Origin of the sequence: Dyadobacter soli, from assembly GCF_900101885.1 — a bacterium.
GTDB classification, from domain to species: Bacteria; Bacteroidota; Bacteroidia; order Cytophagales; family Spirosomataceae; genus Dyadobacter; species Dyadobacter soli.
This window is the reverse complement of the sequence record NZ_FNAN01000032.1, coordinates 1-57,671: the sequence shown is the minus strand read 5'-3', so window position 1 is coordinate 57,671 and position 57,671 is coordinate 1. Positions and strand designations below refer to the sequence as shown.

Sequence of the window (57,671 nt, the reverse complement as noted above, 5' to 3'; positions counted from 1 at the left end):
CCCAATGCCGGCGGGCATTCGCTGGAACATGCTAAATGGGTGCAGGATATTCCCAAAGTAGTATTTTCGACAACCCTGGAAGAGGCGAGCTGGAATAACACCACGCTGATCAAAGACAATGTGGTAGAAGAGGTGAACAAGCTCAAACAGCAGCCCGGCAAAGACCTGGTGATATTCGGCAGCCCCGGCCTCGCCAGAAATTTTATGAAGCTCGGGCTGATCGACGAGTACAAACTTACCCTGCATCCGATCATTCTCGGGAATGGTATCAGCCTTTTTGATAAGGAAATAACAAGAAGCCAGCTGGAATTATTGGAAACGAAAACCCTCAAATCGGGCGTGGTTACCTTGCATTACGCGGCGAAGAAGTAGAAGGCCGGAGAAGTAGCGGTAACGAGATAGCAAAGCAGAAAAAAAGCCCTTGCAAATCCGCAAAGGCTTTTTCTCTGCATTATTATTAATCCAGTCCCGGAGTTATTGCCCAGGTGAAATCCGGATTCAGTGTAACATTCATTGTGTAGATGCCAGGAGGAAAATCGATTTTCGCCGCCTCGGTATTTCCGTCCGGGTCGAGTAACTGTCCTTGTTGAAGGTCTCCGAATGTTACCCAATATTCGAAACGCGGGACAAACTGGAATTGCATGTTGGGCTGCGCCTGCACGGCGAGTGTAGCAGCTCCCGACATACCTATCGCGATACTGGCGTTGTTGGGAACAACACTACTGTCGGCGATTGCAACCAGCGTACCCTGCCGGTACCCGGTTCTCTGATTTACGAATCTATAATCACGATTATCTCTGGTCACCGTAATTTCATTATCTGCCGTCAGGCTCGTAGGCGCATTTCCTCCGGCGTTGAAAACCATCCCGGGGCGCAATCCGCCGGTTTTGGCCCAAAAAAAGAAGAGATCCGTGTTCCAGGAAATGGCCACTTTTGCCTTGGGAGCGGCAGACTCCACACGCCACGCAAGTGGAAAAGAGTTAAAACTGTCGTCTTTTTGGTTGAACACACAGAAGTTGCCGGCTGAACTGGAATTATTAGTAAAATTGATTGTGAAGGTTGACATAACTTGATGATAGATTAAAGTTCACATTATTACTCGACTCGACTTCATAAATTATGTCAACCATCAATCTACTTCGATGTATTATTAACCGGTAAATAAAACTAATTTGACTAATTGACGAATAGCGGATTAGCCCTGAAATACTTGTTACCGTCAAAGCTTACCGAATAATCCGATTTGAAATGCGTGCTTTTCAAATAGTAATCCGTCGTCACGATCTGCGCGCCTGAATTGCACGCGGCCGTGAAACCGCTGCGGTCGTTTTCGCGGGCCTGCTTCGTGTCCGAATCGGCACGGGTGCGGATAATGTAACCCTTCTTCACAAGGCCTTCGATGGCCGGATCTTTGGGATTGTTGCGGATCGTCATGGCCGCTTCGGGCGTGCCCGGGTCTGCGCATACGAACATCACGCGACCTTTCAGCGACGGGTGGCCGGCAATGTACATGTCCCGTTTTGCGCCGTGGTCGTCGAGCAGGAAGAGGAACTTGCCTTTTGCATTTTTCACCGTCGGCCAGTTGCCTGCGAGCACGGCACTTTCCAGGTTTTCGTATTTGCCTCTCACCATATCCGGCGTGATAATGTGGTTTTTACCAAGCTTTTCGGTGATTACCTTATCCAATGCTTCGAAAGTTTTTTCGGTAAAGTTCTCTGACGACCCTAAGCTGTTGTTGTCATTCGAAACGCGGCCTTTGGCTTCGAAAGTAATGAACACCGGCGTGTGGTCCGGATGTGCTTCCGACCATTTCCGGAGATCTTCCAGGCATTCGTCGAGCGTGAGGTAATAGCTGCGGAAATCGAGGTCGGGCACGTGCAGGATCTTGAAACCCGGCTTGCTCATCTTGCCTTCCGGGTCGAAAGCCTTCTGGTTGGGCGCCATATCCAGCCCTTTCGGGTGCGCGTAACGACCGCCTTTTTCGTCGGAATAGGTATCGATTTCCAGGTTGCGCAAGCCCATATTTAGCTGATCCACAATAGAAATGTGCTCGTAATCGATCTTGCTGGCCGCCACGGAGTCCTTCTTTTGGAATAACTTGAATAATGCAGGGTCGATCGCCTGCTTGTAACTGTTGTGCGAGCCTATGAGCTGGATTTTGTTGATCGGCAGATCGTCGGTATCCGCGATTTGTGAAGCAGTGAATGCCAATGCTGCAATGCAGGTCAGGATGGTTTTCATAAAAGAAATGAATCGAGAGCCGGAACGAGGTCCGGCTGTCATGGTGGTTAGCGGTTTATTTAAACTATTTGAATAACTGATTAATAGACAAGGTTTTGTGTGTGTTTTCGAATCGGACGTGACTTCCGATGCCGGAAACGGGTACAATCTCCGGCAAAAATCTTTATTCAACGTTAAGTTAACGTTAGCATCAGTAAGTTATCCGTTATGTCACCTTTTGTTGCTAAAATTAGACAAACGCTCACCTTTCAAACAAATCCTGCCATGCGATACACCTACCTGTTGATTACCATGCTGTTGTCGAGCTTCGTGAATGCACAGAACGGTGCATTTACGATAGAGGGCAAGCTCGGAAGCCCCCAATCCGGGAAAGTATTGTTTTACATCGCCGATATCATATCAGGTACGGTACGCGCCGACTCAGCCGATGTGAAAGGCGGGCGCTTCACTTTCAAAGGCAATACACCCGCGCCGATGAAGGCGATCCTTTATTCGCTTGCCGATAACAGTCGCCTGGATTTTTTCGTCGAACAGGGCAAAATCCGCGTGGAGAGCAAGGACTCGCTGAACAATGCCCTTGTGAGCGCGGGAAAGCTGAATGCCGACTTTGCGGTACTACGTAAAATAACCGACGTGATCGAGAACGACCGGCGCAAATACGACCAGGCTATGAAAGCAGCCATGGACGCGTCGCCGGAAAAAAAGCAGGATGTGCAGTTTCAAAAAGATTGGGAGCGTAAACGGAAAGCCTCGCAGGAAGAGCTGACAAATGCCTACCGTGAATTCGCCCAAAATAACCCGGACAATACGGCGTCCGTCTTTGCAGTGGCAAGTATCACCGGCCAGGAAAACGACCTCGCCCAAATGAAATCCCTGTTCGAACGGCTGGGCGAGCCGGCCCGCAACAGCGCGCTCGGCAAAACATATGCCGCCAAAATCGACAAGCTCGAACGGGTTGGTATCGGCGCCATTGCGCCCGCTTTTACGCAGGCGGATACGGCGGGTAAGGCGGTGTCATTGAAGGATTTTCGCGGGAAATACGTGCTGATTGACTTCTGGGCGAGCTGGTGCGGCCCCTGCCGGGCGGAAAACCCGAACCTGGTGAAAGCTTATGAGCGCTACAAGGACCGGAATTTTACGGTGGTCGGCATTTCCCTGGACAGGACCACGGCCAGGGCCGCGTGGCTGAATGCGATCAAAAAGGACGGGTTGCCATGGACGCAGCTTTCGGACTTAAAGGGCTGGGATAATGAGGTTTGTAAAATGTACAGCATCGAATCGGTACCCAAGAACTTCCTGGTCGATCCGGACGGCAGGATCGTGGCGAAGGATTTGCGGGGCGAGGCGCTCGATAACAAGCTTTCTGAGTTACTGGCGGAGAAGAAGTGAGGAGAAATCCGGTTCAAAGTTGTTACTTTGTGCCGGAGGTTTTTCCTCGTGAACCATGGCATCCCACCGTTTCAGGTGGTCAATAAAATCCGCTTGCATGAACCAAATTGATGTTTGTATAAACTATTACGGAAAGCCGTACCACACTGCCGTAACACTTTTGACACTTTGGAAACATTCTTCCAGACACATTAACAAGATTTATTTGGTTATCGAAAAAATACAACCCTATTACCAATATGATGTAATCCCTTTGTTGAAGTATTATCTCAAAGGGCTCCCTATCGAATACGTTTATCCCCAGTATTTCTATTATTCCGGCAACCCCGACGAGTCGTGGCTTACCGACCCTGAAAAGCGCTTTGGGCTCAAATACCAGTATGCGCTCGAAAAGTCGGATAAGGAATTTCTGTTCCTTTCCCACAACGATTGCCTTTACGAAGATGATTTGTTAGGTAAAATGCTGGCGAAAACGCAGGGAGAAACCATTGCGGGAATAGGTCTGGTAGGTCAATGCTGGAACTGCCCCGCATTTTTTGCCAAACTTTGCGACGGCAGCCGGTTTGAAACTTTTGTACCAACCAAAGAAGAGCTGAAAGAACTGGTGGACACCTACAAGCCACCACGCGCTGCGATCCATTATAAACTCATAGAACGGGATATCATACACCCGTTGCCGGAATGCCGGTTGAATGAATATGCCTGCCTGGTAAACGTGCCCCTGTACCGCCAAAACGTAGTTCCGACGGGTGATATTCTGCCATTCGGCGGAGGCTGGCACGGCACCGACTGGGGCGCGATCTGGTTCCATTCGATGTTCAACAGGGGCTACAAATTCATTAATTTCCCCTTCGAACCGCTTATGCAGCACGCGCCATTCTCTCAAAATGGCAGCGGTCACCGTGCCGACACCGAATTTGATTTGTACAAAAATTCCGAAGAAGGCGCGAAGACTTATTTGCTCGCCAATAATTTAATCCCGAAAGACATACCGCTCGGTTTAAAACTGGAAAAGCAGGCGATCAAAACGAAGCACCAGATCAGGAACACTTTGATTAAAATCAAAACGAAAATGGTTGGTTAACGGCGCATTCATTGCGGCTTATTCCAAAGTAATATGCCTATTCGTAAGCCCGCAGAAATATGCGCGGCAATCCTTTTTCCGGCTGTATAGTTTTCGCCTTCGAAGAATGGGTCGGACTTGCTGAAAGTTTTGTTTTGATAGTTGGAATAGATCGGGTTGGTTTTGGACAAGCCTAAACCGGAGAAGAAATCCAGCGTCATGCGCCTGCCCATCAACATGCGCCCGCCGATTTTTCCGATCATCCCGATCTTGGTTTTGCTGAAATCCGCCTGATCGAAATTGACTTGCGTACTATTGTTGCCGGTCGTGTAATGATAGCTCTTTCCGGCGGTCCCCTTCATCGTGGAAGCAAACCCCTCAGCGGCGATATACCAGCCAATGCGCTCGCGCTTCAACCAGTAAAATTTAACTTCGGGCCGTATCTCAAAGAGCCGATACGCCCCTTTTTTCCACCTGGGCTCACTGAATACAAACTCTGTGTTTCCTTTGATCGGGACGCCGATGCCCAGGTTCATACCCACCGACCAGCGGTTGCCAAACATCATTTCCGACCCGAACCGTACAGCCGGATCAGGAAAACCGAGCGGCACCACATCTACATGCACATCGATACTTCGTTGGGATAGATCGGCTGACCGCTGCGCATTGGCCGACAGGGCAATCAGCAAGGATAGCATTGCAAAGTAGAAAGGCTTCATATGAATTGGAATAGTTGGCAGTTCGTTGTCTGAGGCAAATCTATTTAAGTGTAAATTAATAAACTTTGCGTTACATCTGATCGCAGAGTGTAAGTAGCTTTACTATTTTCCCCGAATGCCTCGTAAATTTGTCTTTTACAATAAACAGGCAAGAGGCAATGGATTTAAGTAACATTCTGAAACAGATCGAGTTTGTAAAGGAAATCGACAAACTCAAATACATCCAACGTAAAACCCGGCTTTTCAATAGCGACCGGAACGAAAACGACGCGGAGCACAGCTGGCACCTGGCGGTGATGGCCATTGTGCTGGCGGAACATTCCAATGTGCCGGTGGATGTGCTCAAAGTGGTGAAAATGGTACTGATACACGACATCGTGGAGATCGACGCCGGCGATACCTTCATTTACGATACCCAAAAGAACCATACGAACACGGACGACGAGCGGCTGGCGGCTAACCGGATTTTCGGCATGCTGCCCGCAGAACAGGCCGCGGAACTGATCGCGATCTGGGAGGAATTCGAAGCAGGGGAGACCAGCGAAGCCAAATTCGCACGCTCCATGGACCGCCTCGAACCGCTCCTTCAAAACAGCTCCAACAACGGCGGCACGTGGAAGGAATTTGGTGTGAAATACGAGAAGGTGTACGAGAAAAAGAAAGTGATCAGGGAAGGATCGGAAGCGCTGTGGGCCTTTGCAGAAGGGTTGATCAACGATAGCGTTGAGAAAGGGATTCTGGAAAAGTAGTCGGTAAAATCCTCCAATGAAATTTCCCTTCATCTTTCAGACTATTACCAAATGGCTGCCACTGGTTGCAGTCATTTTCTTCATTTCAGGCCGGAATGCAATAGCCCAGGACGTATCAAAGTTCTCCGTCCGGCATTTTACCGACGAGAATGGCCTGCCTCAAAACAGTATCAAGGCCATTGCGCAGGATAGCCTGGGATTTCTCTGGCTGGGCACCGAGAACGGGGTCGTTCGCTTCGACGGGACTAATTTCAAAGTTTACGATAAGTCCAATATCGGCCTTAGCCAGAACCGTATCTCCGATTTCCAGCCGGCGATGCAAGGAGATGATGCCGATTTTTACGTTCGGGAGGTCGACAATCGTCTGATACCCGTGAGCCACGGCCGGATAATCGCAGGCACCCATAGAGTAAATGCCGTAAACAGACTGAAACTTCCGGGCTCCGTAGATGCTGCGTCGGTTTCACTAATCACCGGAAGCATTGTTTATAACGAAATGCCCGCCATTGCCGTCACCATCATATCGGGCACTGTCGGGCGATTTTTTGCCTACTACCATGACCGCCACATCGAGTTATTTGACCGCTGGGAAAAACAAGCCAGTGTGGACGCGAAGGATTTCGACCTGAACCGGATGTTCCGCATTGGAGGAAAAATGCTGTTTCTGGGAAAGCAGGGAAAGGTTACAATGCTGGACGGAGAGGCCGGGCTGAAAAGGTATGATTTGCCGTTGGCGGGTGATATCCTGCGCAATCCGGAGTTCGGGGGTGTTACAGAAAACATTGGTTTATACTGGAACAATTCCGTGAACCAGGCTTTCTTTCTGGTAGGTAACAGCCTCTACGCGCTCGATCTGCAAATGCGGACGGGGAAACTGGAAACCCGCCTCATTCTCGACGGATTTGATGTGCGGGGCCATTCTATCAAAACCATTTACGCTACCGGGGATTTCCGAAGGATTTTCTTGGGCTCTACCGCAGACGGGCTTTACGAATTCACCAGAAACGATTTTGAGGTACTCACCACCGAAACTTCGAGCAATGTCTTTTACGCCCAGGCGGCCGTTAACGACAGTACCGTCATGGTTTCTACCGGTTTTAATTTGGGAATGAGCACTTCCGCTGTGCCGTTTCAAAAGCGGTTACCGGCCATCGCCGGATTATCTCCCTGGCCGTGGTACCTGATGGTCGACAGCGGCCAGAACCGGTGGCTACGCCAGAACGATGATATTGTCAGGTTTGCACCGGATGATCAACGTGTTATCGGAAGGTGGGGCTTCGACGATGAGCCCGCGGGAATGTTCCAGGACCCGACCGGTAGAGTCTGGCTCCAGATCGCCGACGGCAAGCTCTACCGGTTCGATCCGAAAGGCAGTAGGGAGCCAGTTTTCTTTGTAATGGGACCCAAAGACCCGGCCTGTTTTGCCTACCACAACGGTACGCTCTGGATCGGGGCTAATAAGGGGCTGCACGCGATCGATATTGCCACGCGGAAGGTTTCGCTCGTCCCGGGCACCGGGGAAATGAACCTGCGCAGCATTTACCTTGCCGCGCCGGGCGAATTATGGTTTACCACCTACGAACACGGCTTTTTCCTGCTGCGAAATGGCAAGCTGCACAGCTTCCCGGTCGATCAGAAGAGTTACCTGTCCACGTCGCATTGTATTTATGAGGATAAAAATCATTTCTTCTGGATCACTACAAACAAAGGGTTATTCCAAATTTCTAAAAAGGACCTGATCCGTTATACCGAAGCAGGAACGGAGACGCCTTATTATCACTACTATTCGCGTGAAAATGGGCTCAGTACCAATGAGTTCAATGGCGGCTGCCAGCCTTGTGCGGTGCGTCTGAAAAACGGCTACCTGTCGCTGCCGTCAATCAAAGGCCTGGTGTGGTTCAAGCCCGAATCGATCAGTCCGGAAGTACCGTCCGGCGCTTTTTTCATCGATGAAGTGCAGGTAGGAGGGAAGCACGCAGCGTATTCTTCCGACCGGCTCGATCTGCCCCACTACCCGGACGAAATCCGGATAACGATCGCTTCCGCATATTTTGGTAACCCCGATAACCAGCGCTTCTTCTACGCCCTGGCGGCCCGTGGCGAGAAACCGGAAAAATGGACGCCTCTCGACAATGAAGGGACGATTCATTTCAGCAGCATGCCTTCCGGCGAGCACACGCTGGTGGTTCGCAAGCACACGGGCTTCGGGGATGATGATGTGAAGGAAATCCGGTTCAATATCCATGTCGAAAAAGCCTGGTACGAAACGCTTCTCGCGAAAAGTGCCGCTACGCTGCTATTTGTAGCCGGTGTGTTCGGAGCGATGAACATCCAGAACAGGCGACTTACCAAACGGAATGAAGTGCTTGAAGAAGCCATCTCGAAACGTACCGAGTCGCTGAACCAGACGCTGGACGCACTTCAGGACTCCGAAAACTCACTCGCACGGCAGGTACAAGTGCAGGCGCGTATGATCACATCGCTCACACATGACGTGCGCACGCCGCTCAATGCAGCGAGATCGGTTTCGGCGGAAATTGAAAGGTTAGTCGCGGAAGAAAAATATGGAATGGTTTCGCAAATAGGCAATTCCATCACGGAAACACTCGCGCGGGTGAATGTGCTGCTCGAAAATACGGTCAATTACATGAAAGTACAGCTGATCGATGAGAAGGCAACTTCGGACACTGTGCATGTTCATGATCTTGTAACACAAAAATTGCGTCTCTTCACCCTCGTAGCCGAAAAGAACGGTACCAAACTGGTGAACGACGTCCCGCCGGACCAGCAGCTCAGGTGCAATCACTACCTGCTCGGTATTGCCGTGAGCAACCTCATCGATAACGCGATTAAAAATACCCTGAAAGGCAAGGTTACAGTGAGTACTCACATCACCGCGGATCGCGTCACGATTTCCGTCTCCGATACGGGTTACGGCATCCCCGACCGGATCATCGCCTGGCTAAACCAGAATCCCATTGCGGGTAATACGTCGGAATCTTACCCGACGAACGGGATAGGGTTGCTGATTGTGAAGGAAGTAAGCAGAATGATGGAAGCCGAAATTGCGGCAGAACGGTTGGAAGTAGGAAGCCGGGTATCGGTGTCGTTCTCCGTCAGGCCGGACGATCCGGCATCGTAATGGTCGCCTGGGCTTTGGACGTGCATACAGGGAGCGCGTTTGGTCTACATTTTCACCGGTTTATCTACATTATTTTTTCCGGTGCAGGCATTTGATTTCCTTTACACATCATCAAATGCTCAGCTATGAAAACGCTTAGAAATTGGCTCGTAATCAGCCTTTTGGTTTCGATACTGGCCTGCTTTACCCGCGACGGCGACCCTGCGCCGCTTAAACCCGCTTACACGTGGAAGGAAATGCTCCCGGCCGGAAACGGTTCGCACCAGTACGAGTGGAAACAAGGCACGTTCCCGATGGGACTCGTACCGCACATTGCATTCGGCGGTAAACTCTGGATGGTGGGACAAAAGGCGTCCTGGTCGTCGGCGGACGGCATTACCTGGACGCACCACGCCAAAAAAGACTGGGGCGAACGCATTTATATGGCAGGCATTTACTTCGCCGGCAAGCTCTGGCAAACCGGCGGTATGCGGTATCAGGAGCGGGAACTTACGAACGAAATGTGGAACTCCGAGGATGGCTCCCAATGGCAAAAAGCAGCCAATGCAGCATGGGAACCGCGAAAAGGGCAGGGTTTGGTTGTATTTAAAAATAAACTGTGGCTCTTCGGCGGTACTTCGAAGATCTCGAAGGATTTTGAATCGGTGGAAATGAAAAACGACGTATGGTCGTCGGCCGACGGCTTGAAATGGATGCAGGAAGTGGCCAAAGCGCCGTGGTCGTCCCGCGATTCCCCGCAGATGGTGGTAATGCGTGACACGCTTTACATGGTGGGAGGGCAGGGCCTGGCCGACGTATGGCGCTCGCCCGACGGTAAAAACTGGACGCAGCTCACTGCGGAAGCAGGCTGGAAAAAGCGCCACGATGCGGGTGTACACGCATTCGACGGCAGGTTGTGGGTATTCGGCGGCCGCGATCTCAACCCCGATCATTACAAGGGAGCCCTGAACGATGTTTGGTTCTCTTCAAATGGCACCGAGTGGTTCCGCCACGCCGAACATGCCCCGTGGAGCGTCCGCAGCGGAGGCCATAGCATCGTATTCCACGACCAGCTATGGATTTTCAGCGGCAAGCATACCGGTGCCGATCCGGTTTGGAAAGGGGATGCCTGGGTGCTGCAAAGACGCAAGTGACGATACCAGCATTTGTCTGATTGTAGACTGGTGGTTATATAGGAAAAGTTAAATAAAAAATTTTAATCACAATAAATGACTAAGAATTAGGGTAGTTTGGCTTTTAACTTCATAGAGGGGCATAAAGACAGAAACCCATGAAGTCGTTTGCTTTTTTGAGGTGTGGAAAAATAGGGATAGCAGTCTGTACAGGCCTGCTGTTCCTCGTTGGCTGCGGTGTGGAAAAGCCGGAAGAAGTAGAGCTCGCATTGAAGGAAATACCGGCGGAGCTGGATTTTAACTACGATGTCAAACCGATCCTTTCCGACAAATGCTTTGCTTGCCACGGCCCCGATGCCAAAAAGCAAAAGGGCGGCTTGCGGCTGGATACCGAAGAAGGCGCTTATAAAGCACTCAAAAAAGCCAAAAACCGCCACGCGATCGTGCCTGGCGACTTGGCTGCCAGTGAAGTTTACACCCGACTTGTATCGCAAGACCCCGAGGTGAAAATGCCGCCGCCTGCTTCCAATCTCACATTATCCGTCAAAGAAATAGCGGTGCTCACACGCTGGATCGAGCAGGGTGCGAAATACAAGCCGCATTGGTCGTTCATCAAACCCGAAAAAGCGGCGATACCCAAGCCGAAACTGGCCGGATGGGCTCGCACGCCGATCGATCACTTTATACTGGAAAGGCTGGAAAGGGAGCAGCTTTCGCCTTCCCCCGAAGCAAGCCGGGAAGACCTGATCCGCCGGGCGAGTTTCGATCTCACCGGGTTGCCGCCGACGCTGGTCGAAATCGACGCATTTGTGGCGGATAAGTCGCCCGATGCCTATGCGAAGCTGATCGACAGATTGTTGCAGTCGCCGGCGTACGGGGAGCGGATGGCGAGCGAATGGATGGATATTTCGCGCTATGCCGACAGCGACGGTTACCTTGACGATAAGCACCGCGATTTTTCGCCCTGGCGCGACTGGGTAATCAGCGCATTCAACCGGAATATCCCTTACAACCGCTTCGTTACCATGCAATTGGCCGGCGACCTTTTGCCTGATAAGACCAAAGAAACCATCCTCGCCACCGCATTCAACCGGCTGCACAAAAAGAGCTCCGAAGCCGGTATCGTTTTCGAGGAATACCGCGTGGAATACAATGCCGACCGCGTGCAGACCCTCGGGCAAGGCATTCTCGGTCTCTCCGTGCAATGCGCCCGCTGCCACGACCACAAATACGACCCGATCAGCCAGGAAGCTTACTACAAAATGTTCGGGCTTTTCAATAGTACCAATGAAACCGGCAGCCCTGTTTACGGCCCCGACCAGACGCCCGGCCCGGCATTGCTCCTAACCAGCCGGGAAAACGAAGAAATGCTCCGTTTTTTCGACCGGAAAATCACCGGACTGAGCAACCAATTGGCTGGTACAAAGGATAATGCGGAGGAGGATTTCAAAAAATGGCTAAGTGCCGGTGCGTTGTCCAAAAAGCTGCTGGATGAAAAAGCCCGCGAGGGAATGGTAGCCTGGTATCCATTTGAAAAAGCTGCAAAAACTGCCGAAGGCAAGACCGTCATGCCCAATATGCTGAACCAGAAGCAGCTGGCGCAATGCAACGAGATCATCCTGAAACCCGGTGTGAAGGGCAATGCCTATTTCTTGTCGGATTACAATTCGATCAAATTCGGCAACAATATCGGCTGGCATGAGCGTACCGAGCCTTTTTCGGTCGAATTGTGGATCAAACCGAATACGGTATATCCCGACGCGGGTATTTTTTACCATTGTGAAGACCTGCGCCTTGGCTATAAAGGCTATTTGTTACGCCTGGAAAACAACAAGTTGCAGTTTATCATCGCGCATTCCTATCCGCAGAATGCCATTCAGGTGAGTACCCTCGCGCCTGTGCCCGCGAAGCAATGGACGAAGGTTACCGTCACTTACGACGGTTCCAGTAAGGCAGCCGGGGCGAAGATTTATGTCAATGGCGAGGCGGCCAAAACGGCTGTCGATGTCGATAACCTTTACAAAGGCATTTTGTACGAAAAGGATATTCATACTTATGGTTTTCAGGGATTTATGGTCGGTCAGCGGAACTTGCTCATTCCGTTTAAAGACGGCGGGATCGATGAATTGAAAATCTACGATAAAGCGCTTTCAGCTCTTGAAATTTTATACAACCATAACCCGGAAAAGGCCGCTGAAATGCTGAAAACGCAGGCTTCGGCGGGACAACGGGCAATGGTGAAGGATTTTTACAATGCCCGTTTCAATGCAAAGGCAATTGCACTGCGCGACAGCCTGAAAGCCCGCATGGATGAGCAGAACAAGCTCATCAACAGCATTCCCGAACTGATGGTCATGGGCGATCTTCCCAAACCCCGCCCGACCTACCTGCTCACGCGCGGCGCCTACAATGCGCCCGGCAAGCGCGTAACCCCCGGCGCGCTCGATGCAGTAATGCCTTTTGAAGGGAAATTTCAGCAAAACAGGCTGGGCCTCGCGCGCTGGGTTTTCGACCGGAACAATCCGCTTACCGCGCGGGTATTTGTAAACCGTATCTGGCAAATGCATTTCGGGAACGGCATCGTACGCTCCTCCGCCGACTTCGGTAACCAGGGTAACCTCCCGTCGCATCCCGAACTGCTCGATTGGCTGGCCGTCGATTTCATAGATTCAGGTTGGAATATTAAAAGGCTGCACAAGCTGATCATGCTTTCGGCAACTTATCGGCAGTCGTCCAAAGTAAGCCCCGAGCTGCGGGAAAAAGACCCGGAGAATGCATTGCTGGCAAGAGGCGCCCGGTTCCGGTTTACAGCGGAAATGATACGGGATAATGCATTGGCTATCAGTGGAATATTAGTAGATAAAATAGGGGGCAAAAGCGTATACCCTTACCAGCCCGCCGGGCTCTGGGACGAGCTGAGCGACAAGGTGTGGCGCTACAAATACCAGCAGGAACCCGGCGACGGCCTGTACCGCAGAAGCCTCTATACGATCTGGAAACGAACCTCGCCGCCGCCGTCGATGCTGATTTTCGACGCGCCGGAACGTGGCGAATGCGTGGCCAGACGCCGCTCCACCAGCACGCCCTTGCAGGCATTGGTCCTGCTCAACGACCCGCAATATGTGGAAGCGGCCAGGGCATTGGCAGAGAAAGTTTTACACGAATGTAAAAACGGTGGCTTGAATGCTACCGACCTTGCATTCAGGCTGATAACCGGCCGCAAGCCCGACCGCACTGAGCAACGGATACTGACGGGATTTTACACCGACGAGCTGAACCGCTTCCGCGCACAACCCGCCCAGGCGCTCGAATACCTGCGTACGGGAGAGCGGAAGTGGGACACGACGCTGCCGCCGGCGGACATTGCGGCATTGGCGACAGTTTCGAGTTCGATCATGAATACCGACGAAGGGCATACCCGTAAATGATATTGTTATGGAAGATTTGAAAAAGGTATTGACGCAACTCAACCGCCGGGATTTTCTCACAAAGGCAGGCCTCGGTTTCGGTTCCATCGCACTTTCCAGCATTTTGCAGGGCAGTACCGGGGTCGGCAGGCGTGACGAGGGCAATGCGGAGCCGGCTGTGGCGCCGTTTGTGCGTGGTCCGCATTTCTCTCCGAAAGCGAAACGGATCATTTACCTCTTCCAAAGCGGCGGGCCTTCGCAGCTGGAAACATTCGATTACAAGCCCGCATTGGCGAAATGGCACGGCCAGGAAATTCCGGATTCGATCAAATCGACGCAGCGGAATTCGGGGATGGTGGCGGGGCAATCGACATTTCCGTTGGTCAAATCCATTTATGATTTCAAACAATATGGCCATTCGGGCGCGTGGGTGAGCGAGCTTTTGCCTTATACCGCGGGCATTGTGGACGATCTGTGCATCGTGAAGTCGGTATTTACGGAAGCGATCAACCACGAACCGGCGGTGATGTTCGTGCAAACCGGTTCGCAGCAAAGCGGGCGGCCGTCGATGGGCTCGTGGCTGAGTTACGGGCTGGGTTCCGACAATCAGAACCTGCCGCATTTCATGGTATTGATTTCCAAAGGGGTAAGCGGCGACCAGCCTTTGAGCACGGCCGCCTGGGCCAATGGGTTCCTGGCGTCGCATCACCAGGGCGTGCAGCTCAGGGCGGGGAAAGACCCTGTATTGTACTTGCAAAACCCGTACGGCGTGCATAAGCAAGACCGCCGCCGTGCATTGGACCGCATTAAGGAGCTCAACGAGCATCAGTTCACGCTCTGGGGCGATCCGGAAATACAGTCGAAGATCAGCCAGTACGAAATGGCGTACAAAATGCAGACATCCGTGCCCGACGCTGTGGATACCTCCGGTGAGCCCGAGTACATCTATAAAATGTACGGCGAAGACGCCCGCAGGCCGGGTACTTTCGCCGCCAACTGCCTGCTCGCACGGCGCATGGCCGAGCGAGATGTAAAGTTCATCCAGCTCTATCACATGGGTTGGGACCAGCACGGTAATTTGCCCAAAAACATCGCCAGCCAGGCCCGGGACGTCGACCAGGCCTCGGCTGCATTGGTGAAGGACCTGAAACAGCGAGGGTTACTGGAAGATACGCTGGTAGTGTGGGGCGGGGAATTCGGGCGCACGAGCTTTTCGCAGGGCAAGCTCACCGCCGACAATTACGGCCGCGACCATCACCCCGGCTGCTTTTCGATGTGGATGACCGGCGGCGGCATCAAAACCGGGCAGGTTTATGGCGAAACCGACGAATTCAGCTACAATGTCGTAAAGGACGGCGTGCATGTACACGATTTCCAGGCGACATTGCTGCATCTCTTCGGGCTCGATCATGAGAAGCTGATATTCAAGCATCAGGGACGGCGTTACCGGCTTACCGATGTGCACGGCAAGGTTATCCAGGGGTTGATCGCGTAGCCCGGAAGGCAAACGCTATTGTTTTGCCAAGTAAAATTCATTGGAAAAATGCTTCACTGTGGTGACTACTCATATTCCGATGAAACCGAAACTCAGATCCATTGCCCTCGCGTTCGCATGTGCGTGCGGGAGCCAGTTGCTTTTGGCACAAAATACTTCCATTACCATTTCCAAACGGTACCTCAACCTGCCCGTGTCCCAAAGCGACGACCGGGCGGTAATGCATTTCAATGTAAACGGCAAACCTGAACGGTCGTTCAAAATACGGCTGGCTTCGGGCAAGCCCGACTACTGGGTGTTTTGTGATGTTACCGCATTGCAGGGGAAAACCGTATCCATCAGCTACGACGGTAAGCAGGATGGTCTTGCCAAAATCTTCCAGGAAGATCGTTTTGCAGGCGAAGACTCGGTGTACCGCGAGCGCAACCGGCCGCAATACCACTTCACTACGCGCCGCGGCTGGATCAACGACCCGAACGGGATGATTTTCTATGAAGGCGAATACCACCTTTTTTACCAGCACAACCCTTACGAGCGTGAATGGGAGAACATGTCGTGGGGACACGCCGTGAGTAAGGATATGGTGCATTGGCAGGAGCTGCCCACCGCATTGTCGCCGGATTCGATGGGTACCATGTTCTCGGGCTCCACGATCATCGACTACGACAATACGGCCGGTTTCAACAAGGGAAATACGCCCGCGATGGTAGCCTTCTTCACCGTCGATAATCCTGAAAAGCAGGTGCAATGCATGGCTTACAGCCTCGACAAGGGCCGTACCTGGACCAAGTATAGCAAAAATCCGCTGATCGATTCAAAGGCCAAATGGAACAGCAAGGACACGCGAGACCCGCGGGTGTTTTGGTACAAGCCCTCAAAGCATTGGATAATGGTACTCAACGAGCGGGATGGTCATTCCATTTACACCTCCAAAAACCTGAAAGAATGGCAATTTCAGAGCCATTTGACCGGCTTCTGGGAATGTCCGGATCTGTTTGAGCTACCCATCGACGGCGACAAAAGCAAAACCAAATGGGTCATGTACGGCGCTTCGGCCAGCTATATGATCGGTTCTTTTGATGGGAAAACATTTAAACCCGAGTCGGGCAAGCATTACTACACTACCGGCAGCATTTACGCCGCGCAGACTTTCGCCAGCATGCCCGAAACGGACCCCCGCCGCATTCAGATCGGCTGGGGAAGGGTGTCGCATGCGGGCATGCCTTTTAACGGTATGATGCTGCTGCCTACCGAGTTGCAATTGAAAACTACGAAAAGCGGCCTGCGGCTGACGAGCAAGCCGGTGAAGGAAACGGAACAGTTGTTCCAGAATGCGGGCAGATGGTCCGCGCTGCCAGCGGAGGAAGCTAATGCGAAACTGAAATCGGTGAAATCTACCGATCAGTTCCGCATTAAGACAACCATTAAACTCTCGCACGCCACCAGCGCCGGGCTTTCGCTCTTTGGCCAGCGGATACTGGATTACGACATGAATTCCAACCTCGTTAACGGCGTATTTTACTCCCCCGAGGATATGAACAGCATGGAAATCACCGCCGATATTTACGTAGACCGTACTACCGTCGAGGTATTTATCGACAATGGGGCCTATTCCTATTCGCTGCAACGCAAGCCGGTTTCCGACGCGAAAGAGGTGCTCAATTTCTGGGGTAACCGCATCGAGGTCAAAAACCTGGAAATTTACACCGCGGAATCGGCCTGGAAATAAGGCGTTTTGTGTTCGATCCGCCAGCCACCGCTCTGCTGCTGTATCTGGTGCAGGCGGTGGTACAACCCTTGTTTTTGCATTAATGCTTCATGATCACCCTGTTCTTCGATGCGGCCGTCATTGAGGACGATGATCTGGTGCGCATGGCGGATGGTCGCGAGCTTGTGCGCGACGACGATCACCGTTTTGTCTTTCACGAGTTCCTGGATCGCCTGCTGAATGTAGATTTCGTTCTCCGGGTCCAGTGAAGCGGTAGCTTCGTCGAGCAGAATGATCGGGGCGTTTTTGAGCAATGCACGGGCAATGCTGATCCGCTGTTTTTGCCCGCCGGATAACTGGTTGCCGCCTTCGCCGACGCGTGCATTCAGGCCGTCGGGCATCTCCCAGGCAAAATCCATTACCCGTGCCTTCTCCGCCGCGTCGAGCACGTCGTTTTCACCGGCGTCCGGGCGGCCGAACCGGATGTTGTTATAAATGGTATCGTCAAACAAATACACCTCCTGAAATACCTCGCTCACGAGCGCGCAGACATCGTCGGGCCGCATGTCCTGCACATTCACACCGCCGATTGCGATACTTCCCGATTGCACGTCCCAGAACCGGGCGATTAACGAGGTAATGGTCGTTTTGCCCGAGCCCGACGGCCCTACCAGTGCCGTCATACTCTTTTCCGGGACGCGAAAGGAAATGTCTTTGAGCACATGCTGGCCGCGGTGGTAGGCGAAACCTACATTTTGGAATGCAATGTCAAAATTCACGGGTTGCAGCTCGCGCCCCGATGCCTGCACGGGCGTACGCAGGAGCGTGACAATGCGGTCGAGGCTGATGTTCATATACCGCAGGATCACATAGTCGACCAGCAGCATTTTGATCGGTTCGAAGAGCCGGTACCCGACGATCAGGAACGTAATGAGCGCAGGTACGGACAGGTTACCCGCGACCAGGTAGGTGAGCGCCAGGCTGACCATCAGCAGGAAACTCAGTTCCAGCACCAGCCCCGCCGTGAGCACGAACGGGCCGGGGATGGCTTCGGTTTTAATGCTCGCCTTGCGAAAATCGTCCAGCGCTTTTTGGAGGCCGGAAAATCGTTCGCCCGTCATGCCGAACGATTTGATATGCCTTATTCCCTGCACATATTCCAGAAAGCGCGCGCCGGTTTCGTTGCGTGCCTGCACGTGTTTCAGCCCTTGCTTCACGACCAAGTAATCCGAAATGCGGATCAGCACCCAGGCCAGCGGCAATGCGGCAAGCAGTACCAGCGCCAGGCGCCAGTCGGTAACGAGCAGGAAGCCTGACACGATGAGCGTCGCAAACACCGCACCGGCCATATTGCCGATGGTATGCCCGAAAATCAGTTCAAAATTGGCCACATCCTGCAACACCACCGAGGCCAGCTCGCCCGGGTCGCGCTGCTTGAAGGTGCCCATCGAAATGCGCTGCAAATGGTTACCCAATGCAACACGCAGGTTAGTAGACAACGTGTAGGTCATGTTGTTGCTATGAACGATGTTTTTGACCGACACAAAAAACTGAACGGCTATGAGCGCCACCATAATGCCTACATACATCCAGAGTTTCCCGGGGTCGGGAGTGGGCGAGAAGAGTTCGTGGATAATGAGGAGCAGAAAACCCGTGGGTACTGCTATGAAAAGGCTGTGCAGGAGTTCGAGCAGCATGCTGTTGCGCACGGTGACGGGAGCTGTTCTGAATGTATAAAAAAGGTTTTTGATCATTGCTTAAATATTAATCTTCCTGTTCTGGAATGGTCGTTCAGTAATTCAATGCGAAGTCGCCTGCGCGGGTGTGCGCGTGCCACATACCTGTGTACATGAGGCATTCGGCAAGCAGCTCTTCGTGGGTGCCTTTGGCTTCCACCGCACCCTGGCGCATGACCACGATCTGGTCGCAAGCCGTGATGGTACTCAGCCGGTGGGCGATGACGATCACTGTCTTGTTGGAAAGCAGCTTGTTGAGCGCTGCCTGGATGAGGTATTCGTTTTCGGGATCGCTGAATGCCGTGGCTTCGTCGAGTACGAGAATGGGCGCGTCTTTGAGAATGGCCCGCGCGAGCTGGATACGCTGCTGCTCGCCCCCGCTCAGGTGTGCGCCCGAATGCCCCCAGGGCGTATCATAGCCGAATGGCAACCGGTCGATAAATGCGTGGCATTGGGCAGCATTGGCGGCTTCGATCACCTCGTCGCGGGTGCGGTCCATACCCATGCGGATGTTTTCAAAAATGCTTTGCTCGAACATAAAACTGTCCTGGAATACGAATGCGACGTTGCGCATAAGCTCTTCCGGCCGGATTTTGCGGATATCCTGCCCGCCGATCAGGATAGCGCCGCTATCAACGTCCCAGAAACGTGCCACCAGTTGCGCGGCCGTCGATTTACCCGAGCCAGATGGCCCTACCAGCGCGGTAATAGTGCCCTGCTGTACTTCGAAACTCACATTATCCAATGCATACTGGTGCTTTTGATAGCCGAACGAGACGTTTTTGAACTGTACGCTGAAATCCATGCCCATATGCGCATCGCCCTCGGTTTCCTGTTCTTGCCCGAAAAGGATTTCGTCCAGCCGCGTCACGCCGTGGCTGATCACGGAAATTTGTGGCCCTAACGTGCTGAGTGCGAACAGCGGACGGATGTAGCCTACGCCGAGGATCAGGAAAAGGAAGAGCGTCGATAAGGTGATCCCGTTGGAAAAATACAGGTACAGGCCGACTGCCAGCACCGGTAATGTGGCATTGCTGATGAAGCTGATAAATACCCCGAATGCGGGCGATGCGGTGCTGTTGTAGGCGATCACCATTTGCTTGAAACGGTGGACTACCTGGCTGTATTTATCAAAACGCTCGGCATTATGCCCGAAGATTTTGATCACCGGCATGGCCCTGACGAACTCGACGATGCCCGAATTCATCGATTCCAGCGAAGTGTGGTATTCCGCCAGCATGGCTTTGAATTTTTTGCCAAACATAAACGGCATCATCACCGCCAGCAGCACAATGGGAATGCAGCTCGTGAGCGCCAGTTGCCAGTTTACCGTAAACAGGTAGCCGAGCGTCACCACCGGCAATGCTACGGCTTTGACCAAATCGGGAATGCTGTGGGCGATGAAATTCTCGATGCGTTCCACGTCGTCGGCGAGGATTTTTTTCAATGCGCCGGAGTTCGACCGGTTGATGAACCCCAGCGGCAGCCTCCCGAGCTTGTCGGCCATTTGCCGCCGCAGTTCGTACAGGATATTGAACGCCGCCACATGCGAAGCCATTCCCGACGCGTAGAGCAGCACATAGGCGGCAACCGCCGCAAATACCGACCGGAAAATGTAAAGGCGCACCACTTCCACGTCCATCGGCGTCGCCAGCAGCGCATCAATAATGTAATACACCAATGCATAGGGAACGATCGAAAGCAATGCGTGCGCCACCGCCAGCACACCGGCGACGATCAGCAGGTTTCGTTTCGTTCCCGCGATTTCCAAAAGGCGGCTGATACCGCTTTTGGGCTGATTTTCATGACTCATAGAACTGAAATTAAATGTAAGCTTGTTGATAAAGTGCCTGAAACAGTTGTAGTTTTGATCAAAGGTGCGGCCATTCGGCGGAAGCGCTTTTACATAATCCGGATAGCTTTTAACACGAAAGGGATTATTATGGGAATGAGTATTTGTCACAATGAAGGCCCCTGGATCGAGCTGCGGGCGTTGGGACGGTCGGCTGACCTGCCGGATGTTGAGGCAGTAACGGCAGGTCCGGTGCTGGTGACCGAGCATCGTCAAAAGCATAGCTTTTTCTTTGGCGATGCCGAGATTGTGGAGATTAGTTTGCCTGATATTTACATTGTATACGGAGACGTGGCCCTGAAAAAGCACCGCCTGCGTTTCCGCTCTACCGATGCGCCAGATTTCGTGGAGCTGCATTTCAGCATTTCCGGCGGCGGGCGGCTCGAAAATTTCGTCAGCGGGAAATCCTACCGGTTCAGCTCACAGGAGCACAATATTATTTACGAGCCGGAGTTCGATGGTACCGGGCAGTTTCATGAGGATGGTGGTTATCAATTCCTGGAATTGCATTTTGCGAAGGACTATTTCATCAAAGCACTCTCCGGCAATGGCGAGATGATCGACCGCTTTTGCGAGCAGGTTTCCGCCGGACGTTTCGCTACATTGGCAGAGACCAATATGGCCATGACGCACGAGATCCGGCAATGCGTGTCCGACATTATTAATTGTAATTTCAAAGGCGGCCTGAAAGCACTGTTCCTCAATGCCAAATGCCTCGAACTCCTCACATTACAGGCACGGGCGAGCCTGGCATTCGACAGAGGCGGCGCGCAGTCTGTTCTGAAATCGAAATACGACATCGATTGCATTCACCACGCGAAGGACCTGCTCGTAGCCAACACCGACGAGCCGCTTACGTTGCAGGAACTTGCGAGACAGGTGGGTATCAATGAATTTAAGCTCAAAAACGGTTTCAAGGAGCTTTACCAGACAACCGTTTTTGGCTATCTGAGTGATATTAAGCTACATAAGGCAAAGCAGCAATTGCTCGACGGCATCCCGATTAAAAACGTGGCCGAAGCGCTGGGGTACTCTTCGGTGCAGCATTTCAGCAATGCGTTCAGGAAAAAATACGGCGTGCCGCCAGGGAAGACAAGAGTTTGAATATGAATGGTTTGAATTGAGATGCCAACGTTATTTTTCAGCCAGCGTCGTGCCGGTCAGCTTGATGCGGTAAGGCCACTGCTCCTCCTTTTGCTGGGCCGCCTGCTTCCCGAATGCCACCGGCCAATGCTCCGCAGGCGCGCCGCTGACGACCAGCCAGAGATATTGTGTGTCTTTCGGTAATTTAAATGTAGCCTTGCCCTTCGCTTCGCGCGCTGCTTTTCCGTAAACGCGCTTGCCGTCTTGGGTATGCGCCACGAAGCCGTAACGCCAACCTGCTTTGTCGGTTTTGACATCGCTGTAACCTTTTACACCTGCAATGCCTTCGAAATCAACGGTTACCGTTTTGCCGCCTGCCGGAACGGCGAGCTGGATACCATTGTAGCCGTAATTCTGCGGTGCATTCAGCGAATCGACCTGGTACCAGCCGTTTTCCGTTGCGGTAAGTTTGGTGGAATGCTTGTCGGCATAATGCGCTGCTACTTTTTCGATCCTTTTGAGGTCCCAGGTCATAAACCGGCTCGCTGCTTCGAACATTTCGTCGTTGAATGCCTCCTGGCTGAGGTTATTGAGGCGTTTGTAGGTCATCACCGGGTCTTCGCCTTCCTGCGTGGAGCGGCATAATGTGCCGAAAAACTCCTTGCCGTGCTTCTCCGACCAATATTCGAGCACGTAAGGCGAATGGTACATGTTCTGCGGGTGCAGGAATGCGAAATGCGTCTTTTTGAGGTAGCTGACGTAATGGTAGTTCTCGAAAGTCATCCATTCGGGGTACACCTGCCAGAGCATATACTGGGCTGACATTTCCATGATCGGCCCGCGCGGGCCCGCCTTCGCATCCGAGCGCGACATGTACTGGAACGCGTGCCCCAACTCGTGCGCGAGGGCTCCATAAGGCGCTTTGGACATCCGCACCGCCGGAGTCCAGAGGATACCGATCTTGTTCTCGACCCCACCGCCAAAGGCCGTTTGCTCCTTACCGCCGATCACGTACAGGATCATTTTATATTGGTCGGTCAGCGACTGGCCTTTTTGGACAATTTTCAGATCATTGACATAGTAGTCATAAAACCGCTCGCATTCCCGCAATGCATTTTGTACATCGAAACGCTTGGCAGGGTCAGGATTAGCCATCGGGTCTTTGCCAAATTCCTTATGCCAGAAGATCGCGATATTGTCGGATTCCGCCATGCGCTTGTAGCTGAACTCGCTTTCCTCGCTGTTGTAATCGTTGCCGTCGGGCACCCGCATGGCTTTGGCTGGAATGTACAGCGCTTTCTTTTGGGCGATGCCCGGAGAATAGTTCAGAAATTGAAGTATTCCAACAAAGGCAAATGTCAGGAGGTAGTGACGTTTCATGACCGGTTAGCTTGGCGTTCAGGATTGATAGTGCAAAGTATAGCGTTTCCAATATACTTGCCCGATCTTGCGCCTGACCTGCTAAAATAGGTAATGAAGTGGTTAATATTGACCAAGTTGTGTCTCCGTAGTGGGTGTCATGGGTGGTCATGTGTGGTCATGGGTGGTCATGTGTAGTCATGGGTGGTCATGCGTAGTCATGTATGGCTTATCTATGACAACTCCTGACCATAAATGACTCCTTTTGACAATACCTGACTCCTTCTGACAATACCTGACAATACTTGACAATACCTGACAATACTTATTTCCGGTAAACCAAATTGCCCAAATGCACTAGCGCCTTCACGGGCGAAACACGCGCAACAGCCTCGGCCGAGCAACTGGCATCCACCAACACCACACTTGCTTCGTCGCCGGCCTTGGGCCATTGCTGCTTTCCTTTATCATCGAGCGGCAGGATACCGCAGGTCGCCAGTTTGAGGCAGCGCGACAGGTCCAGTTCCGTCGATTGGCCGTACAGCTGCGCCATCATGTTCGATTTCTGCAACACGCTGCCGGAACCGAATGTATTCCAATGATCCACAATGCTGTCGTTCCCGGTCATCACCGTCACGCCGTGGCGGTAGAGCGTCGGGATGGGCATGATCATGCTGCCGAACGGAACGGTTGAAATCACGCCTACGCGTGCGTGTGCGAGTTTTTCGGCCGTTTCTTCCAATTTCGGTTTTTCGAGGCGTGCTAGTACGAAGCAATGGCTGAGGAACGTTTTGCCCGCCAGCGCCGGGTTTTCGACCACTTTCTGCGTCAGGTACTCGACCGTCCGCAAGCCTGGTTCGCCGCCTTCGTGCAGGTGAATATCAATGCCTTTGCCATGGTCCAGCGCGAGTTGTACGATGAAATCGATCTGTTTTTCCACGCTGCCGTCGATCGCATTCGGGTCGAGGCCGCCGATGAAGTCGATGTCCATCGCGGCCGCTTCTTTCATCAATTGTTCGGAATGCGAATAGAAAACCCCGTGCTGGGGAAATGCGACGAGCTCCGTCCCGAAGGAATCTTTCTTATTTTCAATCGCTTTTTGAAGGTTTTTCAACGAATCCAGCTTCGACGTCGGTTCGATATTGACGTGGCTTCTTGCAAAATTCGTCCCCTTCGATTGCAGCAGTTCAATGATCTTTTCGGCGCGGTAAGTGGAGGTTTTCAGGAGTTCCGGCAATGTCTTTTGCTCGAATGCGATCATATCCTTCACCGACCGGTTTTTCGCCAGCCTCGCTTTCCACGGGCCGCCGTAAAAGGTTTTGTCCAAATGAATGTGCATATCCCTGAACGCCGGAAGCATCAGCTGGCCTTTGGCATCGGTCGCATCCGCTTTGGGATCGTTCGGTAGTACGGCTTTGATCTTGCCATCCTCGATTTCAACGCGGAAAAGTCCTGCTTCCGTTGCAATTACCTCGTCGTCTTCATATACAAAACCTGTTTCCAAACGCACATTTTTCAGTGTCCATTTCTTCGCCGCCCGGGCGCCGGTTTCCGTAAGCACGGCCATGTCGGCGGCGAGTGCATTGGGCTTTCTGACCAGAATTTCGCCTGCGAGCAGCAAGCCGGAACTTTGAATGAATGTTTTGCGGGAAATAGATTCCATCTGCCTGGGATTAAGGTTTATGCAAAATTAATCCCAACCGCCTTTTCGAGCGATGCGCTATTTATGCTAAAACTTGTAGAATTTATAACGAATTACGAAATGCGCGGGGCGACAGGCCTGTCTGGGCTTTGAAGAAGTTGGAAAAATGAGGAAGGTCGCTGAAACCCAGCTCGAATGCAATCTCCTTCGCCGATTGCCCCGAGACCAGCAGCAAACGCTTGGCTTCCAAACCGACGCGATTGTGAATGAGGAAAGTGGCCGGAACGTGTAAATGCCTTTTGCAGAGAATGTTAAGGTAATTGGGCGAAATGCTGAGTTGATCGGCGTAGAATGCTACCGTTTTGTGCGTCCGGAAATGGGTATCGACGAGAGCGTGATATTTGAACAGGATCGGGTTGGCGCGGTAAGTGCCGATATCCTCGTAAATGCGCTCCGCCTCGCGGCTCACGAGCTGTAAAGCCACCCGGCTGCGGAGTTGTACCATATCCCAGTCAACCATGGTCGTGTCCAGTTCGCTTCCCAGGGCTTCCAGCTCATAGCACAATGCCTGGAAAACGGCTTGCGGCAGATCGATCACCGGGTGGTTCCGGTAGGCTATAAACGAGAGCCGCAAGAAGTTGGAAGAAGTCTCGAAAGCACGCCGCCCGACCATCAGCTGAAACCCCGAAGTACCCTCATCGAGCTCCCAGCGATGTACCTGGCCCGGAAACAGCAAATGCACCTGCCCATCGGCCACAGCGTAATCGGCGAAGTCGATGGAATGCGTGCCACCGCCTTTTTTCACGACGAAAAGCATGAAGAAATCGTGCTTATGGGGCTTGTCGATCCGGCTTTTCCCATCCAGCTCATGGCGCAAAAGCCTGTAACCCGACTCCGCAGAAGAGTCGAAAGCATCGATGCCAAGAGTCGGAAACGCCGTTTTAGTATTCATAACATGAAAGTACAAAAAATGCCGCTAGGGGGTTCCCGGTTCTTATTGTAAGGTCAAAGGGTAGGTTTTGGGGGAATTTGGGTCTTAGTTTCTGCAAGGCCACCTCCCCCACTTCCCACTAGTGGTACATTCCCAAATCTTTCAGCTTTTGTATCTGTACGGCACATCTACATTACTATATTTGTATATTAAATCTATAAAAATAGTAGATTAATAAATCATAACGACTAAAAACGAGGCGCATGAGGACTTATCAACTCAAACTGACATACCCTGAAACACTGAGCGTCCACCATATCACCACATTGGTGGAATCGGTGAAGGGAGTCAAGATACAACGATTGAACATCATTGGCCGCGGGCGCGAGTTTGTGGGGGTGCTGGTGGTGGAAGCGGCCGGGCTGCTGCATTACGATTCGCTCGTCGAAAGGCTGCGTTCGAGGCAGGAGGTGCTGCTCGACGAGCCTGAGGTAACTGCATTGTAATTCCGGTTTTGGCAGTAGTATTCAGTCGGTTGTGTGCTTTGAAAGAGTGACCGCCGACGGCCGACCGCAAACCGCCGGTCACTTGTACTGCCTGAAAATCAAACCGACAACCACCATTTCAATGCTCAACATCTTTAAATTCTGCATTATTCTCAACGTGCTGCTGCTGATTACCGGCGTCGATCCCGCAGTCGGCGGCCGGCGGTCGGCCGTCGGCGGTCTGGTAACAACTGCTACGCGCCCACACCGCATCGCACGTGACATTCCCGCACTCGGCGGTCGGCGGTCGGCCGTCGGCGGTCAGAAAACCGACGCCGCCAAACTCCCCACCGGCAAAGCACCGAACATCGTCATCATCATGGCCGACGACCTGGATAGCCGGCAACTGAGCTGCTATGGCGGCCAGAACCTGAAAACCAGGCATATCGATGCCCTAGCGAAGGACGGATTGAAATTTCATAACCTTTTTACGTCCGAGGCAATGTGCGTGCCTACGCGGGCGTCGCTGTTTACGGGTCTGTACCCGGTGCGACATGGTTCGTTCCAGAACCATAAGCCGGTGTATGACAACCTGAAAAGTGTAGGGCATTACCTGGCCGATCTCGGTTACCGCGTGGGGCTGACGGGTAAGGACCATGTGACGAAGCCCAAAACCGTGTTCCCATTCGATATTGTCGATGGTTTCGAGCCCAATTGCGTGGCGCCGACGGACGATTACCGCCTCGACGACATCAAAAAATACATTACCGCGAGCGAGAAGCCCTATTGTCTTTTCGTCATGAGCATTAATCCCCACGCGCCCTGGACGGTAGGGGACACAACGGAATTCGATGCAGCCAAACTGAAACTGCCCGCCAACTGGGTGGATACGCCCGTTACGCGGAGGCAGTTTGTCAAGTACCTCGCCGAAGTAAGGCGGCTCGACGACCAGGTCGGCGATATTCAGAAATTACTGACAGAGACCGGCCAGGACAAAAACACGATCCTGATCTTCCTGGGCGAGCAAGGCGCGCAATTTCCAGGTGCCAAATGGAACCTGTACGACACCGGCCAGCGCAGTTCGATGCTCGTCAAATGGCCGGGTAAGGTAAAGCCTGCCACGGAAACCAATGCATTGGTGCAATACGAGGACATTACCCCGACACTCATCGATATTGCGGGCGGAAAGCCCATTGCAGGTCTCGACGGCCGCAGCTTTTTATCTGTCATTTCAGGCAAAAGCAAAGCATCGCGCAGCTACGTTTACGGCATTCACAACAATATCCCCGAAGGCGATCCGTACCCGATCCGCAGCATCCGCGATCATCGTTACAAACTGATCCTCAATCTCGTTTCAGACAAGCCGTACTACAACCGCTTCATGATGGACCGCAACCGCAAGGACCGCAATACCGTGTGGTTTTCGTGGGTGGACGATACCAAAGACCCGAATGCAAAAAGAATTACCGACCGCTTCGAGAACCGTCCGGCCGTGGAGTTTTATGATACGGAAAAAGACCCGTTCGAGCTAAAAAACCTCGCCTCCGAACCGGAATATGCCCAACGCATTGCCACGCTCCGAGCCGAACTCGAAGGCTGGATGAAGCAGCAGGGCGACGAAGGCGCGTCCATCGATAAGGTGTATCCCAAAAAGCAGGACACGAAATGAAGCAGTCGATCATGCTACTACTGCTTCTCACGGCAATCCATGGCCCATGGTCGATGGCCCATGGTCAAAAGCCCAACATCGGCGGTCAGCGGTCGGCCGTCGGCGGTCCAACAGCTACGAAACCGCAAAACGCAAAACCCAACATCGTGCTCATCATGACCGACGATCAGGGTTACGGCGATTTCGGTTTTACGGGAAACCCGCACGTCAAAACACCGCATATCGACCAACTGGCTGCCCGCTCGACGCGGCTCACCAACTACCATAACTCTCCCGTATGCGCTCCCACGCGGGCGAGCCTGCTCACGGGCCGGTATCACCAGCGCACGGGCGTGCACGACACCTATAATGGCGGGGCGATCATGGCCTCGGAGGAAGTGACTTTGGCCGAAATCCTTTCTAAAAACGGCTATCAGACCGGCATTGTCGGGAAGTGGCACCTGGGCGATAACTATCCGTTCCGGCCGTCGGACCAGGGTTTTCAGTACAGCCTCGTTCATGGTGGCGGCGGGGTAGGGCAGCCGGGCGATTTTTACGAGAATTTCATCCGCACAGACAGCAGTTATTTCAATACCACTTTATACGAAAACGACCGCAAAGTGCAGCGGCAGGGGTATTGCTCCGATGTTTTTACCGATCAGGCCCTGACTTTTTTGAAACAAAAGCGCGCCTCGCCGTTCTTCCTTTACGTTTCCTACAATGCGCCGCATACCCCGCTGCAACTCCCGAAAAAGTACGAGGATATGTACAAAGACCTCGCATTCGATACGGAAACCGACCGGCAGGAAGGCAAAGCCTGGGCCAAAATGACCGACAAGGACAAAGCCGACGCCCGCAAAGTGTACGGCATGGCCACCAATATCGACGACAACGTGGGCCGCATTCTGGCAGAACTGAAATCGCAAGGTCTCGAAGAAAACACCATCGTCATATTCCTGACCGATAATGGTAACCAGCAACTCCGCTTCAATACCGGTTTCCGCGGGTTGAAAGGCAGTGCGTGGGAAGGCGGTACCCGCGTACCGTTCCTGATTTCGGGTGCTGGTCTTTTTGAACCCAACAAAGAAGTGAATGCATTGCTGGCACATATCGATGTGGTGCCTACCTTGCTGCAGGCAGTGAAAATCCCTTTACCCGCCAACATCAAAACCGATGGCCGCGCTGCATTAAAAACCATTCAGGGCAAGCTGGCACCGGCTCCCCGTAAATTTTATAACTCCTGGAACCGCGGCTGGCCGGAACCTTACCGCAATGCCGCATTCTATCAAGACAATTACAAACTGGTAGCATCCAATGCCGACGGCGACGATTTGAACACATTCGGCCTGTTCGACCTCGACAAAGATCCGTTTGAACAAAACAACCTTGTTCAATCGCAGCCCGCGTTAGCGAAACAATTAAAAAAGGGCCTGGACAGCGTTTTCAACGACATTTCCAACAGCCCTAATCTCACCCCGCGCCGCATTATCGTAGGCTCGGAACACGAACCCGTTTCCATACTCACCCGTCAGGACCTCAACGGTACCAACATGGGCGCCTGGCTCGCCGACAAGGCCACCGGCTACTGGAACATTACTATCGCGCAGGACGGCTACTACAACCTCCGCTCGATCCACACCGGCACTATCGCAAAAGGAACGCGCAGCCTCATACGGCTAGGGCACATTCAGCGAAGCGCATTGGCGAAGGGTGAAGATAATGCGGTAGCGATCAACAGGATATGGCTGAAAAAGGGGGACTATGTCGTGGAATCGTGGTTTGAAGGGCAGGGAGGGGTGACGGGGCCGTATTATGTAGAGTTGACCGCCGACCGCTGACGGCCGACCGCCGATCTCTTGAATGGCGATGCGTATCCTCGGATTTATAAAAGAACATAATCAGCAATCGGCGGTCAGCGGTCGGCCGTCGGCGGTCAATCTCTTGAAGGACGGCGACGCGTATTCTCGGATCTATAAAAGAACACAACCAGCAATCGGCGGTCAGCGGTCGGCCGTCGGCGGTCAAAAAAACAATTATGCTAAAACAACTCCTATTCGCCACAGCGCTCCTGCATGCCGCATCATGCCCCACCTACGCCCAGAAAAAGCAAGCCCCGCAGCCACCCAACATCGTCCTCATCGTTTCCGACGACCATAGTGCACCGTTTTTGAGCAGCTACGGTTATCCGCAGATCAAAACACCGAATATCGACCGGCTCGCGCAGGAAGGCATCCGCTTCACGCGCGCCTACACGACCGCCCCGCAATGCGTGCTCTCACGTGCGGCGATCATGACCGGGCGCAACACGCTCGATGTGCAGATGACCCGCTTCTCGGCCCCGCTCGACGCTTCGGTAACTTCCTATCCCGAGTTGTTGCGCAAAGGCGGTTATCATACCGGCATTCTCGGCCGGAACTTTCACCTCGACGGTAACCGCCGCGTGCCTGAAACGGTGGCCGTTTTGGAAAAATATGGTCTGGAAACATTCAAAAACCGTGTCGACTACCTGAATGCGACCGGCAACCGCGACAGCATTTTTCAGCAATACACCGAGTTTCTCGACAAGGCCCCCAAAAGCAAGCCCTTCTTCGTGCAGGTAGGTTACAGCGATCCGCACCGGGTTTTCAATGCCAAAAACTTCGAACCCGATCCGCAATCGCTCACATTACCCGGGCATTGGCCCGATACGAAGGGCGTCAGGGCGGATTTTGCTTCCTACCTCGGTGAAATCCAGCGGCTCGATGGCGATGTTGGCCGTGTTTTGGAAGATTTGAAAAAACGCGGACTGGAAGAAAATACGCTCGTCGTGTTCATCGGCGACAATGGTGGTGCATTGCTGCGCGGCAAGGGTACTTTGTACGAGCTGGGCATCCACGTGCCGCTGATCATCCGTCATCCGAAACTGATCAAAGGCGGGCAAGTGAGTGACGTGCTCGTGTCCGGGATCGACATTGCCCCGACATTCCTGAACGTTGCAGGTGTGCCCGTTCCGAAAGATATTACCGGTAAAAGCCTTACACCCGCATTCACCGATCCACAGCAGGGCGGCCACGAGTACATTTTCGCCGTTCGCGGCGCGCATGGGCAGGGATTACCTACCAATTCTTCCAATTTCGATCTGGGCAGGACGATTTTTAATAAAAAATACAAGCTGATCTACAATGCGATCTGGCAGATTCCCTACCATCCGGTCGATTTCGCCGGTCAGCCGTTCTGGCTGGAACTGAAACAGCAGCACGCGGAAGGCAAACTGGCCGAAAAGTATGACAAACTCCTTTTCGCCGATCGCCGTAAAATGTTTGAAATATATGATTTGCAGGCCGATCCGGACGAAACCAACAACCTCTCCGGCAAGCCCGAAGTAGCCTCCGTCGAGCACGATCTGAAAACCCGCTTGCAGGAATGGATGATTTTGAACCGCGATTATTTGCCGTTGCCGATTGCACCGGAGAATTAGTGTGTTGACCGCCGACCGCTGACGGCCGACCGCCGGTCGCTTGACTGCGACGATGCGTATGCTCGGTTTTTTTTAAAGAACATAACCAGCAATCGGCGGTCAGCGGTCGGCCGTCGGCGGTCAACACGCACAAACGTCCACCATACCCCACCTCCCATGTCCCGTCGCCAATTTTTAAAGAACGCCGCCTTTCTCCCCGCCTTCGCGCTCGAATTTCCTGCGCGGGATGCGAAGCTCCTCATTACCGGCATCCGCACTCATGAAGTGAAAGTAAACCAGCGTGGTAACTGGCATTTTGTGGAACTCATTACAAATAAAGGCCTTACCGGGCTCGGCGAAGCGTCGCATGGGTTCTCGGCGGCTGTGAAGGATGGCGGCAGTCGGTTGCGAACCGAGTTGAACAGTTTGTTTCAACTCGTGAAAGGCGAATCGCCGTTTGCCGTGGAGCAATACCGGCAACGCGGTTTCCAGAAAGCATTTGAACGCGGCAAGATTGCCATTACCGCATTCAGCGCCATCGAGCATGCTTTGTGGGATCTGAAAGGCAAAGCCCTTGGCGTGCCGGTGTACGAGCTGCTAGGCGGCAAGCTGCGTAATGAGTTGAAAGTGTATGCCAATATCAATCGCGCGACCAATGAGCGCGATGCCAACGGTCGTCGCTTGATCCCCGCGTTCCAGGCCAATGCTGAAAATGCATTGAAAAGTGGTTTCAAAGCCGTAAAGCTGGCACCTTTCGATGATATGAAGCCTTTGAAAGGTTCCAATGAAGCGCAGATCGCGTCGGATATCGATTATGCGATCAACTGCATCGAGGCCGTCCGGCAAACCATTGGTCCGGATACCGATCTACTGATCGACGTGCACAGTCATTTGAACCAGGACCTGGCCATTTCTGCGGCTAAACGTTTGGAAAAATCCAATTTGTACTGGTTCGAAGAGCCCGTCGACCCGCAGCAATTCCCGGCAGAAACCCGCGCCATTACCGATGCCACGAAGCAGCCATCCGCAGGTGGCGAATCCATATTTGGCCGGCAGGGCTTCGCCGAGTTGATCGCCACACGCGCCCTCGACGTGATCATGCCCGATGTGAAGCATTGCGGAGGCATTCAGGAGCTGCGTTTCATAGCCGCGCTGGCCGAAACGGCAGGCAACATCGCTATTGCGCCGCACAACCCCAGCGGCCCGGTTTCCACCGCCGCCAGCGTGCAGGTATGCGCCTCCATTCCCAACTTCTCGATTCTGGAATATGCCTACGGCGAAGTACCGTGGCGGGCGGAATTACTATCGCCGGCCGAGCGGTTTGAAAACGGTTTCATTCGCGTACCCGACGCGCCGGGGTTGGGGCATGAGTTGAATGGGGCTGTGCTGGATAGGTACCGGTTGTGACGGCCGACCGCTGACGGCCGACTGCCGATCGCTTGACTGGCGACGATGCGTATTCTCGGATTTTTGTATGAAGAACATAACCAGCAATAGGCGGTCAGCGGTCGGCCGTCGGCGGTCATTAACCATAGCCTTACCTGCGCTCCGTTTTCTAAATGCCCAAGCACGATGTAACCGATATAGAACTAACGTGATATTTGCCCGAATATTGGTTTTATAAAAATTAAGGGAAAAAATATAGTAGTTAGGGGCGAATCCCGCTTTTCACCGTCAAACTCTCTGCTAGCGGAAAAAGATTTGCAACGGGATATCGACATATGGAATGCGTTTCGGTCGGGCGACAAACGGGCCTTTGCGACGATCTATGAATCGCATTTCGATACTTTGTATGCATATGGCAAGCGTTTCATCGCCGACGAAACCCGCGTAGAGGACGCCATCCAGGACCTTTTTATCAATCTCTGGCGTAGCCACGCCAACGTTTCCCCGGTCGATAATATCAAATTTTACCTCTTCCGCAGCCTCCGCCGCGACATTTACCGCATTACCGAAAAGGAAAAAGTTTTCCCGAAAGTAGGGCTGGACGCCTTCCTGCACGAGTACGAGCATCCGGGCGAGGAGTATAGCGTTCACGACGACGAAAAAGAGCTCGGGCAAAAGCTCGCAGCCGTACTTCAAAACCTCCCCAAACGGCAGCTGGAAGCGATCACGCTGCGGTACTATGAAAATTTCAGCATCAGCGAAATCGCCGAAATCATGGACGTTTCCGACAAAACCGTCCGCAACACGCTGCACAATTCCCTGACCCTGCTCCGCAAGAATTCCCGGCTTTTCTACACAGTTTTTGAATTGGCGTTGGCGTTTGTGTGGCATTGATGTGTGACGGCCGGGAGTAGGCCTGCGGCCGACCGCCGACGGCCGACCGCTGACCGCCGATCACTTGTTTAATGTCATTTTCAAAACTGGGTTCAGAAAATTTACCATCAGCGGAACGGGACGTTGCATTTGCAACTATCCTTCGGCGGTCAGCGGTCAGCGGTCAGCGGTCGGCGGTCAGCGGTCGGCGGTCAAAAAAAATTCCCAACTTCTTTGGGTCAACCCGGGAAAAGCCTCCTTTGTATGTATATAATGCAAAAGTGAGATGTCGAAAAATTACGGTGATTTCAAAGCTGAGGATTTTCTAACGGATGAACGTTTCCGCCGCTGGGTTGCTTCCAGCGGGCAGGAAGAGGCGGAATTCTGGACGGATTTCCAGGCACAATATCCTCATAAATCGGGCGAGCTGCGGCTGGCGCGGGCAATGTGGGCGTCGCTGCACGAAATGCAGGACCAGCCGGAACCCGGGCTTCGGGAGAAAGTATGGGCCAATGTGTCCGGTGCAATCGATGAAGCCGAGCCGGAAAGCATTGCCGAACGGCCCGCACGACCACTGTACCGCTGGTGGATGGCCGCCGCAGCCATTCTCATCGTTGGCGGGCTGACCTGGAACTTTCGCAGGACGTTTAGGGACGAACCGGTAGTATACCGCGAGCAGGTAAGCGTGGCCAGCGTTCAACTGAAAGAGACCATCAATGCAACTCCGAAAGAGCAAACTATCCGACTTTCTGACGGCTCCACGGTACAGCTAAAACCCGGTAGCAAGCTCAGTTATTCCAGCTTTCCGGGCAATCAGCGGGTGGTATATCTCGATGGTGAAGGCTATTTCGATGTGGCGAAAAATCCTGCCAAACCATTCATCGTGTATGCGGGTAGAATCGTCGTGCAAGTGGTGGGTACCAGCTTCCGTGTGACTTCTAATACCGGCAAAATCAAGAGTAAGGTGACCGTTATGTCCGGTAAAGTGAAGGTATTTGCCGCTGGTACTGTCGGGAAGGGCAAGGAGCCCGTTTTCCTCGTTCCGAACCAGCAGGTGGTGTTTGATGCGAATACCAGTGTGTTTGCGAAAGGCCTTGTTGCTCAGCCTGTTCAGGTGGGTGGTACGGGCGAGGCGAAGGAGTTTTATTTTGATAATACCTCCGTAAAAGACGTGCTCCATACCATTGAAGCGGCTTACGGCGTGACGATCCGCTACGACAATGCCGCATTCGAATCGTGCAAACTCACCGCGCCCTTGGGCGATATGCCGATGTTCCGCAAGCTGGACATCATCTGCCAGACGGTCGGCGCTACCTATGAAGTATTCGGGACTGAAATCGTCATTACCGGAGGCGCTTGCGACCTCTGACCTCTTTTAACTAAAATTCAACCATAGACCCCAGCCACCATGACCAGACATTAGACCCATTCAATCCCCAACAAAAAACCGGAAGCGCTGCCACGCGTCCGGTTCTGAATGATTCCCAAAGCATCGCGAAATGACTTTCCTGCCAGGCATTGCCTGCGGCAGGGACAGGGAATCCTATGTTCCATTTCAAAAGCATTTAAAACAAAACACGGGTAAAAATATGCAAAAGTTTTTCAAGACGGTTCCCAAACCGATGCTCATCATGAAAATACTAGGTGTTCCCATAATCATCATCCTTTCGCTGGCGACGCTGGGCTTTGCCAGGGACGGAAGTGCCCAGGATTTGATGAAAAGGACAGTGACGGCGCAGATCAGCAACCGCGACATTACGAAGGCGCTGACGATGATCGGGCATAAGGCGAATGTGAAGTTTACCTACCTCCCCGGCATTTTCCCCGCCGACGCGAAAGTTTCGGTGAAAGTGAAGAACGAGTCGCTGGAAAATGTGCTCCGCGAGGTTTTGGAGCCTTATAACATCGGTTATCAAACGAGCGGCGAATTTATCATTCTCAAAAAGAACAGCTCCGGCGCGAAGCCTGGTGCGAAAGACGAAGCGCGTGTGCATCAGGATATTACCATAAGCGGCAAAGTGACCGACGATAAAGGCGAGGCCCTGCCAGGCGTGAGCATTATCCTCAAAGGTACCCAGCGCGGCACGGTGACGGACGTGGATGGCGGATTTACATTCAATATCCCGGATCAGTCTTCGGTGCTGGTTTTCAGCTATGTGGGCTATTCGCAAAAGGAAGTGACGGTAGGAAACCAGACGACGATCAATGTGCAGCTCGCCAATGATAACAAGGTTTTGGAGGAAGTTGTGGTGGTAGGTTATGGGGCTATCAAGAAATCGGATGTGACGGGAGCGATCGCTTCGGTGGACAATACTAAAATCGCGAGTGCAGCTACGCCCGACGCTACCGGTGCATTGCAGGGACAAATGCCGGGTGTGGTGGTGGTGAAAAATGTGGGCAAGCCGGGGAGCGGTTACAGCATTAATATCCGCGGCGTCAGCTCCATTGGCGGGTCGAACTCGCCTTTGTTCGTGATCGACGGAATTCCTTCCACTTCGGGTATCAACGAGCTGAATCCGGCCGACATCGAGAAAATCGATATTCTGAAAGACGCTTCGGCAACCGCCATCTACGGCTCGCGCGGGGCGAAAGGGGTGGTGATCGTGACCACGAAGCGCGGGAAATCGGGCAAAACGACCATTTCTTACGACGCCTATGCGGGTGTGCGTACGCCAACGCACCTGCCCGAAATGTTCGACGGACCCGAGTATGTGGCCTTCCGCACCGAAATGTTCAAAGCGCAGGGAAAGGATATTTCCAGAAACAATGCCGCCTTTTTTACGCCCGATCAATGGAAAAACATCGATGAGGGCAAGTTTACCGATTGGCCCAAACTGATCCTGAAAAACGGCCTGCAAATGAACCATAACATTACCGCAAGCGGCGGTGACGAGAAAACACGTTTCGCGATCAGCGCAGGGCTTTTGCAGGAAGATGGTAATGTGAAACCGGAGAGCTTCAAGCGCTACACGCTGCGCGGCAATGTGGACCGCCAGATTACCGACAAATGGAAAGCGGGTTTGAATGTTTATTTTTCCCAAAACCTCCAAAACCTCGGAAGCTCCGAAGCGCTGCGCTCGGCTTACCGCCTGCCGCCGATGACTTACCCGTACGACGAAACCGGCGCGCCCGCATTCCGCGTGTACACGACGAATGCCGTCACCAACCCGATGTTCGACCAGGACAACGAGGTGCGTGAAGTACGCAATGCGCGCACATTCGGGAACATCTACGTGCAGTTCGCGCCGATCAAAAACGTGACCTTGAAATCGACCATTTCACCGAATTATTCCACGGAAAGAAGCGGTTTCTATTTCGGGCCGCTCACAAAACAGTCGCTCGGCGGATCGGTACCCACGCAGGCCGGGAACACGACCCGGGAGAACCTGACCTGGGTTTGGGATAACCAGGCGACTTACGACGCGCAGTTTGGCGTGCACAAGCTCACGGCGACCCTCGTGCAAAGTATGCAGAAAGACCGCAGCGAGACGAGCAACATCACCGTCGATGGCATTCCGTACAAATCGCTATGGTACAACCTTGCGACGGGTGGCCGCGTGCTGGCTTATGGTTCTTCTTACACCAAAACCACGCTCGCTTCGGCCATGGGACGGGTCAATTATAGTTTCAAAGACAAATATCTCATTACCGCTACCGGCCGCTGGGATGGCTCTTCGCGTCTTGCCGAGGGTAACAAATGGGGCTTTTTCCCGTCGGCGTCGTTCGCGTGGCGGTTGTCGGAGGAGCAGTTTATCAAACAGGTACGCCAAATCACCGACCTGAAATTACGGGTGAGCTACGGTGTGACCGGCAACGACCGCGTAGACCCGTATTCGACACAGGCTGCATTGGGACAGACATTCTACGACTTCGGCGGCAACTTTGCGCAAGGTTACGCACCAAGCCAGTTGCCCAACAAAAACCTGACCTGGGAAACGACGCGTGAGGTCAATGTCGGCGTGGACTTCGGATTCTTCAATAACCGCATTACCGGTAGTGTGGACGTTTATAATCGGTTGATAGACAATATACTACTTAGTCGCCAGCTGCCTGCGCCTTCGGGATGGAGCTCCATTACCGACAACGTCGGGAAGCTGCGCAACCGGGGTATCGAGCTAGGTATCAGCTCGATCAACGTGGTGGCAGGGAAGTTCCAATGGAAGACGGACGTGATCTTCGATTCCAACAAAAACCGCATTCTGGAATTGAATGGCGGCAAGAAGGACGATGTGGGTAACAGCTGGTTTATCGGTCAGCCGGTGCAGGTGAACTACAACTACGTATTCGACGGTATCTGGCAGACCTCCGAGGCAGAAACCGCGAAAAAATACAACCAGACGCCCGGTCAGATCCGCGTGAAGGATCTCGACGACAATGGTGTGATCAATGCGGCCGACCGGCAGATCATCGGCAAGCGCGTTCCCAGCTGGACGGGCTCACTTTCGAACACATTCCGTTACGGCAATTTCGACCTGTACATTATGGTGTACACCCGCCGCGGCGAGCAATTCCAGAGCTCTTTCGATGCCACGCTGATGAACTACAATTCGGATTACAACCAGGTGAAAGTCGATTACTGGACGCCGGAGAACCCTTCGCAGACCTGGTTCCGTCCCGGAAACCCTGGTCCGTACACCGTGATCCCGACCTTCCGTAAAGTTGATTTTACGCGCGTGGGCAACATTACGCTCGGTTATAACCTGCCTTCCGGCCTGATCCAACGCTTGAAAATCAGCAATCTGCGCGTGTATGCGACGGCTACCAACCCGTTGCTTTTCACCAAATACGAAGGTTTCGACCCCGAGTGGCCCGCTACTAACACTTACGGCACGGCGGTGAGCACTTCGTCCTACCTTTTCGGCGTAAACCTGGCCTTTTAATTGATGATACTTATGAAAAAGACAATCTATATAGCAATGCTGACGGCGGCGATGGGGCTGTCGTCCTGCCAGGACTTCCTGACCGAGGAAAACCTCAGTGGCGTCACGAGCGAAAACTTTTACACGGATGCGGCGGGCTTTGAAAAACTGATCAACTCCTGCTATTCGTCGATGCGCGATGTGTACGAAACCGATCCGAAACTCTTCTGCTGGGGTACCGACATCATTACCCGCGGGGAAATCGAGCCGGTGAGCGGCACCGTGGGCGACCGCGTGGTGCGTGCAACGCAGCTGAACGAGTACCGCACGCTTTCGTCGGATAACTCGGCGGTTTCGGAGCTGTTTTCCAAACTTTATGCGGGTATCCAGCGGTGTAATACGGCGATCAACAAGGCATCGGGCATCCCGGGCCTGAACGAGGCGACGCGTAACAAGCGGGTAGGCGAGGTGCGGTTTATCCGGGCTTACTACTATTACCTTTTGGCGGAAAATTTCGGAGGTGTTCCTATTGTAAAAGAGGAGATTAACACGCCTGTGACGCATTTCGTACCAAATTCGGAGCAGGAGGTTTATGATTTCATGATCGAAGACCTGAATGCATCGGTGACAAGCGTGGACGCTGCTACGGTGGAGTTCGGTCGGGTAACGCAGGGGGCGGTGAAGCATTTGCTCTCGCTCGTGCACCTCACGCGTGGGTACAAGGCATTCGGCGGGTCGGCGGATTTTACCAAAGCCGCGCAATATGCCGAGGAAGTGATCGCAGCGGGCAACTACAAGCTGGTACCTGCGTTTGCGGATGTTTTTAAATCCACCAACCAACAGAACAGCGAGATTATCTTCTCGATCCAGTTCGATCCGACGAGTTTGAAGGACAAAATCATCGGTCACGGCCAGAACCTGTTTTTCGGCTGGCGCATTTTCCGCGAGCCGGGCTTCTACGACGGCGAATACCAGACTTACAGCCGCAGAACAAGCGATTTCATGCCCACGCAATTTTTGTATACCCTTTTTAATACGGCCAAAGATTCGCGCTACGACGGCACTTTTCTGAGTAAATTCTACGCCGTGAAGGACGACAAGATCGGCAACCAGCCCGTCAAGAAAGGCGACCTGCGTTTCTATTTCCCATATCCCGACCAGCCCTTCACCGCAGCCGATTCAGCGGCATTGAAACAGGCCAATCCGAATGTAGAAATCGTGCGTTTCAATAAATGGAAGCAGGATTTCGATGGAATAGGGGGCGTGATGAAGTTCCCGATGATCAACAAGTTCTTCGATCCGCTGGCCAACTTCCCCGGTAACAATGAAAAGGCTTACTCGTCTACACGCGACATTTATTTGTTCCGTTTGGCGGAAACTTACCTGCTCGCAGCGGAAGCTTATTTCAAATTAGGTCAAAAAGACAAAGCGGCTGAAAAACTGAATGTAGTGCGTCAGCGCGCCGCGGTAATCGGCCAGAACCTGAACATTACCGCCGCGAATGTCGACATCGATTTCATCCTCGACGAACGCGCCCGCGAGCTCGCAGGCGAATACAAGCGCTGGCTCGACCTGAAACGTACGCACCGCCTCGACAGGGCATTCGCGCACAACCCGCTCACCAAACTGACCAATCCCAACGGTGTGAGCGAGAAGTATTACCTGCGGCCTATTCCACAGTCGGTAATCGACCGGGATACGGAAGGGTACCCGCAGAACCCGGAGTATTGAGGCGGGTGGGGGCGGTCGGGGGCTTTTTGACCGCTGACCGCCGACCGCTGACCGCCGATCGCGGATCGCAGACGGCTCACCGCGGCCCATAGACCATCGTCCCAAAATTCCACAGCAACACAACCACCTATGCCAAAAACTCTCAGAATCTACCTCATACTTGCCATCCTGACGTCGCAACATGCGATCGGCGGTCGGCCGCCAGCGGTCGGCGGTCAGACACTAGCACCGCAACATGCGATCGGCGGTCGGCCGTCAGCGGTCGGCGGTCAGACACCAGCACCGCAACATGCGATCGGCGGTCGGCCGTCAGCGGTCGGCGGTCAAATCCCCGATGTGCCCGTGAAAAAGCTGCAAATCAAAGCACATTTCCCAATGCCCGACATTGCAGTACCCGATTTCAGCAAAGCGAAGCGTTTCGCAATCACCGATTTCGGGGCGGTAGCAGGCAACAAAGAAAAGATTTCCGCCGCGATCGCGCAGGCCATCGACGCAGCCAGTAAAGCCGGCGGAGGCACCGTGGTAATCCCTGCGGGCGAGTGGCTCACGGGTAAGGTGCATTTGAAAAGCAATGTAAACCTGCACCTGGAAAAGGGTGCGGTACTGTTGTTTTCGGAAAAGCCTGAGGACTATCTGCCTGCCGTGCATTCCACCTGGGAGGGCATTGAATGCTACAATTACTCGCCGCTGATTTATGCTTACCAATGCAAGAATGTGGCGATTACCGGTGAGGGGGAGGTTCGGGCGAAAATGGAGGTTTGGAAGGAATGGTTTGCGCGCCCGCGTCCGCATATGGAGAGCATTAAGCGGCTTTACAATCTCGCGCAGGCGTATACACCCGTGCAGGAGCGGCAAATGGTGAACGATACCGCGCATTTGCGGCCGCAGTTCATCCAGTTCAACCGGTGCGAGAATGTGCTGCTCGACGGCATCACGATCACGAACAGCCCGTTTTGGACGATCCATCCGTATCTATGCGAAAATGTGGTGATCCGGAAACTGAAAGTGTATGCGCACGGCCACAACAACGACGGCGTGGACCCGGAAATGAGCCGGAATGTGCTCATCGAGGACTGCGTTTTCGACCAGGGCGACGATGCGATCGCGATCAAATCGGGCAGGAACCCGGAAGGCTGGCGGCTGAAAACACCTGCTAAAAACATCGTGATCCGTAGTCTGACGGTGAAAAACGGCCACCAACTGGTCGCTATCGGGAGTGAGCTTTCGGGCGGGATCGAGAATGTAGATATTTCGCATTGCGAGGTGGTGGATGGCGCGAAACTGAACCATTTGCTTTTCATTAAAACCAATGAAAGAATGGGCGGGTATGTCAAAAACATCTACGCCTCGAACCTGACCGCCGGGAAAATCGATCTGGGCGTGCTGGGTATCGAAACCGACGTGCTCTACCAATGGCGTACACTCGTACCGACCAAAATTCGTAAGCTGACACCGATTTCGGGCATTCACCTGAGCGATATTTCGGCGAAAGACGTCCAATTCGAATCGCGCATCCTCGGGCAAAAAGAGCTGCCGGTTAAAAACGTGTCGATGAAAAACATCACGACCGGTAAAGTGCAGGAAAAAAAGGAAATCCACGAAAACGTCCTGAATTTTCAGCATTGAAAGTGGGACATGCTATTGTAATGCCAATGAAAGTTTTGACCTGTAAATGGCTTGCGCTGGCTGTCGCATTCCAGATTGTTATAGCCAATGCAGCCAGCGCCACCCGCTTTGACTTCGTAACCGCCAACGCCAAAGTCTCGGTCTACTACCAAAAAGGCGGCCCGAAACTCGACTCGATCGCGGCGCATTTGCTGGCGCAGGACATTGAGCGGGTGAGCGGCTATCTGCCGAAAGTGGGTACGAACCTGGCCGGGGCCAGCGGTAATGTGATCGTCCTCGGCCGTATCGGCTCTTCGATTGTGAACCATTTCGGCAAGAACGCCGCCGACGCCGCGCTGAAAGGGCAGTGGGAGCGGTATTCGCTCCGTGTTTTGAACAAACCGCTCAAAAACATCAGCCAGGCTTTGATCGTCGCGGGCAGCGATGTGCGCGGGACAGCCTACGGCGCATTTGCGATCTCCGAAAAAATCGGCGTAACGCCCTGGTACTGGTGGGCGGATGCGGTGCCCGTAAGCCGGAAATCGTTGTCGGTGGATATTTCAAACTACACATCCGCATCGCCTTCGGTCAAATTCAGGGGGATATTTATCAATGATGAGGACTGGGGCCTGCAACCGTGGGCGGCCCGAACATTCGAGCCGGAAACGAAAGACATTGGTCCTAAGACTTATGCAAAGGTATTCGAGCTCCTTTTGCGCCTGAAAGCCAACCTGATATGGCCGGCGATGCACCCGAGTACGAAGGCATTTTACCATTATCCGGGCAACATCAAAGCCGCCGAGGACTACCAGATCGTCGTAGGCTCGTCGCATGCCGAACCCATGCTTCGCAACAACGTGAGCGAGTGGAACGAGAAGACCATGGGCCATTTCAATTTCGTGACCAACCGAAAGAAAGTGGAGGAATATTGGGAGTTGCGGATTAAGGAAAGCGCGGGTTTCAATGGCATTTACACTACCGGAATGCGCGGCGTGCACGACGGGGCGATCGAGGGGGTGAAAACAATACCGGAAACGGTCACATTACTAGATACGATCATCCGTGTGGAGCGCGAAATGCTGCAAAAATATGTGAACAAAGACATTACGAAAGTGCCGCAGGTTTTCACTCCCTATAAAGAGGTATTGGAAATCTACGACGCCGGTTTGAAGGTCCCGGACGACATTACGCTCGTCTGGCCTGACGATAACTATGGTTATATTCAAAGATTGAGTAATGACGACGAAAACAACCGCCCTGGTGGCTCCGGCGTGTATTACCATGCCTCGTACTGGGGCCGCCCGCACGATTATCTCTGGCTCAACACCACGCATCCCGCGCTTATGCGGGAGGAAATGACCAAGGCCTATTCTTTGAATGCGAAGCATTTGTGGGTGCTGAATATCGGCGATATCAAGCCGGGTGAATATGCGATGCAGCTGTTCCTGGATATGGCTTACAATGTGAAACCATTTGAAAAGCCAGCCTATTCCAAAACACATTTGAAGCATTGGCTGGGCGGTATTTTCGGCGATAAAAACAGCGCGCCCATTTCGGAAGTGCTTTGGAAATACTACAACCTCGCATTCGAGCGAAAGCCCGAGTATATGGGTTGGAGCCAGACCGAACCCACCACCGGTGTGCGTAACACGGCTTATAACCACAATTATTACGGTGACCAGGCACAGCAGCGGCTCGATGCGTACAATAAACTGCTTTCGGAAACAGCCGCTATCCAATCGCAAATCGCTAAAAAAGACCAGCCGGCATTTTTCGAACTGGTGGGTTACCCCGTGAAAGGAGCGACCCTGATGAACCGCAAATTCCTGTACCGCGACAAGGCGTATCGATACGCCCGGCAGGGACGCGTGAGCGCGGCGCATTATGCAACCCTTTCGGGGCAGGCGTATGCCGAAATCGTAGTCGAAACGGGTTATTTCAACGAAAAACTGCTGAACGGCAAGTGGAAAGGCATGATGGATTTGCGCCCCCGCGAGCTGCCGGTGTTCAAAATGGAGGATTTCAAACTCGCCGTAACGCCGGACCTGCCCGCATTCCGCGCATTGCCCGAAGGGCTCGATACCACCTTTGCGGCATCGACTAAAAAACGGGACTACAAACTGCCGGCATTCGATCGCTGGAACAAGCAAAAGCGGTTTATCGACGTGTTCCTGACGCAAAACGTTCAAAAAACCTTTCGGGTAACCGCCTCTGAACCGTGGATAAAAGTGAGTGTTATACAGGGTGAATTGCGGCACAAAGAAGCCCAAAGCGAGCAGCGGATATGGGTAGAAATCGATTGGCCAAATGCCCGCATCGGCGAATTGAGCGGCACCGTAAAGGTTGAAGCGGGAGAGGACATTTACGATTTCAAAGTAACCGCCAACAATGCCGACGCGAACGCATTGCCCGATTTTAAAGGCTATGTCGCCAGCGATAAGTACATCTCCATCAATGCGGCGGGATACACAGCCTTGAAAAACACGCCCGAGCGAAATTGGAATGTCGTGGACGCGCTCGCGGGTAACGGCCATGCGCTGCAAGCTTTGCCATTCAATACATCCGCCGACAAGCTGGATACTACCAACGTGACGGCTAACCCGTCGGTGGAATACGACTTTTACACATTCAGCGACACCCCGGCAGGTATTACCGTGAGCACCCTGCCCACTTACCCGCTCAACAAGGATTTCGAAATGCGCTACGCCGTCAAAGTGGACGACGGCCCGGTTAAAATATTCAATTTCAAAACCATCGGCCGCAGCAACGAATGGAAACAAAATGTACTCGCCAACTCAGCCAAACGAACGCTCAAAATCCCCTCGCTGCCAGCCGGAAAGCACAAACTGACGGTCTACATGATCGATCCCGGCGTAGTATTGCAGCACATCTTCATCGATCTGGGCGCCGAGGAGGCGTATTATGGGACGTTGCCGGGGACGGTGCGTTGCGGGACTGCCGTTCGCTGACGGAGCGTTGCCTGACCGCCGACCGCCGACGGCCGACCGCCGATCACTTGTAATATAGCGGTATCAAACCCGGATCCATAAACTCACAATCAAAGGAACGAAGACGTTGGATTTGCAACTAACTTTCGGCGGTCGGCGGTCGGCGGTCGGCGGTCGGCGGTCGGCGGTCGGCGGTCAGCCCGCAGGCCCTCACCCAACCCGCCTCGCATTCGACGCCTCCACCCATTCGCAAACGTCGCATTCCGCACACGTTGGTAGCTTGGTAACGTCCTTGCCGCTCCGCACGCCGCCGCATTTGGCGCAGGCGATGTAGTCGCAGTTTCCGTGGTTGTTCAGCTTGTTTTGTAGTTCGTCGGGGAAAATGGGCAGGCCGTATTTAACATCGTCGTCTGCATAGAAAAGTACGCTGAACTCGCCGGAAGTTTCGATGAGCACCGTACGCACCTGGCCGAGGTGTTCCACATTGCGCAGGCGGAGTTCCGCGAAAAACTCGTCTTGCGACAGGCCCGAGTCGCGGAATGCGTCCATGAGCAACTTCCCGTCGCGGATGACGTACAATGGCTTACCTTCCAGCAGCTTTTCGATCTTTACAAAACGGTCGGAAAGGCGGGTAACGGTGATGTACAGCGAGATGACCACGAGAAAAACGACGAAAGCCGGCAGAATGCCCACATCATCGTAAAACATCGGATCGCCCGCCGCGGAGCCCAATCCGATAATAAGGACCAGTTCAAAAATAGAAAGTTGCTTGATCCCGCGCCTGCCCGACGCCCGCAGCGCGATCAATATGACCATAAACATAATCACCGTCCGCAGCACCACTTCCAGCAGGAAGCCGAACGGATGGTCATGCATAAAAATTTTTCTCAATTCGGAAGCTTCAAACATGGGTAGAGCGGTTTGCGGCTACACGTGCAAAATGCGTGCCGGGCCGCGCAGGCCGGGCCGCGCAGGCCGCGCCGCGAGGCTGACCGCCGACCGCTGACGGCCGACCGCCGATCGCTTGAATGATGTCGGCGTTAAACTTAAGCGAACTCACAATCAACGGAACAGAGACGTCGCATTTACGACTAGCTTTCGGCGGTCGGCGGTCGGCGGTCGGCGGTCGGCGGTCAGCCTACATCCCCGCCATCACCCACACCAGCACATTCACTACGTAGCCAAACCTCGCGCGCAGCAGGCGGAGGCATTTGCTGATGTGAAACTCGACGGTCTTTTCCGACAGTTCGAGCACCTGGGCGATTTCCTTGTTGGGGACGCCGCTGCGGCTCATTTCGAATACCTGCTTGCTCTTTTCGGGCATGCTGGCGAGCTCGCGGGTGTAGATTTCCTGGACTTCTTTGAGCGATAGCCATTCCTGCACCAGGTTGGCCGATTGTGACGAAAGCGTTTCGAGGTCGATGTCGTTCAGCGATATGGTATGCTGCACGATCTGCTTCCGCAAATAGGAGATAATGCGATTTTTGAGCGCGGAAAAAAGATAGAGGTTGAATGCTTTCTCAATGGTAATGCCGGCGCGTTGCAGCCACAAATGCACGAAAAGGTCCTGCACGAGGTCTTCGGACACTTCACTGTTGCCGGTCTTCCTCGCTGCGAGCGCGTAAAGCCGGGCCGAATACCTGCGGTGGAGCTCCGCAAAGGCCAGCGAATCGTCCGAAACCTTTGCAAGCTGCCATAATTCCAGGTCGTCGTTATCGCGATAAGCCTTACTCATTGGGTGCATCCTTCTACTTCGTTCAAAAGTAATAAGGATTCAAATAGTATTTGTTATAAAATTTCTTCAAAACACACTAGGGATATGCGCGTGCCGTGCGTCCTGTTTATAGTTGACCGGAATAAAAGGTCATTACAAGCATTTTATGAATCACAAAAACGGATCGCCGCGCGATATATCGCCGGACCTCTTGAAGCGCTATGTGGAAGGCCAATGCACACCGGAAGAAGCATTCCAGGTGGATGAATGGTATGCATCCCTATCGGACGAAACCGGCGCGGCAGCTGCATTCGACCAGCCCCGGCATTTGAGCAAAGTACAGGACGAGATCCAGCGGCAGTCACCATTGCAGGAGACGCCGGTAATGCCGTTGCGCGTGCGGCGATTGAGAACGTTCATGAACTACGCCGCGGCGGTAGTATTGCTGGTTGGCGGTCTTACGACCTGGTTTTTGTTATCCCAAAATAAAACCTTGCTGAAACTAGGACGGAATACCTATTCGACTGTCAACAAAACCCACCAGGTCCGCAAGCACGTGTTCCCCGACGGCAGCGAGGCGTGGCTGAACCCGGGCACGCGCGTTACCTACACGAAGGAGGATTTTAACGCGAAATCCCGCGAGGTTACCCTCGAAGGCGAGGCGTTTTTTGAAGTGACCCATGATCCCTCACGGCCATTCTACGTACATGGCGAATCGGTGCAGGTGAAGGTTTTGGGAACGAGTTTCAATGTACGGGCCAACAAGGGCGAGGCGGAATACGAAGTGTCTGTCGTAACGGGAAAGGTTTCCGTCACCGCCGACAAAGGCAGGGAAGTGACGCTGTTGCCGCACCAGCAGGCGGTTTTTAAAGTAGCTTCCGGCGAGCTCATCAGCGAGGAAGTACCCGTTGTGGCTGAAAAGGCACCTCTGTGGCAGCCTGTTTCACTGGCATTCACCGATGCGAAGCTGGGGGAAGTAGTGAAAAGATTGGAAGAGAAATTTGACGTAAAGATCCGTTTGGAGAACCCTAACCTTGAAAACTGTCGCGTGAAAGCCACATTCGACCAGAACAGGCTTTCGGAAATACTCGACATGACGATGCAGATCGTGGACGCGCGCTATGCCATGCAAAATGAGGAGATCGTGATCCGCGGAGAAGGATGTGCGGCTTCGGAGTAGGAGAATCCATTCAGTACCAACATAACAGACACCTAACAAATCCCCTACCTATGATTCAATTCAACCCACCGAAATAGTATCCGCTTCAAAAGAAAATCAGGAGTGTTGGAGCCACCCCTGATCCTGAACGAAGACCTTGTTGGAACATCGCTGGCCGGCGATGCAAGGCTTCCTATTGTTCATATTAACCATTTCAAACTTATGTATTTTTTTCTAAAAAGCAAGACGGCATACCATATTATGCGGTTATCCATTTTACAGCTTTTCCTGATCGGAATGATTGCGGCGGGCGGTTATGCGAGGGATATCAATGCGCAGGACCTGCTGGCTAAAAACGTGAGCATCCAGGCGGAAAACATCCCGCTCGGCACTGCCCTGGACCGCCTCGAAAACCTCGCAGGTGTGCGTTTCGCGTACAGTCGCAGCATTATCCCCGTACGTACCCGCGTGAGCCTGAATGCCAGTAACGAGAAGCTCTCGGCCGTGCTCGACCGCCTGCTCATGCCTTTGCAGATCGAGTACCAGCCCGGCGACGGCCAGATTATCCTCAAACGCAGCCGCAAAGTGTCGATGGGCGATGAAATGCTGCCCAACGGCGCCGTACAGACCATCGGTAAAGGCGGGCTGGCCGACGTCCACCTCACCGGCACCGTCATCGACGACAAGGGCGACAAGCTCCCCGGTGTGAGTGTGGTGCTGAAAGGCACGCAGCGCGGTACGGTGACCAATGAAGAGGGGGCTTACGCACTCGATATTCCGGAAGACCCATCGAGCGCGGGCCCGCCTGTGCTTATTTTTTCCTTCGTCGGTTACCTTTCGCAGGAGGTGACGGTAGGTGCGCAGAATGTGGTGGACGTGACTTTGAAAGTGGATTCGAAGTCGCTGGAAGAGGTGGTGGTGGTAGGGTATGGTACGCAGTCCAAAAAGAATATTACCGGTTCGGTAGCGACGGTGCAAGGCTCTGAAATCACGCGCAGCCCGCAGGCGAACATTTCCAACTCATTTGCAGGCCGGTTGCCGGGCTTAATCGCCAATAACCGCTCGGGCGAGCCGGGTTCGGATGGTTCGAACATATTGATCCGCGGCCGCGCGACTACCGGAAACAGCAACCCGTTGATCGTAATCGATGGTATTGCCAATGCGATAGGCGGGCTCGACCGCCTCAACCCCAATGATATAGAGAGTATTTCGGTGCTGAAAGACGCTTCCGCGGCCATTTACGGCGCGCAGGCGGCGAATGGCGTTATTTTGATTACTACCAAAAAAGGCCTCGCAGGCAAGCCGCGTTTCGACTATTCCTTCAACCAGGGCTTCGTGCAGCCTACGCGCCTGCCCAAGTTCGTGGACGCGCCTACGTATGCGGGAATCCTGAACACCATCGACTATTACCGCAATCCGTCGGGCGGCATGAACCAGCGTTACAGCGACGCCGAGATCCAGAAGTTTCGTGACGGCTCCGACCCGATCAATTACCCCAATACCAATTGGGTAAAAGAGCTGATGAAGCCGGTTGCATTGCAGAACCAGCATAACCTTTCCGTTTCCGGCGGTACCGAGAAAATCAACTATTTCGTATCCGCGGGAACATTGTACCAGGACGGCCTCTACCGCGACGGCGTGAACAAATACCGCCAGTACAGCGTGCGTTCCAATGTCAATGTGAATGTAAATGACAAACTCAGCTTCGGCATTCAGTTGGCGACGCGGCGGGAAAACAGGAGCTACATTGCCGGTTTCGGTGCGAGTAATGTGTTTGAATTTTTATACAGAACTTACCCCACATTGCCCGCCCGCTATCCCGACGGCAAACTTGGGGCTGGTGTGGAGCAGGGCAAAAACCCGATCGCGATGGCGACATTGGCAGGGACGAACAACAGCCCTACCACGGTTTCGAACGGCATTTTGCGCGCGAGTTACCAGTTGCCGGTCAATGGCCTGTCGCTCGACGGCTTCTTCTCCGCCGACCAGAGCTTCGCATTCACCAAGGAGATGAAAACCAACTGGATCGTTTACCAATACAACAAAACCACCCAGCAATACAGCACCGTGCTTGGCGGGCCCGCGCAAGCACAGATGTACGAAAGCCAGACCAACCGCGCGTTGCTGACGGGGAATATCAAATTGAATTACACCAGAAACTTCGGCGACCACGCATTATCGTCGTTCATCGCCTATGAGCAGAGCCGCGAGACGCAGGAGTTTTTCAGCGCGTCGCGCAACAACTTCATCACTACCCAGCTCCCCGACCTGAGCCAGGGTGGTGCGCAGCCGGTGGATTTCGGGAACAGCGGCAGCAGCTACCGCACCTCGCGCCGGAATGTGTTCGGGCGGGTGAATTACAACTACCTCGGCCGGTATCTGGCTGAAATCCAGTTGCGTTACGATGGGTCTTCGGTGTTTCCTCCGGGGAACAGATATGGATTTTTTCCGGGCATTTCATTGGGCTGGCGGGTGTCGCAGGAGCCGTGGTTCCGTACGGGTGAGGCGGTTAATGATCTCAAAATCAGGGCTTCCTATGGCGAACTGGGTAATGACCGCGTAAATCCCAACCAGTTCCGCGACAATTTCCAGGTACGCAACGGCGCATTCTCGACCGGTAACAATGCCAACAACGTGCCGCTCATTCAGTACTCCTTGCTTGCTAACCCCAACATTACCTGGGAGGTGGCCAAAAAATACAATGTCGGCCTCAATTCGACGCTCTTCAAAAAGCTGACTTTCGACCTCGACCTGTTTTTCGAGAACCGTACCAACATCCTTGCCAGCCGCAATGTGAGCATTCCGGCGCTGACGGGTATCAGTTCGGCGCAAATCCCGAAAGAGAACATTGCCGAAGTGCATAACCGCGGCCTGGAAACGCAGATCCAGTATGCGGGCAGCCGTAATGCATTTACCTACAACATCGGCGGGAACTTTGCCTATGCCAAAAGCGAGGTGATCTTCATCGACGAGGCACCGAATACCCTTGATTACCAGCGCGCCACCGGCATGCCGCTCGGCTCGGACCTCGGTAATCCCAATGCAGATTTGATGTACCGCTCCATCGGCGTGTTCAAAACCCAGCAGGAGCTTGATGCTTACCCGCACGTCTCCGGCGCCGGAATGGGCGATTTGAAATACGAGGATTACAATGGCGACGGGAAGATCGACGCCGCCGACCGCATTCGTTCGCCGTTCAGCAATGTGCCGCAGATTACCTATGGTGTGAACCTGGGCGGAGGCTGGAAAAACCTCAGCCTGAATGTGCTCTTCCAGGGCCAGGCGCGCGTGGCGCAATACGTGGTGGTGGAAGCGGGCGAGTTCAGCAGCGTGATGCAGTCGCGCGCCGAGGATGCGTGGAGCCCTACCAACCCGAACGGCAACTCGCCGCGCATCGACTCGCGTACGGGTACGGGTGTGAATGGAAGTTATAAAAACACATTCTGGTTTCAGAATACCGCTTTCCTGCGCCTGAAAAACGTGGAGCTGGCTTACAATGTGCCTGCGAAAATCATTTCAAGGATCGGGTTAGGCGGCCTGCGGATCTACACCAACGGCTTTAACCTGCTCACATTCACGAAGGTGAAGGATTTCGATCCGGAAGGCGACAATGGCAATGCGTTCTTCTACCCGCAGCAGAAGATTTACAACGTGGGCGTGAACGTGACATTCTAAACTGACAAAGACATGAGATTGAATAAACTGATATTAAGCATACTAACCGGCATCGCGGCCGGCCTCACCGCCTGCGACGACGCGTTCCTGGATACCAAACCGACCGATATCATCTCCGACGAGGCCATCTTCGCCGATTCCGCACTGGCCGATGCGTATGTAGTAGGCCGTTACGTGGGCGTGCAGCTCTCGACCGAGGGCGATAAGCCGGGTTTCGGAAGAGGGTTCGAAGATGCGTGGATGAGCTCCGTCACCGACGAGTCGATCTGTAATTTCGATAACGACACTTATTTCGTGCAGCAGGGCAATGCGGCGGCTGATCGCACCGGCTGGATTTCCAACACCTGGACACGCGGCTACCGGAGCATCCGCGAATGCAATTACGGCCTCGCCAACCTCGACAAAGTACCGATGAGCGAAGCAGGCAAAAAGCGCCTGAAAGCCGAGCTACGCTTTATCCGCGCCTATCGCTACCATGACCTGATCCGCAATTTCGGCGGCATTCCCATCATCGGCGACAGGGTTTACTCGCTCGAAGACCGCGATTATACCGAACTCTACCAGCGCAAGAGCATCGAGGAGAGCCTCACCTACGCCATTACCGAGCTCGACGCCGCCGCTTCGGGCCTCGCGGGTTCGACGGTAATCCCCGGTCGCGGTTCGGAGAATGCGGCGTTGGCATTGAAAGCCCGGTTGCTGCTGTATGCGGCCAGCCCATTGTACAACAACGACCAGAACGACGTCGCCAAATGGCAGAAAGCCGCCGATGCCGCGAAAGTGGTAATAGACAAGAATGCATTCTCGCTGTACAATGATTATCGCAGGCTGTTTTTTACCAATAATACTTCGGAAGACATTTTCATACGGCTGTATTCGCCTACCAACGAGCATACCAACCTCGAACTCGTAAACGGCCCGAACGGCTACGGCGGCTGGGCAGGCAACACGCCTTTGCAGAACCTGGTGGACGATTACGAAATGATGGACGGAACCAAAATCACCGATCCGAAGTCAGGCTACAACCCGAAAGAGCCTTACAAGAACCGCGATCCGCGCTTGACAATGACCGTTTTGTATAACGGCGCTGCATACCGTGAACGCAAAGTGGAGACGTTCGTGCCGGGCGGGCAGGATAGCAAGGACGGTAACGAAAACTGGAATACGACCAAGACGGGTTATTATGTGTATAAATTTATCAATGACCAAAACCCGATCCGCAATGCCAACCAAACGGCCACTCAGCCCTGGAAATACATTCGTTACGGCGAAGTCCTGCTGAACTACGCCGAAGCCCGCAACGAAGCTTCCGGTCCGGACGCTACCGTTTACAGCGCCCTCAACCAGCTTCGCAAACGTGCCGGAATGCCCGATTTACCGACCGGTCTCACGCAGGCAACCATGCGCGAGCGCATCCGTAACGAGCGCCGCGTGGAGCTGGCATTCGAGGAGCACAGGTTCTTCGACGTGCGCCGCTGGAAAATCGCTAACGTGACCGAAAACGTGCCTGCTTACGGCGTGCGGCCCGAAAAGAAGACCGATGGTTCCATTGAATATGTGAAGATCATCGCATTGGAAGGGCGGAAATTCCAGGACAAAAACTACTGGCAGCCAATCCCGCAAAGCGAAATCCAGGCCTCGGGCGGCGCATTGAAACAGAATGCCGGGTACTAACCTCCGTTTTTGAAAACATTAACCTGAAAATCATTAGGTATGAGAAAACTATTTTCAATGCTGAACGGAACGGTGCCAGGCCGTCCGTTCGGCAGCATGGCCGGATTTTGCCTCAGTGCGCTGATGCTCGTACAGGCGAATGCGTGGGCGCAGAGCTTTGAAGCAGAAAGCGGCGTGCTATCCAACGGCGCCGACATTCAGGGCTGCGGAAGCTGCTCGGGCGGCAGCCAGGTTGGGAACCTCGGCAGCGGCGCTGTGGTGATCCCGGTGAATGTGGCTGCGGCAGGAACTTACAATCTGACAGTAACATACAGCACCGGTGACCCGAGGACCATTAATGTAACCCCGAACGGCGGCGCATTCGTTGCGGTTTCGTGCCCGGCGTCGGGTGGCTGGTCCACACCGGCGGCCATCACCGTGCGCATTGCATTGAATGCGGGCAGCAACAGCATCCGCCTCGATAATGTGAACGGCTACGGCCCGAATATCGACAAGATCGCATTCTCGCCGATCAACACGCCCAATGTCCAGAGCATTGCATTCGGTACCAACAGCCGGATTGATTACGACCTTACCAACGGGTATTATTCGGTGTATTTCAATAACGAGCGGGTGATCGGCGACGCCACTGCATCCGCTAACTCAGACCAGGTGCATGAAAGTACGGGTTTTACCAACCGAACCTATTCGTCCTCGCCGGTTACCGACGCATTCGGCAGCGGTACGAAGCACGTGATCACGATGACCAAAAGCGGGGCGATCGGCATGCAGCAGGTATTTTACACTTATCCCGGCAAGGAGCATTTCTTCACCGAACTGGTATTGACGGGCAGCGGCTCGAATTCCTACAAAATGACGCCCCTCGTGTCCAATTACGTGGATATTCATTCCAACACTGACCGCCGCGCGTTGTTCGTCCCGTTCGATAACGATGCCTGGGTGCGGTATGATGCCAAGGAAGTGCGTTATGCCAATTTTTTCAGCTCGGAAGCGGGTGCGATTTATGATAACACCAGCCGGAAGGGCCTGGTAATCGGCTCGGTGGAGCATTCGGTCTGGAAAACGGGGGTTAACCTCGTGGGCGAGGGCAGGAGTATTTCCAACTATGTGGCCGTTGTGGCCGGCTGGACGCAGGAGAGCATTACCCGCGACAAACGTGGCCACGGCTGGGTATCGGTAGGGCAAGCCGCCTGCCGCTCGCCGCGCATTATGGTGAGCTACGGTGCCGACTGGCGTGCCGGGTTCGATACGTTCGGACAGGCCAATGCATTGGCCGAGCCGCGTTACATTTTCAACTGGACGGGTGGCACACCTTTCGGCTGGAATAGCTGGGGCGCCATTCAATCGTCGATTAATTTGCCGAAAGCAAAATCCGTGGTCGATTTCTTCTCCACCGGGGTGCCCGATTTCCGCAACAGCGATAGCACCCTTTACATCGATCTGGATTCTTATTGGGATAATATGTCGGGCGGCGGCCTGAACGGCAACTTTGCGGAGCTCACGGAGTTTGCCAATTACTGCAAAAGCAAGGGTTTCAAACCGGGCATTTACTGGGCGCCGTTTGTGGATTGGGGCAAGTTTGCACGGCAAATGGAAGGTAGTACTTACAACTATCAGGATGCCTGGACGAAGGTCAACGGCAGCCCGGTCGAACTGGATGGCGCTTATGCATTGGACCCCACACATCCGGGCACCAAAGCGCGGTTACAAATGGTGATCGGCAAGTTCATTGCCTGCGGTTTTGAAATGATTAAAATCGATTTTCTCGGTCATGCATCACTAGAAGCGGACAGCTATGCCGACAACACCATTCACACCGGTATGGAGGCATATCGCAAGGGAATGGAATACCTTACCGACCAGCTCGACGGTAAAATGCTTGTGTACGCCGCCATTTCGCCCAATCTCGCGACCGGGCGCTACGCACACATGCGCAGGATCGCTTGCGATGCGTACAAGGATATCAATGAAACCGCATACACCTTGAACAGCACAAGTTACGGCTGGTGGCAGAAGCACATTTACAATTACCTCGATGCCGACCACCTCGTTTTCGGGACGCAAACCGATGGTGAAAACCGCGCCCGCCTCGCTTCCGGCATCGTAACCGGCACGCTCATTACCGGGGACGATTTCTCGGCCACCGGTGCCTGGACCACGAAAGCGCAGACTTTACTCCAAAACGAAGACCTGCTCGGCCTCGCAACGAGCGGAATCGTGTTCACGCCCGTGGAAGGCAATACCGGCAATCAGGCCAATGAAGTATTTGTCAAAGACGCGGGTAACACGTCTTACCTCGCGATCTTCAACTACGGCGGAACGCCCAAGACGTTCAACATCAGCCTGGAACGGGCCGGAATGAGCGGTTCCGATAATTATTCGACCCGGGAGCTGTTCAGTGGCGCCCAAAACGCCCGCCAGACCGCGACGCATGTGCAGGGCACTTTTTCCATCACACTACCAGCCGCAGATGCCGCCATTGTGGAGTTCAGCAATACGACATTGCCGGTGACGCTCATCGGTTTTACGGCCGAGAAATCGAATACAGGTACATTGCTGCAATGGAAAACTTCCGACGAGACCAACAACAAAGAATTCGTGATCGAACGCAGCACGGATGGCAAGGCTTTCAAAGCGATCGGTAAAGTGGCGGGTGCCGGTGATTCGTCCAGGGAACAAAGCTACGCTTACCACGACCTCACCCCGGTTATGGGCACGATCAACTATTACCGCTTGAAACAAGTCGATTTTGACGGAAAATCGGAGCGGTCGGCGGTGCGGGCGGTGAATTACCGCGATGCCGGGGATGCCAAATCGCGCATAAACATTTACCCGAACCCCGGTGCCGACGAGCTGAATATCAAACTCGGCGAGTCGCTGGAAGGGAACGTGATGGTGCGGCTCGTGGATATGAGCGGTAAATGCATGCTTTCGAAAAGCTATACCAACCCTGCGGAAACCATATCGGTGCCGGGCATAAGACCACTGCGGGCGGGCATGTATGTGGTGGAAGTGGAGTCCTCGGATGGTGTGGTGCAGAACACGAGATTTAACAAGAATTAGTTAGCAGTAGGTTAAAATGGGTAGTATGAAGAGGCTGTCTCACATGAGGCAGTCTTTTTTCATTTTCATGGTTGGGTAATTTTTCTGAATTGATTATCTTTAGGTATAAGCAAATCAAGGAAAAATGGGTCGACGACAGCCTAATTTCAAGCCCTATCACCAGCAGCAGTTAATGCTGCTTCCCCCAAGTTTAGATGAATTAGTCCCCAAAGGTCACGTTGTACGTGTGGTCGATGATGTGATCAATAAGATCAATTTAGAGTCGCTCAATGCTGCCTACTACCTGACCGGCCCGGCGAGCTACCATCCCCAGATGCTGTTAAAAGTGCTTGTATTCGGCTACATGAGCAATATTTATTCAAGTAGGAAGCTGGAAGCGGCTTGTAAGGAGAGCATTTACTTTATGTATTTGAGCTCAATGAGCTTCCCTGATCATAACACCATTAACCGTTTTAGGGGCGTTCGTTTAAAGGATACGTTCAGGACGATTTTTGAGCAAGTGGTCAGCTTGCTTGCCCAGGAAGGATATCTGAGCATTGAGGAAGTATTTACCGATGGAACCAAAATTGAAGCGAACGCCAATAAATACACATTTGTCTGGAAGAAGGCGATTGCCAGCAATAAGGAGAAAATGAAAAAACAACTGGCTGAGATCTGGGCGTATGCACAGAGCGTGGCTGCCACCGAAGACAACATGCCCGAGCCGCCAGACTTGACCACAATCAATAAGGAGAAAGTCCAGGATACGGTCGATACGCTTAACCAGGTGCTCGGTAAAAAGGAGAACATCGACAAGAAAATGAAGACCAAACTGGGTTATGTGACCAAGCATTACCCGGCCAATATTGCCCGCTACGAGCAGCAGGAAGCCATTTTAGGTAGACGAAACAGTTATAGCAAGACCGATCCTGACGCTACCTTTATGAAGTTGAAGGAGGACCATATGCGCAACGGCCAGCTCAAACCTGCCTATAATGTTCAGATATCAACCTCAAATCAGTTCATCGTAAATTACTCCATCCACCCCAATACCACTGATACGAACACGCTGTCCAGTCACCTGGAACAGCATGAGAAAAGCTTTGGCGCTGCCCCCAAATCGCTGACTGCCGATGCCGGTTACGGCTCGGAGGAAAACTACACTTTATTGGAAGAAAAGAAGGTGACTGCCTTTGTGAAGTACAACCTATTTGACAAACGCCAGAACCGCGCCTTCAACAGGAAACACCCATTTGCCACCGACAAACTTTATTACAACCCGGGGCAGGACTATTATATCTGTCCGATGGGTCAGAAAATGGCTTACATAGGCGATCGGACAAGGAAAACAACCACCGGCTTTGGGCAGACCGTAAGGCTTTACAAAGCCAGAAACTGTCAAAATTGCCCATTGAACGGAGCTTGTCACAAGTCACAAGGCGATCGGGTGATTCAGATAAATGTCAATCTAGAAAGGCAAAAGCAGCAAGCTGACCAGCTGCTAACAAGTGAAGAAGGCATCCAGAAACGAAAGAAGCGATGCTATGATGTTGAACCGGTCTTTGGCAACATCAAAAACAATCACGGCTTCCGGCGATTCATGCTCCGCGGCAAGCAAAAGGTCGAAATCGAGTGGGGATTAATAGCATTAGCCCAAAATCTAAGGAAAAGAGCGGCCTAAGACAGCCGTTTTTTGCCTTCATTAACCAAATCGAGCCCAATAGCTTCTTGTCTAAGATATTACTGCCGATTCCAGATCATCAAAAATAAAATGAAAGAGGGTGCCTCGTTTTTTAATTGAGACACCCTCT

The 57,671-nt window shown here is 53.2% G+C and carries 36 protein-coding genes (1 of these 36 running past the window's edge); 26 read left to right on the top strand and 10 right to left on the bottom strand.

What is annotated here, in order from left to right; translation table 11 throughout:
- Positions 1-372: the 3' portion of a dihydrofolate reductase family protein gene (locus tag BLQ88_RS34705; RefSeq protein WP_090157615.1), read on the top strand. 198 nt of this gene lie to the left of the window's left edge; the window shows 372 of its 570 coding nt (coding positions 199-570); its start codon lies beyond the left edge, outside the window; the stop codon is at positions 370-372.
- An 85-nt stretch (positions 373-457) separates the two neighbouring features.
- Here the strand turns inward: BLQ88_RS34705 and BLQ88_RS34700 are convergent, their stop codons facing one another.
- Together BLQ88_RS34700 and BLQ88_RS34695 are read right to left on the bottom strand one after the other, a co-directional pair.
- Positions 458-1,066 (bottom strand): RhiA family protein, encoded by a 609-nt coding sequence (locus BLQ88_RS34700; protein WP_090157614.1) that lies wholly within the window; start codon positions 1,064-1,066, stop codon positions 458-460.
- 110 nt (positions 1,067-1,176) lie between these two features.
- Entirely contained in the window at positions 1,177-2,241 is a 1,065-nt protein-coding gene (locus tag BLQ88_RS34695) for a phosphatidylinositol-specific phospholipase C1-like protein (RefSeq protein WP_090157613.1), read from the bottom strand.
- Between the two features lie 264 nt (positions 2,242-2,505).
- Between BLQ88_RS34695 and BLQ88_RS34690 the strand changes: the two genes are divergently transcribed.
- Positions 2,506-3,630, top strand: a complete 1,125-nt coding sequence (locus tag BLQ88_RS34690; protein ID WP_176885194.1) for a TlpA disulfide reductase family protein — start codon at positions 2,506-2,508, stop codon at positions 3,628-3,630.
- A gap of 97 nt (positions 3,631-3,727) precedes the next feature.
- The gene (locus BLQ88_RS34685) at positions 3,728-4,714 is read left to right on the top strand and encodes a hypothetical protein (RefSeq protein WP_090157611.1); all 987 of its coding nucleotides are present in this window, start codon (positions 3,728-3,730) and stop codon (positions 4,712-4,714) included.
- Positions 4,715-4,722: 8 nt separating this feature from the next.
- Here the strand turns inward: BLQ88_RS34685 and BLQ88_RS34680 are convergent, their stop codons facing one another.
- The gene (locus tag BLQ88_RS34680) at positions 4,723-5,412 is read right to left on the bottom strand and encodes a DUF3575 domain-containing protein (RefSeq protein ID WP_090157610.1); all 690 of its coding nucleotides are present in this window, start codon (positions 5,410-5,412) and stop codon (positions 4,723-4,725) included.
- 158 nt (positions 5,413-5,570) lie between these two features.
- On the opposite strand from BLQ88_RS34680, the gene BLQ88_RS34675 reads away from it, so the two are divergent.
- The 6 genes from BLQ88_RS34675 to BLQ88_RS34650 all read left to right on the top strand — a co-directional run bounded on the left by BLQ88_RS34675 (position 5,571) and on the right by BLQ88_RS34650 (position 17,046).
- The gene (locus BLQ88_RS34675; RefSeq protein ID WP_090157609.1) at positions 5,571-6,161 is read left to right on the top strand and encodes an HD domain-containing protein; all 591 of its coding nucleotides are present in this window, start codon (positions 5,571-5,573) and stop codon (positions 6,159-6,161) included.
- Between the two features lie 16 nt (positions 6,162-6,177).
- Positions 6,178-9,303 (top strand): ligand-binding sensor domain-containing protein, encoded by a 3,126-nt coding sequence (locus BLQ88_RS34670; RefSeq protein WP_090157608.1) that lies wholly within the window; start codon positions 6,178-6,180, stop codon positions 9,301-9,303.
- Positions 9,304-9,428: 125 nt separating this feature from the next.
- The gene (locus BLQ88_RS34665; protein ID WP_090157607.1) at positions 9,429-10,436 is read left to right on the top strand and encodes a DUF6242 domain-containing protein; all 1,008 of its coding nucleotides are present in this window, start codon (positions 9,429-9,431) and stop codon (positions 10,434-10,436) included.
- Positions 10,437-10,573: 137 nt separating this feature from the next.
- Complete coding sequence (locus tag BLQ88_RS34660) at positions 10,574-13,843, top strand: DUF1553 domain-containing protein (protein WP_090157606.1); 3,270 nt, start codon at positions 10,574-10,576, stop codon at positions 13,841-13,843.
- Positions 13,844-13,850: 7 nt separating this feature from the next.
- Complete coding sequence (locus tag BLQ88_RS34655) at positions 13,851-15,317, top strand: DUF1501 domain-containing protein (protein WP_090157605.1); 1,467 nt, start codon at positions 13,851-13,853, stop codon at positions 15,315-15,317.
- 79 nt (positions 15,318-15,396) lie between these two features.
- Entirely contained in the window at positions 15,397-17,046 is a 1,650-nt protein-coding gene (locus BLQ88_RS34650; RefSeq protein WP_090157604.1) for a glycoside hydrolase family 32 protein, read from the top strand.
- On the opposite strand, the gene BLQ88_RS34645 is transcribed toward BLQ88_RS34650, so the two are convergent.
- A complete protein-coding gene (locus BLQ88_RS34645) occupies positions 17,019-18,779 on the bottom strand; it encodes an ABC transporter ATP-binding protein (RefSeq protein WP_090157603.1) in 1,761 nt (586 codons plus the stop codon). The two genes, BLQ88_RS34650 and BLQ88_RS34645, sit on opposite strands and share 28 nt — an antisense overlap.
- Before the next feature lie 37 nt (positions 18,780-18,816).
- Positions 18,817-20,574: an ABC transporter ATP-binding protein gene (locus BLQ88_RS34640; RefSeq protein WP_218132985.1), complete on the bottom strand. Its 1,758-nt coding sequence runs from the start codon at positions 20,572-20,574 to the stop codon at positions 18,817-18,819.
- Between the two features lie 129 nt (positions 20,575-20,703).
- Between BLQ88_RS34640 and BLQ88_RS34635 the strand changes: the two genes are divergently transcribed.
- Positions 20,704-21,717: a helix-turn-helix transcriptional regulator gene (locus BLQ88_RS34635; protein ID WP_176885193.1), complete on the top strand. Its 1,014-nt coding sequence runs from the start codon at positions 20,704-20,706 to the stop codon at positions 21,715-21,717.
- A gap of 30 nt (positions 21,718-21,747) precedes the next feature.
- Here BLQ88_RS34635 and BLQ88_RS34630 read toward each other — a convergent pair whose 3' ends face one another.
- From BLQ88_RS34630 to BLQ88_RS34620, 3 genes are all read right to left on the bottom strand, one after another.
- Complete coding sequence (locus BLQ88_RS34630) at positions 21,748-23,076, bottom strand: DUF6055 domain-containing protein (protein ID WP_090157601.1); 1,329 nt, start codon at positions 23,074-23,076, stop codon at positions 21,748-21,750.
- A gap of 304 nt (positions 23,077-23,380) precedes the next feature.
- Positions 23,381-24,718 carry an amidohydrolase family protein gene (locus BLQ88_RS34625; protein WP_090157600.1) on the bottom strand — a complete coding sequence of 446 codons (1,338 nt, stop codon included), beginning with the start codon at positions 24,716-24,718 and terminating at the stop codon, positions 23,381-23,383.
- An 82-nt stretch (positions 24,719-24,800) separates the two neighbouring features.
- Complete coding sequence (locus tag BLQ88_RS34620; protein WP_090157599.1) at positions 24,801-25,649, bottom strand: helix-turn-helix domain-containing protein; 849 nt, start codon at positions 25,647-25,649, stop codon at positions 24,801-24,803.
- A gap of 242 nt (positions 25,650-25,891) precedes the next feature.
- Between BLQ88_RS34620 and BLQ88_RS34615 the strand changes: the two genes are divergently transcribed.
- The 11 genes from BLQ88_RS34615 to BLQ88_RS34565 all read left to right on the top strand — a co-directional run bounded on the left by BLQ88_RS34615 (position 25,892) and on the right by BLQ88_RS34565 (position 44,620).
- Positions 25,892-26,134 carry a hypothetical protein gene (locus BLQ88_RS34615; protein ID WP_090157598.1) on the top strand — a complete coding sequence of 81 codons (243 nt, stop codon included), beginning with the start codon at positions 25,892-25,894 and terminating at the stop codon, positions 26,132-26,134.
- A gap of 121 nt (positions 26,135-26,255) precedes the next feature.
- Positions 26,256-27,782 carry a sulfatase family protein gene (locus tag BLQ88_RS34610; protein WP_229212987.1) on the top strand — a complete coding sequence of 509 codons (1,527 nt, stop codon included), beginning with the start codon at positions 26,256-26,258 and terminating at the stop codon, positions 27,780-27,782.
- 11 nt (positions 27,783-27,793) lie between these two features.
- Positions 27,794-29,599, top strand: coding sequence for an arylsulfatase (locus BLQ88_RS34605; protein ID WP_218132984.1), 1,806 nt, complete (start codon positions 27,794-27,796; stop codon positions 29,597-29,599).
- 197 nt (positions 29,600-29,796) lie between these two features.
- Positions 29,797-31,218, top strand: coding sequence for a sulfatase family protein (locus tag BLQ88_RS34600; protein ID WP_090157596.1), 1,422 nt, complete (start codon positions 29,797-29,799; stop codon positions 31,216-31,218).
- A 156-nt stretch (positions 31,219-31,374) separates the two neighbouring features.
- Positions 31,375-32,604 (top strand): mandelate racemase/muconate lactonizing enzyme family protein, encoded by a 1,230-nt coding sequence (locus tag BLQ88_RS34595; RefSeq protein WP_090157595.1) that lies wholly within the window; start codon positions 31,375-31,377, stop codon positions 32,602-32,604.
- A gap of 294 nt (positions 32,605-32,898) precedes the next feature.
- A complete protein-coding gene (locus tag BLQ88_RS34590) occupies positions 32,899-33,477 on the top strand; it encodes an RNA polymerase sigma factor (protein ID WP_176885192.1) in 579 nt (192 codons plus the stop codon).
- 265 nt (positions 33,478-33,742) lie between these two features.
- Entirely contained in the window at positions 33,743-34,825 is a 1,083-nt protein-coding gene (locus BLQ88_RS34585; RefSeq protein WP_090157593.1) for a FecR family protein, read from the top strand.
- A gap of 130 nt (positions 34,826-34,955) precedes the next feature.
- Complete coding sequence (locus BLQ88_RS34580) at positions 34,956-38,336, top strand: TonB-dependent receptor (protein ID WP_229212986.1); 3,381 nt, start codon at positions 34,956-34,958, stop codon at positions 38,334-38,336.
- Positions 38,337-38,348: 12 nt separating this feature from the next.
- A complete protein-coding gene (locus tag BLQ88_RS34575; RefSeq protein ID WP_090157592.1) occupies positions 38,349-40,046 on the top strand; it encodes a RagB/SusD family nutrient uptake outer membrane protein in 1,698 nt (565 codons plus the stop codon).
- Positions 40,047-40,175: 129 nt separating this feature from the next.
- On the top strand, positions 40,176-41,672 hold the full coding sequence (locus BLQ88_RS34570) for a glycoside hydrolase family 28 protein (protein ID WP_229212985.1): 1,497 nt from the start codon (positions 40,176-40,178) through the stop codon (positions 41,670-41,672).
- A gap of 26 nt (positions 41,673-41,698) precedes the next feature.
- A complete protein-coding gene (locus tag BLQ88_RS34565; RefSeq protein ID WP_229212984.1) occupies positions 41,699-44,620 on the top strand; it encodes a glycosyl hydrolase 115 family protein in 2,922 nt (973 codons plus the stop codon).
- A gap of 189 nt (positions 44,621-44,809) precedes the next feature.
- Here BLQ88_RS34565 and BLQ88_RS34560 read toward each other — a convergent pair whose 3' ends face one another.
- Positions 44,810-45,508 carry a DUF421 domain-containing protein gene (locus BLQ88_RS34560; RefSeq protein WP_090157591.1) on the bottom strand — a complete coding sequence of 233 codons (699 nt, stop codon included), beginning with the start codon at positions 45,506-45,508 and terminating at the stop codon, positions 44,810-44,812.
- 229 nt (positions 45,509-45,737) lie between these two features.
- Positions 45,738-46,334 carry an RNA polymerase sigma-70 factor gene (locus BLQ88_RS34555; protein WP_176885191.1) on the bottom strand — a complete coding sequence of 199 codons (597 nt, stop codon included), beginning with the start codon at positions 46,332-46,334 and terminating at the stop codon, positions 45,738-45,740.
- Between the two features lie 145 nt (positions 46,335-46,479).
- Here BLQ88_RS34555 and BLQ88_RS34550 point away from each other — a divergent pair, with 145 nt between their 5' ends.
- From BLQ88_RS34550 to BLQ88_RS34530, 5 genes are all read left to right on the top strand, one after another.
- A complete protein-coding gene (locus tag BLQ88_RS34550; protein ID WP_090157589.1) occupies positions 46,480-47,493 on the top strand; it encodes a FecR family protein in 1,014 nt (337 codons plus the stop codon).
- A 201-nt stretch (positions 47,494-47,694) separates the two neighbouring features.
- Positions 47,695-51,147: a TonB-dependent receptor gene (locus BLQ88_RS34545; protein WP_090157617.1), complete on the top strand. Its 3,453-nt coding sequence runs from the start codon at positions 47,695-47,697 to the stop codon at positions 51,145-51,147.
- Positions 51,148-51,159: 12 nt separating this feature from the next.
- Positions 51,160-52,818 carry a RagB/SusD family nutrient uptake outer membrane protein gene (locus tag BLQ88_RS34540; RefSeq protein ID WP_090157588.1) on the top strand — a complete coding sequence of 553 codons (1,659 nt, stop codon included), beginning with the start codon at positions 51,160-51,162 and terminating at the stop codon, positions 52,816-52,818.
- A gap of 39 nt (positions 52,819-52,857) precedes the next feature.
- The gene (locus BLQ88_RS34535; protein ID WP_229212983.1) at positions 52,858-55,881 is read left to right on the top strand and encodes a T9SS type A sorting domain-containing protein; all 3,024 of its coding nucleotides are present in this window, start codon (positions 52,858-52,860) and stop codon (positions 55,879-55,881) included.
- Between the two features lie 124 nt (positions 55,882-56,005).
- Complete coding sequence (locus tag BLQ88_RS34530; protein WP_090145524.1) at positions 56,006-57,541, top strand: IS1182 family transposase; 1,536 nt, start codon at positions 56,006-56,008, stop codon at positions 57,539-57,541.
- Positions 57,542-57,671 lie beyond the last annotated feature (130 nt).

Coding starts and splice junctions, on each gene's coding strand:
- BLQ88_RS34700 (WP_090157614.1), bottom strand. CDS start 1,066: ATGTCAACCTTCACAATCAATTTTACTAATAATTCCAGTTCAGCCGGC.
- BLQ88_RS34695 (WP_090157613.1), bottom strand. CDS start 2,241: ATGAAAACCATCCTGACCTGCATTGCAGCATTGGCATTCACTGCTTCA.
- BLQ88_RS34690 (WP_176885194.1), top strand. CDS start 2,506: ATGCGATACACCTACCTGTTGATTACCATGCTGTTGTCGAGCTTCGTG.
- BLQ88_RS34685 (WP_090157611.1), top strand. CDS start 3,728: ATGAACCAAATTGATGTTTGTATAAACTATTACGGAAAGCCGTACCAC.
- BLQ88_RS34680 (WP_090157610.1), bottom strand. CDS start 5,412: ATGAAGCCTTTCTACTTTGCAATGCTATCCTTGCTGATTGCCCTGTCG.
- BLQ88_RS34675 (WP_090157609.1), top strand. CDS start 5,571: ATGGATTTAAGTAACATTCTGAAACAGATCGAGTTTGTAAAGGAAATC.
- BLQ88_RS34670 (WP_090157608.1), top strand. CDS start 6,178: ATGAAATTTCCCTTCATCTTTCAGACTATTACCAAATGGCTGCCACTG.
- BLQ88_RS34665 (WP_090157607.1), top strand. CDS start 9,429: ATGAAAACGCTTAGAAATTGGCTCGTAATCAGCCTTTTGGTTTCGATA.
- BLQ88_RS34660 (WP_090157606.1), top strand. CDS start 10,574: ATGAAGTCGTTTGCTTTTTTGAGGTGTGGAAAAATAGGGATAGCAGTC.
- BLQ88_RS34655 (WP_090157605.1), top strand. CDS start 13,851: ATGGAAGATTTGAAAAAGGTATTGACGCAACTCAACCGCCGGGATTTT.
- BLQ88_RS34650 (WP_090157604.1), top strand. CDS start 15,397: ATGAAACCGAAACTCAGATCCATTGCCCTCGCGTTCGCATGTGCGTGC.
- BLQ88_RS34645 (WP_090157603.1), bottom strand. CDS start 18,779: ATGATCAAAAACCTTTTTTATACATTCAGAACAGCTCCCGTCACCGTG.
- BLQ88_RS34640 (WP_218132985.1), bottom strand. CDS start 20,574: ATGAGTCATGAAAATCAGCCCAAAAGCGGTATCAGCCGCCTTTTGGAA.
- BLQ88_RS34635 (WP_176885193.1), top strand. CDS start 20,704: ATGGGAATGAGTATTTGTCACAATGAAGGCCCCTGGATCGAGCTGCGG.
- BLQ88_RS34630 (WP_090157601.1), bottom strand. CDS start 23,076: ATGAAACGTCACTACCTCCTGACATTTGCCTTTGTTGGAATACTTCAA.
- BLQ88_RS34625 (WP_090157600.1), bottom strand. CDS start 24,718: ATGGAATCTATTTCCCGCAAAACATTCATTCAAAGTTCCGGCTTGCTG.
- BLQ88_RS34620 (WP_090157599.1), bottom strand. CDS start 25,649: ATGAATACTAAAACGGCGTTTCCGACTCTTGGCATCGATGCTTTCGAC.
- BLQ88_RS34615 (WP_090157598.1), top strand. CDS start 25,892: ATGAGGACTTATCAACTCAAACTGACATACCCTGAAACACTGAGCGTC.
- BLQ88_RS34610 (WP_229212987.1), top strand. CDS start 26,256: ATGCTCAACATCTTTAAATTCTGCATTATTCTCAACGTGCTGCTGCTG.
- BLQ88_RS34605 (WP_218132984.1), top strand. CDS start 27,794: ATGCTACTACTGCTTCTCACGGCAATCCATGGCCCATGGTCGATGGCC.
- BLQ88_RS34600 (WP_090157596.1), top strand. CDS start 29,797: ATGCTAAAACAACTCCTATTCGCCACAGCGCTCCTGCATGCCGCATCA.
- BLQ88_RS34595 (WP_090157595.1), top strand. CDS start 31,375: ATGTCCCGTCGCCAATTTTTAAAGAACGCCGCCTTTCTCCCCGCCTTC.
- BLQ88_RS34585 (WP_090157593.1), top strand. CDS start 33,743: ATGTCGAAAAATTACGGTGATTTCAAAGCTGAGGATTTTCTAACGGAT.
- BLQ88_RS34580 (WP_229212986.1), top strand. CDS start 34,956: ATGACTTTCCTGCCAGGCATTGCCTGCGGCAGGGACAGGGAATCCTAT.
- BLQ88_RS34575 (WP_090157592.1), top strand. CDS start 38,349: ATGAAAAAGACAATCTATATAGCAATGCTGACGGCGGCGATGGGGCTG.
- BLQ88_RS34570 (WP_229212985.1), top strand. CDS start 40,176: ATGCCAAAAACTCTCAGAATCTACCTCATACTTGCCATCCTGACGTCG.
- BLQ88_RS34565 (WP_229212984.1), top strand. CDS start 41,699: ATGAAAGTTTTGACCTGTAAATGGCTTGCGCTGGCTGTCGCATTCCAG.
- BLQ88_RS34560 (WP_090157591.1), bottom strand. CDS start 45,508: ATGTTTGAAGCTTCCGAATTGAGAAAAATTTTTATGCATGACCATCCG.
- BLQ88_RS34555 (WP_176885191.1), bottom strand. CDS start 46,334: ATGAGTAAGGCTTATCGCGATAACGACGACCTGGAATTATGGCAGCTT.
- BLQ88_RS34550 (WP_090157589.1), top strand. CDS start 46,480: ATGAATCACAAAAACGGATCGCCGCGCGATATATCGCCGGACCTCTTG.
- BLQ88_RS34545 (WP_090157617.1), top strand. CDS start 47,695: ATGTATTTTTTTCTAAAAAGCAAGACGGCATACCATATTATGCGGTTA.
- BLQ88_RS34540 (WP_090157588.1), top strand. CDS start 51,160: ATGAGATTGAATAAACTGATATTAAGCATACTAACCGGCATCGCGGCC.
- BLQ88_RS34535 (WP_229212983.1), top strand. CDS start 52,858: ATGAGAAAACTATTTTCAATGCTGAACGGAACGGTGCCAGGCCGTCCG.
- BLQ88_RS34530 (WP_090145524.1), top strand. CDS start 56,006: ATGGGTCGACGACAGCCTAATTTCAAGCCCTATCACCAGCAGCAGTTA.